Raw genomic sequence first — 56,656 nt, 5'->3', positions numbered from 1 at the left:
AGTTGGAGTCGTCCGGCTCGACGCCAATGATCTTGATCTCCGGGCGCAGGTACTTCACGTAGGCCGCGATACCGGCAATCAGACCGCCACCCCCGACCGGAACAAAGATCGCATCCAGCTGGCCCGGCTGCTGACGAAGGATCTCCATCGCCACGGTGCCTTGCCCGGCGATGGTGTCAGGGTCGTCATATGGATGGATGTAGACGAAGCCTTGTTCGTCGACCAGCTTCAGCGAGTAGGCCAGCGCTTCCGGGAACGAATCGCCGTGCAGCACCACGGTGGCACCCCGCGAGCGCACACCCTCGACCTTGATCTCCGGCGTGGTGCGCGGCATGACGATGGTCGCTTTGATCCCCAACTCACGCGCCGCCAGCGCCAGGCCCTGAGCATGATTGCCCGCCGAGGCCGTCACCACGCCCCGTGCGGTCTGCTCTGCGGGCAATTGCGCGAGCTTGTTGTAAGCGCCACGAATCTTGAACGAGAACACCGGCTGCAGATCTTCGCGCTTGAGCAGCACCTGATTGCCCAGCCGTTCGGACAGCTGGCGAGCGCCTTGCAGCGGCGTTTCGATGGCAACGTCGTAGACGCGCGAGGTGAGGATTTTCTTGACGTACTGTTCAAGCATCGGGGTGGCATCACTGACGAAGCGGGCAAGGTCGGGAAGTCTACTCTGCGCACCGAAAGACGACCATACGAATGACAGGGCTTTGCGGCGCAGTCGCCGCTATAATGCGGGCCTTTTTGCATCCCCCTCTTCTACCTACATCAGGCACCGTGGAGCCCGCATGACCCAGGATCAACTCAAACAGGCAGTCGCTCAGGCAGCTGTCGACTTCATCCTTCCGAAGCTCGATGACAAAAGCATTGTGGGCGTCGGCACCGGCTCCACGGCCAATTGCTTCATCGACGCGCTGGCCAAGCACAAGGCCGCGTTTGACGGCGCTGTTGCCAGCTCGCAAGCCACTGCGGCGCGCCTGAAGGCGCATGGCATTCCGGTCTATGAGCTGAACACGGTCAGCGATCTGGAGTTCTATGTCGACGGAGCCGACGAAAGCGACGAGCACCTGAACCTGATCAAGGGCGGCGGCGCGGCACTGACTCGCGAGAAAATCGTCGCGGCCGTGGCCAAGACCTTCATCTGCATCGCCGACGGCAGCAAGCTGGTACCAGTGCTGGGCGCGTTCCCGCTGCCGGTCGAAGTCATTCCGATGGCCCGCAGCCACGTTGCGCGGCAACTGGTGAAACTGGGCGGCGACCCGGTTTATCGCGAAGGTGTTCTGACCGACAACGGCAACATCATCATTGATGTGCACAACATGAGCATTACCAACCCGGTGGAGCTGGAAGCGCAGATCAACGCCATCGTCGGCGTGGTCACCAACGGCCTGTTCGCCGCCCGTCCGGCCGATCTGTTGCTGCTGGGCACCACCGAAGGCGTGAAAACCCTGACGCGCTGATAAAACCGGTCATGCCCACGCAAGGTGGGCATGACCCTCACAGGCTCAAGGCTTGCGGAACACGTAAAACAGGTTCGGCTCGCTCACCAGATACAACGCCCCTTCAGCATCCATGGCCATCCCTTCAGCCTGCGGCACGTCCTTGCTCAGCCCCATCGCCCCTTTTGCCAGCGAGCCGCTGCCAATCGGATGACCACTGGTGTCGAGTTCGAGAATGCGCTTCGACTCATCGGACAACGCCAGCAAATGGCCGCTGGTCTCATCGAATTGCAGGCTGGAGAGGTCACGAACCGACAGTCGGCCATCGCGCTTGCTGTTGGAGATGACCTGCAGATTGCCGGGAGCCTCGGAGTTGGTCTTGGGAAAGCCGCGCACCTCGATGATCTGCACCGGATCACGCTCCCGGGCGACAAACAGGCGCTTACCCACCGAATCATAGGCCAGCCCTTCATAGCCCTTGTTGCCGCTGGCGGTGATGCCCAGCGTCAATTGTTCTGCCTGGGCGGCGTCCAGACTTTTGGTGTTGTCATCGACGTGAATCTGAATCAGCCGGAGCCGACGCTCATCGCTGATCACGTAAGTGCCCGGGCTGATGTATTCGACGGCCTCTGCATCACCGAAACCCACCAGCGGAATGCGCCGCAGCACACGACCGTCCAGGCTCAGCTCGACCAGTTCGGGGTTCTGATTGGTCACCGTAAACAGGCTCTTGCGGTCCGGGTCGTAGCTCAGGCCCGAGACATCATCCTTCAGCCCGTCGATCACCTGTGCTTCTGTGACGACGCGGTACTGATCCAGACCAATGGACTGAAGCGAGTCGGACTGCCAGAACACCTGCCAGTCGAACAGGGCGCTTTCAACATAGCGGTATCGCTGATTGGCGATCACGAACACGACGATCAGAGGTACAAGGGCCAGAAGCAGAACTAAAGAGCGAGTAGAGCGACGCATGAAGGGTGACTCGGACAGATTGAGCGGACGGGATTGATACCATGCCATCCTGAAAGCAAGCTTAATGGCATGGTGCTATATGTTTGCCGAATGTGTATCGGCGACCTGTGTAGCGGCCGTCCTGGCTCAGTGCTTGTGAAGCGCCCTGTGAAACGAATAGAACAGGTTCGGTTCGCTGACCATGTACAGCGTACCGGCCTCATCGAGGGCCACGCCTTCAGCGCGCGGAATTGTATCCTTCAAACCGTTCATGCCGCCCAACAATGTCATGAAGCTCACCTGCTCGCCTTGCTCGTCGACTTCCAGCAACATGTGCGAATCGGCAGACAGCGCGAGCATGTGGCCCGTGCGCGGGTCGATGCTCAGCGAGGACAGATTGCGCATGTCCAGCGAGCGACTGGGTAGCGGCTGCTTGTCGCCTGTCAGCACGTCACTGCCATCACTTTTCCACGTATACAGCGCGGGAGGTCGCTCCTCGCCCAGTATCAACTGCTGACGCTGTGGGTCCCAGGCGATGCCTTCGAAGCCCTTGTTCTGGTTGGAGGACTTGCCGAGTTCGTACTGGGGAAAATCCGCGATGTTCAGGGTGGTGGTGTCGGCATTCACTTTAACGATGGTCAGCTTGTGCTGGCGCTCGTCAGTGATCGCAATCAGGCCATCGTTCATGACGGCAACGCCTTCCGGATTGCTCCAGCCCACCAACGGGATCTTGCGCAGTACATCGCCCGTGAGCGTCAGCTCCACCAGAAACGCATTTTTGCCCATGACCGCAAACAGCGTTTTAGTCACCGGGTTATAAGACAAGTCCGACGCCTCGTCCTTCTCCATGCCTGGCAGCACCTTGGCGTCGATGTCCACATGGTAGTCCGGCAGCCAGATGCTGGCGTGGCGACCTGCCTTGCTCTCGAACCGCTCCTGAAACCAGAGCAGCGCGCGGTCATCCCAATGCATGATGAACGCCAGCCCATAGCCCAGCAAGGCAACCACTAACAACCACGAATACCAGCGCATGTTGCGCAGGTAAGCGAAGCGTTTTTTAGTACGAGGCGGCTTTGCGGCAGTACTGGCCATTCATGTGTTCCTGAGCAAATGAGACTTCATGACGACGGGGGGCCCTTGCAGGGACGGCCGGATTATCCAGAACAGGTGTGAAAAAAACGCAAAATCGGCTGAACTATCAGTCACTCCACAAACAAAAGCCACCCGGGAGTGATCCCGCGTGGCTTTGGGTGCAGCATTGAAAATGCTGTCGGCTTACCTGACGACGCTCTCGAACGGCGTCTGCCCGACCAGTTCCAGCGCGATCTGGTCGCCGGCTTCAAACGGCCCGACACCGGCAGGCGTGCCGGTCATGATCAGGTCGCCGGCCTGCAGCGAGAAGTTGGCTGCCATGTGCTGGATCATCGGCACGATCGGGTTGAGCATCATGTTGCTGTTGCCGTCCTGAACCACCTTGCCATTGAGGGTCAGGCGGATACCGATGTCCTCCAGATCCGGGAAGGTCTCGGCGGGCACGAACGGCGGGATCACCGCAGCGCCGTCGAAACACTTGGCCAGCTCCCACGGCAGGCCTTTCTCACGCAGACGAGACTGGACGTCACGCAGCGTCAGGTCCAGACCAGGCGCAAAGCCGCTGATCGCGTCGAGTACTTCTTCGCGCGACGGGTTCTTGCTCAGGGGCTTGCCGATCAACACCACGATCTCGGCTTCGTAATGCACCGAACCGCGGTCTGCCGGGATGGTGAAGCCACCCTCCAGCGCAACCACCGCGCTGCCGGGTTTCATGAACAGCAGCGGCTCGGTAGGCACCGCGTTGCCCAGTTCCTTGGCGTGTTCGGCGTAGTTACGCCCGATGCAGACCACTTTACCCAGCGGGAAGTGAATGTTGGTGCCATCGACATATTTGTGCTGGTAGCTCATGACGTCTCCTGAGGCTGTAAGAGGTAGCCTGCTTATTGTTGCGACGGATCAAATGGTTGCGACGGATCAAACGGCGAAGATTTTGCCGGGATTCATGATCCCGTTGGGATCGAACACCGCTTTCAACGCTTTCATGTATTCGATTTCGACCGGCGAGCGACTGTATGTCAAATAGTCACGCTTGGTCATCCCGACGCCGTGCTCGGCCGAAATCGAGCCGTTGTACTTTTCAACGGTCTCGAACACCCACTTGTTGACCCGGGCGCATTTGACGAAGAACTCGTCCTTGTCGAGGCCCTCGGGCTTGAGGATGTTCAGGTGCAGGTTGCCGTCGCCAATGTGGCCGTACCAGAGCACTTCGAAGTCCGGGTAATGCTCGGCAACGATGGCATCGATTTCAGCCAGAAACTCCGGCACTTTCGAGACAGTGACCGAGATATCGTTTTTGTACGGCGTGAAATGCGAGATGGTTTCGGAGATGTACTCGCGCAGCTTCCACAGGTTGCGTAATTGCTGTTCGCTCTGGCTCATCACGCCGTCCAGCACCCAACCCTGCTCGACGCAGTGCTCGAAAGTCGCCAGGGCCTGATCGGCGAGGTCTTCGGTGGTCGCTTCGAATTCCAGCAACACGTAGAACGGGCACGGCGTGTCGAAAGGCGACGGCACATCACCGCGCGCCATTACGCGGGCGAAGGATTTGTCCGAGAAGAATTCGAAGGCGGTCAGGTCGAGCTTGCCGTGAAAGGCATGCAGCACCGGCATGATCGAGTTGAAGTCGGAAGTGCCCAGCACCATCGCGGTGAGGTTCTTCGGCGCACGGTCGAGGCGCATGGTCGCTTCGACGACAAAGCCCAGCGTACCTTCGGCACCGATGAACAACTGGCGCAAATCGTAGCCGGTGGCGTTCTTGATCAGGTCCTTGTTCAGCTCAAGCAGGTCTCCCTTGCCGGTGACCACTTTGAGGCCCGCGACCCAATTGCGCGTCATGCCGTAGCGAATGACCTTGATGCCGCCTGCATTGGTGCCGATATTGCCGCCGATCTGGCTGGAGCCCGAAGAAGCGAAGTCGACCGGGTAATAAAGACCGTTTTCTTCAGCCAGCGCCTGCAATTGCCGGGTGATCACGCCAGGCTGACAGACCGCCGTGCGGTCGGTGAGGTTCAGATCCAGCACCTGGTTCATGTAATCGAACGAGACGACCACTTCACCGTTGGCGGCCACCGCAGCTGCCGAAAGCCCGGTGCGTCCACCCGAGGGCACCAGCGCCACGAGCCGCTCATTGGCCCAGCGTACGATGGCCTGCACCTGTTCGGTGGTCTTGGGGAATACGATGGCCAGTGGCGCAGGGGTGAACTGCTTGGTCCAGTCCTTGCCGTAAGTCTCCAGAGAACCGGCATCAGTGAGTACCTTGCCAGGGTCAACCAAGGTCTGCAGCTCATCAATCAAAACGCGATCGGTCATTGAATCAACTCTCGAACGATTCATGGGCATCCTGAGAACGGTTCACGTTCGGGATGAGGTTTCGCGGGGCTCATATGCTAGCATACGCCCCCCGCGAGTCGTGCCCAGAGCCGATCCGGCCACCCCCTGCCAATTTTCTTCGGGACACAGGTTTACGCAGATGAGCAAGACTTCCCTCGACAAGAGCAAGATCAAGTTCCTTCTTCTCGAAGGCGTCCACCAATCCGCTGTCGACGTCCTCAAGGCAGCCGGTTACACCAGCATCGAGTACCACACCAAGTCTCTGCCGGAAGCCGAACTGAAAGAAAAGATCGCCGACGCCCATTTCATCGGTATCCGCTCCCGTACTCAGCTGACCGAAGAGCTGTTCGATTGCGCCAAGAAACTGGTTGCGGTCGGCTGCTTCTGCATCGGCACCAACCAGGTTGACCTGAACGCGGCGCGCGAGCGCGGTATCGCAGTGTTCAATGCGCCCTACTCCAATACCCGTTCGGTCGCCGAACTGGTGCTGGCCGAAGCCATCCTGCTGCTGCGCGGTATCCCCGAGAAGAACGCTTCCTGCCACCGTGGAGGCTGGATCAAGAGCGCCGCCAACTCCTTCGAGATCCGTGGCAAGAAGCTGGGCATCATCGGTTACGGTTCGATCGGTACGCAGCTGTCGGTGCTGGCTGAAGGTCTGGGCATGCAGGTGTACTTCTACGACACGCTGACCAAACTGCCGCTGGGCAACGCCACTCAGGTGTCGAGCCTGAACGAGCTGCTGGGCATGTCCGATATCGTCACCCTGCACGTTCCGGAAACCTCGGAAACCCAGTGGATGATCGGCGAGAAAGAAATCCGCGCGATGAAAAAGGGCAGCATCCTGATCAACGCCGCGCGTGGCACCGTGGTCGAACTGGACGCACTGGCTGACGCCATCAAGGACAAGCACCTGATCGGCGCCGCCATCGATGTGTTCCCGGTCGAGCCGCGCTCGAACGACGACATCTTCGAAAGCCCGCTGCGCGGTCTGGACAACGTGATCCTGACGCCGCACATCGGTGGCTCGACTGCCGAAGCGCAGGCCAACATCGGTCTGGAAGTGGCGGAAAAACTGGTCAAGTACAGCGACAACGGTACGTCGGTGTCCTCGGTCAACTTCCCGGAAGTGGCGCTGCCTGCGCACCCTGGCAAGCATCGCCTGCTGCACATCCACGAAAACATTCCGGGCGTGCTCAGCGAGATCAACAAGGTCTTCGCCGAGAACGGTATCAACATCTCCGGTCAGTTCCTGCAGACCAACGAGAAAGTCGGCTACGTGGTCATCGACGTCGACGCCGAATACTCCGACCTCGCCCAGGCCAAGCTGCAACAGATCAAAGGCACCATCCGCAGCCGCGTGTTGTTCTGATCCGAGCGCAGCTCATCGTCACACACAAGTCCTGAAGAGCTCGTAAAACGTGGCTCTCAGGCTTTTGTAGGAGCGAACTTGTTCGCGAAGACGGTGCGTCAGACGATGCATCTTCTTCGACTACATGGGCCCCTTCGCGAACAATGCGGATCGCCGCCCCGGTCGCTCCCACGGCCTTCGGCCAGAATCAAAAGCGGACTTGTGTATAACGATGAGCGCTCCAGCGTGGGAATGCCGTTCGTGACGCTCCGCGTCAAACCCCGGCACGTGAAATCAAATACCTACTTCACATTGATGGTGATCTTTTTCGACTCAACCGATGGGTTCAGCGGCATGTGGCCTTTATCGCCCATCAGCAATTGCAGGGTGTGCTGGCCCGGCGGCAGGTTGATTTCGGTTTCGGTCTGGCCCTTGCCGAAGTGACGGATGTTGTCGCTGACAGGCAGTGGTGCATTCATCGACGGCTGGTCCTTCACGTCGATCAGCAGGTGATGGTGACCGGTCTCGGGAACATCGACACCCGCAGGCGCGACGCCCATGCCCTTGAGGCCGAATTGCACCTTGAACGGTGTGGTGACCGTTTCACCGTCCTTGGGCGAGATGATGTACACCTCGGCGCCTTCAGGGGCTGCGGTGCGTGGTATATCGGCGGCGCTGGCCAGCATGGATGCGCTGAGCAACAGGCCGGCGACCATCGTTCCAGAAAATAAGGATTTCATGATTGCTCCGGCTGCAGTTGGCGTAAGTCGACCCTCACACGACGAATCCGTCGGTTCAGGAGTGCTCACGATAGACCGCAGTCCGGCTCAATGGCTCATTACGTTGATGAAACTGTTTTCATGAACGCAGCCTGCAGGTCACTGGAACAGCTCGTTACCCCGGCGTCTGAACCATCCCGTCAGTGACAGGCGATCACGACTGGCGGGCATGACTTCATGGGGAATTTCGCCGGACAGAAAGACCACCAGGCAGCCGCCCGTAGGCTGAACGTCGTAAGCCACCTCGTCCTTGAGGTACATGCGCAACTGACCGCCGTGCTCGGGCAGCCAGGCGTTATTGAGGTAGAGCACCGCCGACACCATGCGCCTGTCGTCATCGCGGAATCGGTCCACATGCCTGAGGTAGCGGGCACCCGGCGGATACAGCGCGAAGTGGCTTTCGTAATCTTCCAGCCCGAGGAAAAGGCCGCGATTGAGCGCCTGACGCAAACTGTCCATCAGCTCGAGATAGCGGTCGCAGCACTGCACCTGCCCCGGCTCAAGCCACTGAATGCGGTCGCCACGAATCCCCTCGCGTATTTCCAGCGCGGTTCCCTTGCCAATCGCGGCCGGCTCGAGCTCGCCTTCGGCCGCACGTTTGCGGCACTCTTGCTCAAGTTCCAGAGTCAGAGCTTCGGGCAGGAAAATATTCTGCTGCGACCAGCCGTTGGCGGCCAGATCGTCGACGATTCGTAACAGCAGTGGGTGGTCAGAGGGTATGCGCATGGCGTGCATAGTATCCATAAGCCCTGAAATCGGACAGAGGCTTATACAGGCGGCATCACACGCATGAGATTTCATTCACCGAAGCCACTCATAACTCGACAAATCCACGCCAACACCGGGAGAATAGCGGCCTGCCGACAGGAGTCCCCAATGCGTCGTTTGTTTGTTTTGCTGTTGATGTTCTGCACCTCACCTGCCTGGGCAGACAGCTACGATCAGTTGTACAAGTCTGCAGGCTGGCCGGAACAGCGCGCGCATTTCAACGATGCCCTCAAGGCTGCCCAACAGCGTTACAGCAACAACCTGCCGCCCGCGGTTTATCAAGCGCTGGTCAACAACAGCAATCAGCGTTTCGCCCCCCAGGCCATGGACCAGCGCGCCTCGAAGCGCCTGCGTGAAAGCCTCAAGGACCCTGCCCCGTCGCTGCAGTTTTTCCAGTCACCGCTGGGCCGCAAGATCGTCAATGCCGAGCTGACCGCCACCCGCGCCGATCAGCTGGCCAAACATGCCCATGGGCTGCCGCATATCGAAGCGGACGCGACGCGTCAGTTGTTGATCGGCCATCTGGCCCAGGCGCTGCCTGCCAGAGAGGCCGGCGCGGAAGTCAGCCTTGCCATCGCAGGCGTTGCCGCAGACAGCCTGAGCCAGATGATTCCCGGCCTGCTCGGTGGAGGCCAGGCGCAGGGCATGCTCGAAGGCCAGCGCGAGCGCCTGATGGCGCAGATGAGTGCTGATCTGAACAACACGCTGCTGTACGTCTATCGCGACCTGTCGGACCCTGAGCTCGAAGAATTCTCGACCTTCGCCGAGTCGCCGGAAGGCAAAGCCTATTACCAGGCCGCTCTGGCCGCGATTCGTGCCGGTCTGGCCGTCGGGCAGAGTGCGTCAAGCCTTAATCCCGGACAGTAAAAACCGTTCAGGCCTTCAAGCGCCTGAGGTCAAAGGAATGGACACCATCGTATGAAAGACTCATTGGCTTTGCTCGCCACCGGTATCGTAATGGCCTTTTTCGCCTGGTTGTTCTGGAGTTCTCTGGGGCAGGATGCCTTTGCCGTGTTTGGGGCACTGATGCTCGTCGTAATGGCCCTTGAAAACTATCGCCTGCGCCGACAGGTCAAGGCGCTGCAGGCCGGCAAGGCTGAAAAAGTCTAACGAAGTCGCCCTTTCAGAAAATCAAAGTACCGAGCCCGCAGCTCTGGCGTTTCGTTGGCCAGATGATGCCGGGCGTGCCCGAGCATCAGAATCTGCGGCTGGCTGAACTTGTCTTTCAGGATCGCCAGATTGTGCGACCAGTCGACCGTCATGTCCGCCTCACCCTGAATGATCAGCGGGCTGCGCAGGCTGCACGGCGCGCTTTCAACACGCACGATCCATTGCGCCAGCGCGCCGACCCAGGCCGTGGGCAGTCGCAGCGGCTGTAACGGATCGGCCATCAGAAAAGGCAGGAACGCGGGTGCATTGGAGTTTTCGGTAAAACGGCGGGCAATGCCGTTCACGAACGGTTTGAGCAGGTGATAACTCAGACGCGACCAGCCCCACGCACGCGGCCGGACCAGCGGCGCCAGCAGGATCACCTCCCCCTGCGCGGGCGAGTCTGCCCCCTGATGAAGCAGGTGATCCGTCACGATGGCACCGCCCATGCTTTGGCCGCACAGGTGCCAGGGATGTGGCAGCCCAAGGCCTTCGGCTTCGAGCAGCAGGCGTTGCAACACCAACTGGTACTCGGCGAAGTCATTGATACAGGCACGACTGCCGCTCGACAGACCATGCCCCGGCAGGTCGCAGGCGATCACGGCAAAGCCCTGCTCCAGAGCCCACTCGATCACATGCCGGTACAACCCCATGTGGTCATAGAAGCCGTGAAACAGAAACAGCGTGGCGACCGGGCTGTCAGGCAGCCAGACCTGCCCGACCACCTCGTAGCCCGCCACATCGAGGCGCCCCAGCCAACTGCGTATGACGTTGTCGCCACACAGCCCTGCAAGACCGTAGAAGCGCTGATAGGCCAGCCCCTCCATGGAAAGCGGATCAATAACGCTCAGCGGCAGCAGGCTGGCACGCAGGTTATCGGGGTCGAACGTGACGGACATGTGGTTTCCAGATTTCAACAAATGGCTCGTAAAGTTGTGTAACGATATTCTTCTGTCTGCCCCGGCATGGCAAGCTAAGCCGCTGTAATCGCAGACATCTGTCATTGAACGTGCACATTACTGTCTGCACACTGGGCGATGCTTGCGAGCTCACCCGCCCGAATTCGCCCTGAAGCCGCTTCAAACGGCTCTTGTGTCGGGTTTCATCGAGTCAACTGCGTCACAACGATAGTCTCCATTCCTGCCTACGCCATTTACAGAGAAACCGGATGAAACGCAGCCTCTTCATTCTAGCCATCATCATCGCCCTGCTTGCAGGTGTCGCGGGCTGGTACGTAAATAGCAAGTTGCCGGTACGCGACGGCGAGATCGCAATGAGCCGTCTTCAGGCCCCCGTCACCCTGAGCTACGACGAGCGTGGCGTGCCGCACATCCGCGCCGAGAACGAAGCCGACCTTTACCGTGCGCTGGGCTATGCCCATGCTCAGGACCGGCTGTTCCAGATGGAAATGCTGCGTCGCCTGGCACGTGGCGAGCTGGCAGAGGTACTGGGGCCGAATCTGGTCGAGACCGACAAACTGTTTCGCACCCTGCGCATTCGTGAACACGCGGACGCGTATGTCGCACGTCAGGACAAGAACACCCCGACCTGGAAAGCGCTGGAAGCCTACATCGACGGCATCAACCAGTATCAGGACACCCATGCAAGGCCGATGGAGTTCGACGCACTGGGCATCCCCAGACGACGCTTCACCACAGAGGACACGGTCAGCATCTCCGGCTATCTGGCTTACAGTTTTGCCGCGGCGTTCAGAACCGAGCCGCTGCTGACCTACGTGCGCGATCAGCTTGGGCCGGAGTACTTGAAAGTCTTCGATCTGGACTGGCACCCGGACGGCATGCTCGACTCGAAACCGGCACTGGCCGACGCCGACTGGAAGGGCCTGAATCAGCTGGCGCAGTTGAGTCACAAGGCGCTTGAAGACGCTGGCCTGCCGCAATTCGAAGGCAGCAACGCCTGGGTGATTTCCGGCAGCCGCACGCAAAGCGGCAAGCCGATCCTGGCGGGTGACCCGCACATTCGCTTCTCGGTGCCTTCGATATGGTACGAAGCGCAGCTGTCGGCGCCGGGCTTTGAGTTGTACGGGCACTTTCCGGCGCTCAACCCGTTCGCGTTGCTGGGCCATAACATGGACTTCGGCTGGAGCCTGACCATGTTCCAGAACGATGACGTGGACCTGATTGCCGAGAAGACCAATCCGCAGAACCCGAATCAGGTTTGGTACCACGGGCAATGGACGGACATGAAACGCTCCGAGCAGCAGATCGCCGTCAAAGGCCAGGCCCCGGTCACACTGACGCTGCTGGAGTCGCCGCACGGCCCTATCGTCAATAACGTGATGGGCAAGAACGCCGGCCAGACACCTATCGCGATGTGGTGGTCGTTTCTGGCGTCTGCCAACCCGGTGCTGGACGGTTTCTACGAGGCCAACCGCGCCGATACACTGGACAAGATGCGTAGCGCAGCCGAGAAGATTCAGTCGCCGGGCCTCAATATCGTCTGGGCCAACGCCAAAGGCGATATCGGCTGGTGGGCGGCGGCGCAACTGCCGATCCGTCCGCAGGGCGTCAACCCCAGTTTCATTCTGGACGGCAGCACGGCACAGGCCGATAAGCTCGGCTTTTACCCGTTCAGCGCCAACCCGCACGAAGAAAACCCGGCGCGTGGCTACATCGTCTCAGCCAACTTCCAGCCGCTGTCGCCGACCGGTATGCAGATTCCTGGTTACTACAACCCGGCCGAACGTGGCCAGGAGCTGAACCGGCAACTGAGTGACGCCAGCGTCAAGTGGGACCTTGCCGCCAGCAAGGCGCTGCAACTGGACACGCAGACCGACTATGCACCGAGCATTCTAAGGCCATTGATTCCGGTACTGCGCAGTGTTGTCAGCGACCCGGACGAACGGGCACTCGTGGAGCGACTGGCCAGCTGGAAAGGTGATTATCCCGTCGATTCGGTGGGTGCCACGCTGTTCAATCAGTTCCTGTTCGACCTGACCGAAGAGACCTTTCACGACGAATTGGGCGACGCGATGTTTGAAACCCTGCTGTCGACCCGCGTGCTGGACGCCGCCCTGCCGCGCCTGGCCGCCGATGCCGATTCGCCGTGGTGGAACAATCGCAATTCACCCCACGAAGAAAGCCGCGCCAACACCGTCAAGGTGGCCTGGCGCGCCAGTGTTTCGCATTTGCGGTCGCTGTACGGCACCAATCCGGACGAATGGGTGTGGGGCAAGGCGCATACCCTGACTCAAGGCCATCCGCTGGGTTCACAAAAGCCGCTGGACATGATTTTCAACGTCGGCCCTTACGCAGCGCCGGGCACGCATGAAGTGCCGAACAACCTGTCATCGAGCATACGCCCCGCCCCGTGGCCAGTCGGCTACGGCCCCTCGACCCGCCGCCTGATCGACTTCGCCGACCCGGCGCACAGCCTGGGGATAAACCCGGTAGGACAAAGCGGCGTGCCCTTCGACAAGCACTACTCCGATCAGGCCAAGGCATTCGTGAACGGCGAATACCTGCCACAGCGCTTCAGCGAGAAGGACATTGCCGAGCATACGGAAGGGGTTTTACGGTTGGCGCCGGGGGCGTAGCGATACTCTCTGCGCCGAGCCCGGAAATGGGGCTTCTGCCCGGAGGGCGTGGGAGCGAGCTTGCTCGCGAACTGTTGGGAACCGACAGTGAAACCGTCACGTGCGGTACATCTGGCACAACCGAGGTCGCTGGTTTGGCTGCCGGTCCCCGGCAGTTCGCGAACAAGTTCGCTCCTACGCCCTGCGGGCAGAATCAAGAGCGGGCTTGTGTATCGCGCATGATCAGGCTGCTTCCAAGGGTTTTACGGCTGGTGCCGGGGGTGTAGCGACACTCTCTGCGCGGGCCCGGAGATGGCGCTTCTGCCCGGAGGGCGTGGGAGCGAACTTGTTCGCGAACTGTCGGGAACCGACAGTGAAACCGTCACGTACGGTACATCAGGCACAACCGAGGTCGCTGGTTTGGCTGCCGGTCCCCGGCAGTTCGCGAGCAAGCTCGCTCCTACGCCCTACGGGCAGGATCAAGAGCGGGCTTGTGTATCGCGCACGATCAGGTCTTCACGCCGCCGGAGCACGCCTCGGATCGGGCTGTTTCCAAGCGTCTGCCGCGCTTTCCTCGATAGCCTGCTGGATCGCACGCTTGCGGTTGTTTTCGGCGCGGCGGGTGAAGAACCAGACCAGGAAGGTAGCCAGTGACACGGCCAGCAGGATCAGGCTCGCCACTGCGTTGATTTCAGGCTTCACACCCAGGCGCACGGCAGAGAACACTTCCATCGGCAAGGTCGTCGAGCCGGGCCCGGAGACGAAGCTGGCGAGTACCAGGTCGTCCAGCGACAGCGCGAAGGACATCATGCCCCCGGCTGCCAGCGATGGCGCGATCATCGGGATGGTGATCAGCAAGAACACCTTCCACGGACGGGCGCCCAGGTCCATTGCGGCTTCTTCGATCGACAGGTCCAGCTCACGCAGGCGCGCCGACACCACCACCGCCACGTAGGCCGCACAGAACGTCGTGTGCGCGATCCAGATGGTCATGATGCCGCGTTCCTGCGGCCAGCCGATCAATTGCGCCATGGCCACGAACAGCAGCAACAGCGACAGACCGGTGATCACTTCCGGCATTACCAAAGGAGCCGTGACCAGCCCGCCAAAGAACGTGCGGCCTTTGAAGCGGCTGATGCGCGTCAGCACAAACGCCGCCATGGTCCCCAGCGCCACCGCAGCAACGGCGGTGTAGCAGGCGATTTCCAGCGAGCGCATCACCGAGCCCATCAGTTGCGAGTTGTCCAGCAGGCCGACGTACCACTTCACCGACCAGCCGCCCCAGACCGTCACCAGTTGCGAAGCGTTGAACGAGTAGATGACCAGAATCACCATCGGCGCATAGATGAACAGCAAACCCAGCACCAGCATCAGGTTCGAGAATCGAAAGCGGTTCATGCCTTGCCCTCCAGTTCTTTGGCCTGACTGCGGTTGAACAGGATAATGGGCACGATCAGCACCAGCAGCATGATGACCGCCAGCGCCGAAGCCACCGGCCAGTCACGGTTGTTGAAGAATTCCTGCCACAGCACGCGACCGATCATCAGGGTTTCCGGACCGCCGAGCAGCTCGGGAATCACGAACTCGCCCACCACCGGAATGAATACCAGCATGCAGCCGGCGATCACGCCGTTCTTGGACAGCGGTACGGTGATTTTCCAGAAGCTGTTAAAGGTGCTTGAACCGAGGTCGGACGCTGCTTCCAAAAGGCTGGTGTCGTGCTTCACAAGGTTGGCGTACAGCGGCAGGATCATGAACGGCAGGTAGGAATAGACCACGCCGATGTACACCGCCAGGTTGGTATTGAGGATCTGCAGCGGCGCGTCGATCAGCCCCAGCCACATCAGGAATGCATTGAGCAACCCGTTGTTGCTGAGGATACCCATCCAGGCGTAGACACGGATCAGAATCGCCGTCCAGGTCGGCATCATGATCAGCAGCAACAGCACGGTTTGCAGGTCCTTGCGCGCGCTGGCGATGGCGTAGGCCATCGGATAGCCGATCAGCAGGCACAGCAAGGTGCTGATGAAGGCCATCTTCAGCGAGCCCAGATAGGCCGAAACGTACAAATCATCGCCGCTGAGCAAAGTGTAGTTGGCGAAGTTGAGGACCATCTGCAGCTTTTCGTCGGCGTAGCTGAAGATTTCGGTGTACGGCGGGATCGCGACGTCGGCCTCGGCGAAGCTGATCTTGAGCACGATCAGAAACGGCAGAGCAAAGAACAGGAACAGCCAGAGGAACGGCACGCCGATGACCATCTGCCGCCCGTTGGGCTTTATGCGCTCGAACGCGCGCTTGATCTTCCGCATTTTCATGAGCGCAGTACCACGCCGCTGTCGTCTTCCCACCAGACGTAGACTTCATCGCCCCAGGTAGGCCGCGCGCCTTGACGCTCGGCATTGGCGACGAACGACTGCACCAGCTTGCCGCCCGGCAGCTCGACGTAGAACACCGAATGACCACCCAGATAGGCGATGTCGTGGACCTTGCCGCGCGACCAGTTGTATTCGAAGCCTGGCTGCTCGGTGGTGATCAGCAGTTTCTCCGGACGCAGTGCATAGGTAATGTGCTTGTCTTCCACCGATGTACTGACGCCGTGGCCGACATAGATATTGTGCTCCAGCTCGGGGCTGCGGATCAGCGCATGGGCTTCCATGTCTTCGATCACGTCACCCTCGAACAGGTTGACGCTGCCGATGAATTCGCAGACCAGACGGCTGGTCGGGGTCTCGTAGATGTCGATCGGGCTGCCGATCTGCGCGATCCAGCCCAGGTGCATGATCGCGATGCGCTCGGCCATGGTCATGGCCTCTTCCTGATCGTGAGTCACCATCACGCAGGTCACGCCAACGCGCTCGATGATCTCCACCAGCTCCAGCTGCATCTGCGAACGCAGTTTCTTGTCCAGCGCGCCCATCGGCTCGTCGAGCAGCAACAGCTTGGGCTTTTTGGCCAGTGACCGGGCCAGAGCAACGCGTTGACGCTGACCGCCGGAGAGCTGATGCGGCTTGCGCTTGGCGTACTGGGTCATCTGTACCAGCTTGAGCATTTCTGCCACACGGGCTTCGATTTCCGGCTTGCCCAGCTTGTCCTGCTTGAGGCCGAAGGCGATGTTGTCCGCCACGGTCATGTGTGGGAACAGCGCATAAGACTGGAACATCATGTTGATCGGGCGTTCGTACGGCGGCATGTCGGTGATGTCGACACCGTCGAGGTAGATGCGCCCCTCGGTCGGCCGTTCGAACCCGGCCAGCATGCGCAGCAGTGTCGATTTGCCGGAGCCAGAGCCGCCAAGCAGGGCGAAGATCTCGCCCTTGTTGATCTGCAGGGACACATCATCCACCGCGATCGTCTCGTCGAACTTTTTCGTGACCCGATCAATCTTGACCAGCACCTCTTTGGGTTGCTGACCGCCTTCGATGGCTTTCTTGTAGGCGCCGGAGGCAACTGCCATGGGTGAAACTCCCAACAGGTAGGCAACCCGGCCCATATGGCCGGGTGCTGGATTTTTATTTGCCCGACTTGACCTTGGTCCAGCTGCGGGTCATCAGACGTTGCACCTTGGGTGGCAACTCGCTGTTCACGAACAGGCGGTCCAGCACTTCCTGAGGCGGATAGACCGCTTCATCGGTACGGATGCTCTGGTCCATGAACTCGCCGGAGGCGGGATTGGGGTTGGCGTAACCGACTTCATCGCTGACCTTGGCGATCACCTTGGGGTCGAGCATGTAGTTGATGAAGGCACTGGCCGCCTTGATGTTCTTCGAGTCCGCCGGAATCGCCAGCATGTCGAACCACAGGTTACCGCCCTCTTTCGGAATGCTGTACGCGAGCTTCACGCCCTTGCCCGCTTCTTCTGCACGGGCCTTGGCCTGGAACACATCGCCCGAGAAACCTGCGGCAACGCAAATGTCGCCATTGGCCAGGTCGGTGATGTATTTGGACGAGTGGAAATAGGTCACGTAAGGACGAATCGCCAGCAGCTTGGCTTCGGCCTTTTTGTAATCGGCTTCCTTGGTGCTGTTGGGGTCCAGCCCCATGTAGTTGAGCACCGCTGGCAACATTTCATCGGCAGAGTCGAGAAACGCTACGCCGCAGCTGGAGAGCTTCTTGATGTTCTCCGGCTCGAACAGCACGGCCCAGGAGTCGATCTTGTCGACGCCCAGTGCCGCCTTGACCTTCTCGACGTTGTAACCGATGCCGTTGGTACCCCACAGGTACGGCACGGCGTACTGGTTACCCGGATCGTTCTTCTCCAGACGCTTGAGCAGCGCCGGGTCGAGATTCTTGTAGTTGGGCAGCAGCGACTTGTCGAGTTTCTGGAACGCACCGGCCTTGATCTGCTTGCCGAGGAAGTGATTGGACGGCACCACCACGTCATAGCCTGTGCGTCCGGCCAGCAGCTTGGCTTCCAGGGTTTCGTTGGAGTCGAACACGTCGTACATCGGCTTGATGCCGGTAGCGGCTTCGAAGTCGGCCAGGGTGGTCTTGCCGATGTAATCGGACCAGTTATAAATATGCACGGTGGACTCAGCCTGGGCACTGATCGACAGTGTCAGCCCGGCAGCCGCCAGCAAGGCTTTGGAAAGAATAGAAATAGACAAAGAATGAGTCCTTTTAACAGAGGGGCCTGAGCGCCGGAGGGCGTCCCGAAAACCAAACCGGCGCGCAACTTACCGTCTATGCGTCCAACCAGCAAAGGTTTAGGCGATATTCCTGTCTACTGGATGTTGCGCGGCCGAGGCTACGCAGCATCCACAGGTTTGATGACAGGCTTATTTACCCGATTTTATCTTGGTCCAGCTGCGGGTCATGATCCGCTGCGTGGCAGCAGGCAGATCAGCGATTGCATACAGTTTGGCCTGGATGTCGGCAGGTGGATAAACGCCAGGGTCACTGGTGATTTCCTTGTCGACCAGCGCCGTAGCCGCGGCGTTACCGTTCGGGAAACGTACAGCGTTGGTGATCTCGGCCATGATTTCCGGCTTCATCAGGAAGGTCATGAACTTGTAGGCACCCTCGACGTTCTCGGCATCCTTGGGAATGGCGACCATGTCGTAGAAGCTGCCGGCGCCTTCTTTCGGAATGTTGTAAGCAACTTTGACCTTGCCACCGGCTTCGGCAGCGCGGGACTTGGCCTGATAGATATCACCCGAGTAGCCGACCGCTACACAGATGTTGCCGTTGGCCAGATCCGAGATGTACTTGGACGAGTGAAAATAGCCAATCGACGGACGAATCTTCAGGAACAACGCTTCAGCTTCGGCGAGCTGCTTCTTGTCCTGAGAATCGGTCGGGTAGCCCAGGTAATGCAGGGCGATCGGCAGCATTTCGGTTGGAGAATCGAGGAAGCTGATGCCGCACGACTTCAGCTTGGCAGCGTTCTCCGGCTTGAACAGCAGGTCCCAGGAATTGACTGGCGCGTCAGCACCCAGAGCGGCCTTGACCTTGTCCGGGTTGATGCCGATACCGATCGAACCCCACATGTACGGGAATGCGTGCTTGTTGTCCGGGTCGCTGACCGACACGGCCTTGAGCAGCGACTCGTTGAGGTTCTTCCAGTTCGGCAGCTTGGACTTGTCCAGCTCCTGGTAAACGCCTGCCTTGATCTGCTTGGCCAGGAAGTTGTTGGACGGCACGACGATGTCATAGCCGGATTTGCCCGCGAGCAATTTGGCTTCGAGCGTCTCGTTGCTGTCGAAAACGTCGTAGACCACCTTGATGCCCGATTCTTTCTCGAATTTGGCAACGGTGTCCGGCGCGATGTAATCGGACCAGTTATAGACGTGCAGCACTTTGTCATCGGCCTGCGCAGCAGTGGCCACAACGCCCATCAGTGACAGCGCGAGAAGGGTCTTGCCAAATTTTTTCATGCGTAGCTCCAATGTATTTTTATCACTGACCGTCAGTTAGCGGCGTGTAGCCATTAGTCTGGCAACTTCCTGGGCAGGCTTTCAAGCCGAAGCCCCTCAAACAATGCACATTGCGCTTGAATCGACGCTTTTTTTGGCATTTTCAGCCCTGCAACACCGCCAGCGTCAGATCCAGGCATTTGCGCGCCTTCTCTACCAGCTCATCAATTTGCGCAAAACTGATCACCAGCGGTGGCGCAATGATCATGGTATCGCCCACAGCCCGCATGATCAGGCCATTGTCGAAGCAGAAGGTTCGACAGATCATTCCCGCGCCCTTGTCGGTATAGCGCTCGCGGGTGGCCTTGTCCTTCACCAGTTCGATGGCCCCGAGCAGCCCGACACCGCGGACTTCGCCCACCAGTGGATGATCGCTCAACTCACGCAAACGCTTTTGCAAATACGGTGCCGTTTCCGACCTGACCCGTTCGACGATCTTCTCTTCGCGCAGGATACGGATGTTCTCCAGCGCGACCGCGGCAGCCACCGGGTGCCCTGAGTAGGTAAAGCCATGATTGAAATCGCCGCCCTCATTGAGCACCGCGACGATTTCATCGCGCACGATCAGGCCGCCCATCGGCACGTAACCGGAGGTCAGTCCTTTGGCGATGGTCATCATGTCCGGCTTGAGGCCATAGAAATCGCTACCGAACCACTCACTGGTACGCCCGAAGCCACAAATCACCTCATCGGCGGCGAACAGGATGTCGTAGCGGGAGAGGATTTCCTTGATCTTCGGCCAGTAGGAATCAGGCGGGACGATCACACCGCCTGCGCCCTGGATCGGCTCGGCAATGAACGCACCGACGTTCTCGACGCCCAGCTCGAGAATTTTCTTTTCCAGTTGCTCGGCAGCCCAGATGCCGAACTCGTCCGGCGTCATATCGCCGCCCTCGTCGAACCAGTAGGGCTGGGGAATGTGCACCACCCCCGGAATCGGCAGATCGCCTTGCTCGTGCATGTACGCCATACCACCCAGACTGGCACCGGCAACGGTGGAGCCGTGGTAGCCATTGACGCGGCTGATGATGGTTTTCTTGTTCGGCTGGCCTTTCAGCGCCCAGTAATGACGAACCATGCGCAGCATCGTGTCATTGCCTTCGGAGCCAGAACCGGTAAAGAACACATGGTTCATGCCCTGCGGTGCAATCTCGGAAATGGCCTTGGCCAACTCCAGCACCGGCGGGTGGGCGGTCTGGAAAAACAGGTTGTAGTAAGGCAGCTCGCGCATCTGTTTGCTGGCTGCGTCGGCCAGTTCTTCGCGGCCATAACCGATGGCCACGCACCACAGCCCGGACATGCCATCGAGGATCTTGTTGCCCTCGCTGTCCCACAGATAAACGCCCTCGGCACGGGTGATGATGCGCGGGCCTTTCTCTTTCAATTGTTTGTAGTCGCTGAACGGTGCCAGGTGATGCTCGCTGCTCAGGGCCTGCCATTCGAGGGTTTGCGGGTTGTTGGCACTCATGCAGCACTTCCTTTGATCAGGTCAGTTGGCAGAGCGCCGCGCATCAACCGCAGCGGCGCTCTGCGTGATCAGACGGCGAAAAGCAGGAATTCCCGCTCCCACGAACTGATCACGCGCTTGAAGTTTTCATGCTCGGCGCGCTTGACCGCGACGTAACCGATGATGAATTTCTTGCCCAGGTATTTTTCGATGGTCTTGCTGTTTTCCATACGCTCCAGCGCGTCTTCGATGGTCAACGGCAGACGCAGATTGCGCCGTTCGTAACCGCGCCCGACCACCGGTGCGCTCGGGTTGATGCCTTCGACCATGCCAATGAACCCGCACAGCAGACTGGCGGCGATGGCCAGATAAGGGTTGGCATCGGCACCCGGCAGACGATTTTCCACGCGACGGTTCTGCGGTACGGCGTCCGGCACACGCAAGCCGACGGTGCGATTTTCTTCGCCCCACTCAACGTTCACTGGCGCCGAGGTGTCAGGCAGAAAGCGCCGGAACGAGTTGACGTTGGGCGCGAACAGCGGCAACAGCTCGGGGATGAACTTCTGCAGACCACCGACGTGGTTCAGGAACAGCTCGCTCATGGTCCCGTCTTCGTTGGAGAAGATATTCTTGCCGGTCTCGATGTCGATGATGCTCTGGTGCAAGTGCATGGCACTGCCCGGCTCGCCGGTCATCGGCTTGGCCATGAAGGTCGCCGCGACATTGTGCTTGAGGGCGGCTTCGCGCATGGTGCGCTTGAACACCAGAATCTGATCGGCCAGCGACAGGGCATCACCGTGCCGGAAGTTGATTTCCATCTGCGCCGTGCCGTCTTCGTGGATCAGCGTGTCCAGGTCCAGGTTCTGCAGTTCGCACCAGTCATAGACGTCTTCGAACAGCGGATCGAACTCGTTGGCCGCTTCGATCGAAAACGACTGACGGCCCGTTTCAGGACGCCCGGAGCGCCCGATCGGAGGCTGTAGCGGATAGTCAGGGTCGTCGCTACGCTTGGTCAGATAAAACTCCATCTCCGGCGCCACGATGGGCTGCCAGCCCTGATCGGCATAGAGCTTGAGAACCTTCTTCAGCACGTTGCGCGGCGACAGCTCGATGGGGTTGCCTTGCTTGTCGTAGGTGTCGTGGATCACCTGTGCAGTGGGCTCGACCGCCCAGGGCACCAGATACACCGCGTTCTGGTCGGGGCGGCAGATCATGTCGATGTCTGCCGGGTCCAGCAGCTCGTAGTAGATATCGTCCTCTACGTAGTCACCGGTCACCGTCTGCAACAGCACGCTTTCAGGCAGACGCATGCCTTTTTCAGCGATGAACTTGTTGGTCGGCGAGATCTTGCCGCGCGTGATCCCGGTGAGGTCGGACATCATGCATTCGACTTCGGTAATCTTGTGTTCTTTCAACCAATCGGTGAGCTGGTCGAGGTTGGTACTCATAAATACCTCAGGGTTTTATTGTCCTGATCGTGATCAGGCGTTCCAGACGCATCGGCGTCATGATGTACAACTCGTTTCGGCAGACGCCGAATAGGGGTAAGGTGACAGCTGCGGGGCCGGATTTCCAGACGGCCGCGGTCACACTGACGATGCCGTTATAGTGGTAATGTCCAGCGTTGAGCGTAGAGCAGACTGGCTTCGATAGCCGTTCAGGGATGTCGCAAAGTGTGGCAGCCCACCACGAGCACCGAGATCACAGGCATGATGGGCGCCGTACGGACTTGATAGTCGCGTGTCGACCAGGGAAAGGTGAAGCATGGGACCCCCGCTAGTGTTGCTCTACTGGGTTGCGATCGAGCTTAGCCTCGTTCATTTTTTTATACAACAAGCCGTTAAGAATAGAAGACAGGCCGCTCTAGCTCGTATTTAGCAACGGTCAAAAACGGAATTAAACGCCCTAAATAGCAGCAAAAAAGGCCATTTGGCGCAGTTTTAGGGCAAAAAAAGGCTCTATTGACTTCATCATGGCTTTCGGATTGACTGAGATCCGCAATCATTGATGATTGATATTTTTAACAACAAAGGTGTTGCATCATGTCGGTACCCCCGCGTGCCGTTCAGCTTAACGAAGCGAACGCGTTCCTTAAGGAACATCCTGAGGTTCTGTACGTTGACCTTCTGATTGCAGATATGAATGGTGTGGTGCGTGGCAAACGCATCGAACGCACCAGCCTCCATAAGGTTTACGAGAAGGGCATCAACCTGCCTGCCTCTTTATTTGCTCTGGATATCAATGGCTCCACGGTGGAAAGCACCGGCCTGGGCCTGGACATCGGTGATGCTGACCGAATCTGTTATCCCATCCCCGACACCCTGTGCAACGAGCCATGGCAAAAGCGCCCTACTGCGCAATTGCTGATGACCATGCACGAACTCGAAGGCGATCCGTTTTTCGCCGACCCGCGTGAAGTATTGCGCCAGGTCGTCGCCAAATTCGACGAAATGGGCCTGACTATCTGCGCAGCGTTCGAGCTGGAGTTCTACCTGATCGATCAGGAGAACGTGAACGGTCGCCCACAACCGCCGCGCTCGCCGATCTCCGGCAAACGCCCGCATTCGACACAGGTCTACCTGATCGACGACCTCGACGAATACGTCGATTGCCTTCAGGACATCCTCGAAGGTGCAAAGGAACAAGGCATTCCTGCCGACGCCATCGTCAAGGAAAGCGCCCCGGCCCAGTTCGAAGTCAACCTGCATCACGTCGCCGACGCGATCAAGGCGTGCGATTACGCCGTATTGCTCAAGCGCCTGATCAAGAACATCGCCTACGATCACGAGATGGACACGACCTTCATGGCCAAGCCCTATCCGGGTCAGGCGGGTAATGGTCTGCACGTTCACATTTCGATTCTGGATCGCGACGGCAAGAACATCTTCACCAGCGAGGATCCCGAGCAGAACGCCGCATTGCGTCACGCAATCGGCGGTGTGCTCGAGACCCTGCCGGCACAAATGGCTTTCTTGTGCCCGAACGTCAACTCGTATCGCCGGTTCGGTGCGCAGTTCTATGTGCCCAACTCGCCGACCTGGGGTCTGGATAACCGCACGGTCGCCGTTCGCGTACCGACCGGCACCGCCGATGCGGTACGTATCGAACACCGCGTCGCCGGTGCCGATGCCAACCCGTACCTGGTGATGGCTTCGGTCCTGGCGGGCGTGCACCACGGCCTGGTCAACAAGGTCGAGCCTGGCGCCCCGGTAGAAGGCAACTCGTACGAACAGCACGAACAAAGCCTGCCGAACAACCTGCGCGATGCATTGCGCGAGCTGGACGACAACCCGGTGATGGCCAAGTATATCGACCCGAAATACATCGACATCTTTGTGGCGTGTAAAGAGAGCGAGCTGGAAGAGTTCGAACACTCCATCTCCGACCTCGAGTACAACTGGTACCTGCATACGGTCTGATTGAGGCCGAGTAGTACAAGACGCCGCGGGCTTTGAGCCTTGCGGCGTTTTTGTTTGGTGCGTATCCCGACGCTTATCGTTCCTCACGCTCCAGCGTGGGAGCGATAAGCGTTTGGCAACGACAGCGATTCATCCCGTTGTAATCCCTTACAATGCCCGCAGCCCAACCAAGAGCCACGCCCATGACCCGCGCCGCCACGCCTCGCAAACCTCAAGCACGCAGCCAGGCCAGAATCGATTCGATTCTCGACGCCGCGCGCACGCTGCTTGCCGAACAAGGCGTGGCCAGTCTGTCGATCTACAGCGTTGCCGAGCGAGCCGGCATTCCGCCCTCGTCGGTGTACCACTTCTTCGCCAGCGTCCCCGCGCTGCTTGAAGCACTGACCGCCGACATCCACGCCGCCTTTCGCGCGTCGCTGCAGGCCCGCATCGATCACGACCAGCTCACCACCTGGCGCGACCTGTCACGCATCGTAGAGCTGCGCATGCTGGCCATCTACAACGCCGACGCCGCCGCTCGCCAATTGATCCTCGCCCAGCACGGCCTAACTGAAATCAACCAGGCCGACCGCCAGCACGACATTGAGCTGGGGCAGCTGATGCTTGAGGTATTTGATCGCCACTTCCAGTTGCCCGCACTGCCGGACGATGTCGACGTGTTTGCGCTGGCCATGGAGCTGGGGGATCGGGTGTATGCGCGGTCGGTGCAGTTGCATGACGAGATTACACCGCGCATGGCTGAGGAAGGGATGCGGGTATTTGATGCTTATTTGGGGTTGTATTTGCCGGTGTTTTTGGTGAAGAGAAAAATATCACCACTGCTGTGACCGAGGCTGTAGAGACTGAGTGCAATACTGTTATTTATGCTGTTTACGTATAGCCTTACGGTGTATCCTATACATATCAGCCGCGTATAATTTAAAATTATTAATATCTCTCTCCCTGATAGCTTTATAAAACTGTGATGGACCAGCCGCTATAGCATTCTCAGTGCTAACAGCCCGTCTGGCATTGTGAAAACAGATGAACTTTTCGACGTCTACCCGTCTTTTATTGTGCAAATCCAAAAGGGTTTGGGCCGTCTTAAAATCCGAGGGTGCCGCCGTGTCAATTGGAGTATGAAACTCCTTAGTCTTTCTCACCCTATACTCCCAACTCATGTCCGGAAAGGCGACCGACAGCTTACCTTTATCAGAAACTTGCAGAGCTGAGGCCATAGATAGCGGAGGAGATGAAGCAGCGCTCGTTGATGCCAGGGGTGATATGGGTAAAGGCTTGCCTTTCCGTGAAGGAGGCGCTTCTGAGCGTTTGCCAAGCACCCACAACAAACGGGTAGATATTCGATCTTTCCGGCTAAGTGATTTCAAGCGTGCGTTTTCTAGTGCCAGTCTAAGTAGCCTGTTATACGGCGCATGCCCTGACGGATCCACAAACCCAATCGGATCACCCCCACAATACCCATACGCATTCAACCCGCCCTCATCAAACGGACTCAAACTGTCGGGACTGTTGAACCTCATCAACACCGGATTATACGCCCGATACCCATTCCCCAGCAGATAATGCCCGGTCACCGGGTCACGCCGCTCGCCATTAAAACCCAGCAGGCTGGTCAACCCGCTTTCAGCCGGGTGATGACCATAGGCGCTGTACGCCACAGGCTCAATTCCAGACTTATCCACAAGCCGCAGGACAGAACGCTGCTGATCGGTCGCAAGCAGTGTCGTGTCCACCACACCATCAACATGCAGCTGCTGAGCCAATAACAGGTCTTCATGCTGAAAGACCGTACGCTGCAGCGCGCCCTGTATCTCGGTCGCCAGGCGGTTCTTTTGATAGAAACGCCGAATATCAGCCAGCCCCACCGGCAAGCTGGAAGCCAGACGGTCCAGCGGGTCGTAGCGATACGTGCATAGCATTATCGGGTCGGGAGAGGCCATGGCAGTTGTTTCACATAGAACCAGCCGTCAGCATCCGGCAAAACCGATACGTCGCCTACCTCGCATAACTGCTAGGTAAACGTTCGACTTCGATTCTGAAAGCATCATGCTTGAGGTCTTTGATCGCCGCCTCAAGCTGCCTGCATTGCAAAATGATGCAGGCGGCGATGGGACCGGGAGGATCGGGTGTATGCGCGGTCGGTTCAGTTACATGACGAGATCACACCACGCATGGCCGAGGAAGGGATGCGGGTGTTTGATGCTTATTTGGGTTGTATTTACCGGCGCTGGGGTGAAGAGAGCCTGAGATAGCGATATTAATTAACCTGGTCCGGATCCCGAATTCTAGAACGCATCCTTTTATTAAATTTATCACGGTATGCCTCAAACTGGGCGACCACTTCAGGACGCTTTTTCATGTAACCCTCTAGCGATTCTTGAGCGGTACGTGCACTGTGCTTAACTTTCTTAGTATTTTTCCTGTAGTGGTCTATCAGATCATCAACGGCGCGTATGCGCCCCTCAAGCCTGTTATACCTTGCCAAGGCGGCTTGATCATTCGAAGGCACGTTAGTCTCACCTACATGACTTACACTTTTTCTTAATTTTTGCAACCTTATATATCCCTCACTAGCCTTACGACCTGAAACAGATTTAGCCGACGAGGTAGACGTAGAGGCGGACGGTAGCCTACTTACATTTTCAGATACCAAGGATTTTACAGACGCAGGTGTATGTTTGCCCCCTAAAACACGCGCAACGGGGCTGACGCCTTGCAGAGCCCTCTTTGCAATAAGAGTAGCTGCTTGCGGACCGAACTTCTCAATCAAGTCTGCCGCCTGTATGAGAATTGAAAATGGCATATGCCCCGACGGATCCACAACTCCCACCGGATCCCCCCCACAATACCCATACGCATTCAACCCGCCCTCATCAAACGGACTCAAACTGTCCGGGCTGTTGAACCGCATCAACACCGGGTTGTAAGCCCGATACCCATTCCCCAGCAGATAATGCCCGGTCACCGGATCACGCCGCTCGCCATTGAATCCCAGCAAACTGGTCAGTCCGCTTTCAGCCGGGTGATGACCATAGACGCTGTACGCCACAGGCTCAATTCCAGACTTATCCACAAGCCGCAGGACAGAGCGCTGCGGATCGGTCGCAAGCAGCGTCGTGTTCACCACACCATCAACATGCCGCTGCTGAGCCAATAACAGGTCTTCATGCTGAAAGACCGTACGCTGCAGCACGCCCTCAATCTCGGTTGCCAGACGGTTTTTTTGATAGAAGCGCTGCACATCCGTCTGCCCCAACGGCGAGCTGGAAGCCAGACGGTCCAGCGGGTCGTAGCGATACGTGCACAGCACTGTCTGGTCGGGGGAGGTCATGGCAGTTTTTTCAAATAGAACCAGCCGTCAGCATCCAGCAAAACCGATACGTCGCCTACCTCGCATAACTGCTAGGTAAAAAGCAAAAAAACCCGGAGGGTCAGGACCGTCCGGGGTGTTTTTTGCCCATCGTTTACAGCTTGGCGATGGAGACTTCAGTGGACTTCACGAAGGCGATGACTTCGCTGCCGACGACCAGCTCCAGCTCCTTGACCGAGCGGGTGGTGATGACCGAGGTCACGACGCCCGATGCGGTCTGTACGTCGATTTCCGACAGTACGTCGCCGTGGACGATTTCCTTGATGGTGCCTTTGAACTGGTTGCGAACGTTAATGGCTTTGATAGTCATGGCATGTCTTCCTTTGGGGATCAGGGTTAATTTGCCCAGCGCAATTGCGTAGGCAGTGGCGAAAACGGTTCCGGGTCAGGTGGCGAACCCGGCAGGGCCAGCACGCGGTTGAGCACTTCGGCCTCCAGCGCTGCGAGGCGATGCGAACCACGAACACGCGGGCGTGGCAGGTCGACCAGCAGATCGAGCCCGATCTGCCCTTCTTCGATCAGGATCACCCGGTCGGCAATGGCCACGGCCTCGCTGACGTCGTGGGTTACCAGCAACACCGTGAAACCATACTGGCCCCACAGTTTTTCGATCAGTTGCTGCATTTCGATCCGGGTCAGGGCATCCAGCGCGCCCAACGGCTCGTCGAGCAACAGCAGGCGCGGCTTGTGAATCAGCGCACGGGCCAGGGCAACGCGTTGCTTCTGGCCACCGGACAATGCGGCAGGCCATTCATTGGCGCGCTCGGCAAGGCCGACGGCCTCAAGCGCTTCAAGAGCCTGCGCCCGCCAGTCGCCGCTCAGGCCAAGGCCGACGTTGTCGATGATCTTTTTCCAGGGCAGCAAGCGCGCTTCCTGAAACATCAATCGCGTGTCTTCGCGGGCATCGTCCAATGGCGCAGAGCCTGCAAGTAGCTGTCCCTGCGTCGGTTTGTCGAGGCCGGCGAGCAGGCGCAACAGGGTGCTTTTGCCGCAACCGCTGCGGCCGACGATGGCGACGAACTGACCCGCAGGGATGTGCAGGTCGATGTCCTTGAGCACTTCGCGGGCGCCGAACGCTTTTTTCAGCTTGCGTACCGCCAGCGGGATGCCACGCAGCAAGTGTGGAGGTTGCTGTTTCAGACTGGTCATGCGGCACCGCCTTTGCTCACTTGATAGGCCGGGTGCCAGCGCAGGCAGACACGTTCCAGGCCCCGCGCCGCCAGATCGGCCAGCTTGCCGAGTACGGCGTACAACACAATGGCCAGCACCACGACGTCGGTTTGCAGAAATTCCCGTGCATTCATCGCCAGGTAGCCGATGCCGGAGCTGGCGGAAATGGTTTCCGCGACGATCAGCGTCAGCCACATGAAGCCCAGCGCAAAGCGCACGCCGACCAGAATCGAAGGCATGGCGCCCGGCAGGATCACATGACGGAACAGGCTGAAACCTGACAGGCCGTAGCTACGGGACATTTCTACCAGCGCCGGATCGATGTTGCGGATGCCGTGGTAGGTATTCAGGTAAATCGGGAACAGAGTGCCCAGTGCGACTAGGAATATCTTGGCGGTCTCGTCGATGCCGAACCACAGGATGACCAGCGGAATCAGCGCCAGGTGCGGCACGTTGCGAATCATCTGCACCGAGCTGTCCAGCAGACGCTCACCCCATTTGCTCAGGCCGGTGATGAAGCCCAGCGCCAGACCGATGCCGCCGCCAATGGCAAACCCGATCCCGGCACGCCAGCCGCTGATCGCAAGATGCGTCCAGATTTCGCCGCTGGCGACCAGGTTTATGCCCGCTTCGATGACCGCGCTGGGTGCGGGCAGAATGCGTGTGGATAACCAGCCGGCGCTGACTGACAGCTGCCAGACTGCCAACAACAGGACTGGAAGTGCCCAGGGCGCCAGTCGGTGAATGATGCGTTGCGAAGCACTGAGGCTCATGGAGTTGTCTCCTCGAAGGGCCTGACGATCACTGTGCTTGAGCAACAGCAGCAGGAGGTGTCCAGACCACATCAGCAATGCTGAGCGGCTTTGGAATCAGCTTGAGCTGGTAGAAGGTGTCAGCGATTTTCTGCTGTGCCGCCACCACCGGCGGGGTAAGGAACTGCGCGCCGTAGCCCTGCCGCTTCACTGAAGTCAGGGTGATATCGGCCGGCAGCCCCAGCAACGGCGCGACCTGTTGGGTCACTTCATCGGGGTTGGCCTTGGACCACTCGCCCACCGCTCGGACCTCTTCGACCAGCGCCTGAATCACCTTGGGTTTTTTCTGCGCGTACGGCTTGGTGGCGAGATAGAACTGATGGTTGTCGACAATGCCGGTGCCGTCTTTCAGGGTTCGCGCCTGCAATTGCTTTTCAGCAGCGGCCTGGTACGGGTCCCAGATGACCCAGGCATCCACGCTGCCGCGCTCGAAAGCGGCACGCGCATCGGCCGGAGGCAGGAAGACGGTCTGGATATCGGTGTATTTCAGACCCGCATCTTCCAGCGCCTTGACCAGCAGGTAATGGACGTTCGAGCCCTTATTGAGGACGACTTTCTTGCCCTTCAGGTCTTTGACCGAAGTAATCGGGGAGTCTTTGGGGACCAGGATGGCTTCACTGGTCGGTGCTGGCGGCTCGTAGGCCACATACAGCAGGTCCGCGCCCGCGGCCTGAGCGAAGACCGGCGGCGTTTCGCCTGTTACGCCGAAGTCGATAGAACCGACGTTCAGGCCTTCAAGCAGCTGCGGGCCGCCAGGGAACTCCGTCCACTGGACTTTCACACCCTGCTCGGCCAGACGCTTTTCCAGCGAGCCCTTGGCCTTGAGCAGCACCAGCGTGCCGTACTTCTGGTAACCGATGCGCAGATCTTCCGCCTGAGCCTGAGTGACCGCACCAAGAGCGACCGCAGCAGCAAACAGCGCGACAAGGCTTCGACGCAAAATGACAGTGCGCATATGCGCTCCTTTACCTATTTGGGGTGGTCCCCTGCTCGACCGCTGAGGAACGAGCAAGGTGGGAATAGGCACGACATTAACAGCCCTTTTTTATATCTATAAATCTTATTTATTCATTTAGTTATTCCATAAATGAATATAAAGAAAATGCCGTTGCCTGCACCCCTTGGACCTGTGACGCAGAGCGTCAGGACATGCACTCCTACGCTGGAGCGTGAGGAACGATAATCTCGACTATCGTGCCCATGCTCCGCGTCCGCGATTGATGAAGCGACGCAGCAGGCGGCTATGAGGAAGGAATAAAAAAGGGCCGATAAATCGGCCCGAATAACCCCACGCTTGGTAGATCGGAAATCAGCGGTTTGGCTGTGGTGTCAGGCGCAGATAAGGCGTGACCGCTTTATAGCCCTTGGGAAAGCGTTGTTTTATCTCGGCTTCATCCTTGATCGACGGCACGATCACTACGTCATCGCCGTCCACCCAGTTGGCGGGCGTGGCGACCTTGTAGTTGTCGGTCAATTGCAGGGAGTCGATGACGCGCAGAATCTCGTGGAAGTTACGCCCGGTGCTGGCCGGATAGGTAATCGTCAGACGCACCTTCTTGTTCGGATCGATCACGAACAGCGAGCGCACAGTCAGCGTGTCGTTGGCATTAGGATGAATCAGGTCGTACAGGTCGGAAACTTTGCGATCAGCGTCGGCAAGAATCGGGAAGTTGACCAGGGTGTTTTGCGTGGTGTCGATGTCGTCGATCCACTTGATGTGCGAATCGACAGGGTCCACCGACAGCGCAATGGCTTTCACGCCGCGCTTGGCGAACTCGTCTTTCAGTTTGGCAGTGAAGCCCAGCTCTGTGGTGCACACCGGCGTGAAGTCAGCCGGATGAGAGAACAGCACACCCCAGCTGTCGCCGAGCCACTCATGAAAACGTATACGCCCCTCACTGGATTCCTGTTCGAAATCAGGGGCGATGTCGCCAAGTCGCAGTGTCATGGTGTTGCTCCTTGTCTGTATCGGGTAGGCCTTGGTATAGCACTACTGTGCGCCCTGTCGAGAGAAGTTAAAAAGAATAAATAATGCGCCCAATAGACCTGTCAGGAATATCAAAAAACAGGCAAAAGAAACCCCGCACGGGGCGGGGTTCCTTTAAGCCTCAATACACTTACATGAAGTTGTAGGTGTAGTTGAAGAGTACGCGAGCCTGATCCGCATTCGAGGAGTTGTTCAGGCCGTCATCGGCACGGTAGGTACCGTAACGAACACTGGTGCCAAACCCTTTCAAAGCACCGCTCTGAATCACGTAGTCAACGCGCATGTCGCGTTCCCACTCGGAGTACTCTTTACCGAACGAGGTAGTCCCACGTGCGCCTTTGATGTCGTCAGCATGCAGATAAGCAATGGCTGTTTTCAGGCCTGGAATACCGACTTTCGCGAAGTCATACGAATACTGACCGAACGTGGTGTTCTCACCGGCACGGTTGAAGCTGTTGATCATCGAGTCAGTGAACAGGTAGAAGCTGGCGCCGCCGTTACCTTCCGGACGGTTGTTACCGTTACGCAGGGAGCCTTGGTTCAGGTTCACGAAACCGCCGTCATCGCCAACTTGCTGGTGACCGACCATGAATGCATGGCCGCCCAGCGAGTAGGTGAACATGGCAGACCAGGTTTGGTTGTCAACTTCACCAGGGGTCTTGGCGTAACCGCTGTTGTTGTTGAAGGCATAACCTGAAGCGCCGCTGCTGTTCTTGCCGTCAGAGCTGCTATTGAAGTAACGCAGGTCAGTCTTGAAAGACTGGTTGGCGTCGATTTGGTAAACGTGCACCAAACCGAGGAAGTGTTGCTTGTAGAAGTCTTCCAGATTCGCGTAGTAGTACTGCAGGGTCAGGTCTTTGGTGACCTTCCAGTCAGCGCCACCAAAACGGAACTGGTCGCTGCCTTCGGTTGCGCCGTTGACGGAGAGATCACCCCAGTCCGAAGATGCACGGCCAATCGACTTGTTCAATTGACCAGCAGTGAAGGTAACGCTGTCCAGTTCTTTCGACGTCACGATACCGCCAGCAAACGCCTGAGGCAGCAAACGACCGTCGTTGCTGACCAGAATCGGCAGGTTCGGAGCCAAAGCGTTACCGAGTTTCAATTCGGTCTTGGAGAAGCGGACCTTCGCGTTGGCACCGATACGGGACCAGTCGCTGACCGAAGAACCATCAGTGTCAGTTGGAACAACGGTGTTGGCTGTGTTGGCATTGTGGTGATCAATGCCGCCACCCAAGTGCACCCCTACCAGAGCTTGCGCATCAAGACCAAAACCGACGGTGCCCTGAGTGAAACCAGAGAGGTAGTCAAATTTCAGACCGGTCGCGGTTTCGCGCTGGTCGGAAGCACGAACGCCTTCACGCAGGTCGTTGTTGAAATACAGAGTACGAGAACTGACGGACGCTTTACTGTCTTCCAGGAAACCAGCTGCGCTGGCCTGCTGAGCCAATACACCAACGGTGACGGCCAAAGCCAGGGTGGACTTCTTCATTACTACGCTCCTCGTGAATCTAATTTTTTATATCCATGGTGCCGGGCTTGGCCCTGACCCACGGATTAGCGATAGGCGACAGTCCCGATCCGAGATCAATGGATTCTGTTCGCCCTGACTTTTGACTAGACCGCTTTTGTCGATGGCAACACGTCGGTGCAATGCTTTTTATGCGCTGAAGAAACCATTGCTGGAATCTTGAGAACATCCAGTCATTTGTCACAACTCGTGTCAGCAAAGACGTCACGGAGTGTATCGACCTGACTACCCATTTCCCAAAACTTATTTTGGTACCGTTCGTCAGATCTATCGTTTTCGTGCCCCGACCGGAAAAATGCACCTTAACCGGCCTCGATCCCCGCCAGCAGAGTGCTGATGCAAAACTGGCGAAAGCCTTGTATTACGGGAACTTCGGGGAGATTAGTCAGTTAATGTGACAGTTGTCATCACTTTGACGGCGCACCGTGTTCAAGCACAAAAATTTTTTTTCACTTTGCTTTTTTGGGCCATTTTCAAGCGATTTTCGGCCTTCAGAGCCGTCCTTCACTGTAGCCCACGTGAACAAAAAGGCAATTCTGGTGTCCGGCGCCGTAACAGCCAGCCGATTGGCCAATGCGCAAACGGCTCATTTGTGCACGTGAGGGGCACCGATCCATCATCGAGTTCGGATGGACGAGTGCATCAGTATGGGTTTCTGCACGCTAGTGGTGCGCAAATTGAGTGCGCTTCTGGAAAACCGGAAGGCTGGAACGTGTACTGCGTTATCAAGGATGAACGACGCGGCACTACGACTCCGCTCTATAGCCAAATCACTTCCGGCACACGAGCAACATGTATAAATATTTATAATTCAAAGAGTTATGAGTTTCAGGAATAAAGCATGGCCTCACGCAGGGAGGATCCGCTTCTCACGCGAACACGTTTTTTCTGAAACGATTTGAAAACTGGCACGCCCCCTGCAACAAGTATTACATCGCCAGTTTTGGGGACCTTGGTACAGGCAGGCCGGGGATTCCCCTCTTTTATTCCTCCCGGAGACTGACCTCCAGTCTCCAGCGCCCGTCCACCTTCTCAGTGCGCCAGTCGCCATGAAGTGGACGGGCTGCCAGGAGCGTCAGCACCAACCCCTTCTCTCCTCGTTCCACCTTCCAGCGCGCAACCCGATTGTCGAACCTCAGTTGGCCCGTCCACGGCTGTCCTGACGCATCGACGTTGACTACCACTGCACCATCGACTGTCGCACCGCGATACTTCGGTTCTTCGTTGAACCAGAGCGCCAGACCGGCAGGCAATTCTTCGATTTGCTCCAGCTCGACCGGGTCAGGCTGCTGCAGGCGGCCGATAATGGTGCCCACGGTAAACCCGACAATCGCCATGGAACCAAGAACACGCGGCCATAGCTTCGGTCTCGGGTCCTCTTCAAGGGTAGAATGCATCCCGTCCTTTCGTTCGGAGCCGTGCATGTTTCACGTCATCCTTTTTCAACCAGAAATTCCGCCGAATACCGGCAATGTCATCAGGCTATGCGCCAACAGTGGCTGCACCCTGCATTTGATCGAACCCTTGGGTTTCGAGCTGGACGACAAGCGCTTGCGCCGTGCCGGGCTCGATTATCACGAGTATGCCACGCTGCAGACACATGCTGACCTGGCAAGCTGTCTGGAGAAGATAGGCAACCCGAGGGTGTTTGCCTTCACCACCAAAGGCTCTCGGCCTTTTCATGATGCGAGCTTTGAGCCAGGCGATGCCTTTCTGTTCGGTCCGGAGAGCCGTGGCCTGCCCGCCGATATTCTCGACTCGCTGAGCAGCGAGCATCGTCTGCGGCTGCCCATGCGTGAAGGCTGCCGCAGCTTGAACCTGTCCAACACGGTGGCCGTGGCTGTCTATGAAGCATGGCGTCAGCACGGGTTTGCCTAGACCGAGCGGCCAAGCACAAAAAAGCGCCCCGAAAGGCGCTTTTTGTTTGCAGCGGTAACGCTTACTGAACAGTCGGCGTTTCGCCAGCTTCCTGCATGCGCTGCAGCTCTTGCGCGTACAGGGCGTCGAAGTTCACCGGAGCCAGCATCAGCGCAGGGAACGAGCCACGTACGACCAGGTTGTCGATGGCTTCACGAGCGTAAGGGAACAGGATGTTCGGGCAGAACGCACCGAGGGTGTGGCTCATTGCGCCGTCGTCCAGGCCCTTGATCAGGAAGATACCGGCCTGTTGCACTTCAACGATGAAGGCAACTTCGTCGCCATTGTTGACGGTCACGGACAGGGTCAGTACGACTTCGTAGAAATCGCCTTCCAGCTGCTTCTGACGGGTGTTGAGGTCCAGGCTAACGGTCGGCGTCCACTCTTGGCGGAAGATCGCCGGGCTTTTTGGCGCTTCGAACGACAGGTCGCGAACGTAGATACGCTGCAGGGAGAATTGTGGGCCGTTTTCTTCGTTGGCAACGGCGTCGTTGTTCGGTTGATCGGTCATCTCGGATCCTTGTCAGATTAGGCTGAAAGATTAAGGGGTATCAGGCCAGCAGCGCATCGAGCTTGCCGGCACGCTCCAGAGCAAACAGGTCATCGCAGCCGCCCACGTGGGTCGAGCCGATCCAGATTTGCGGTACGGAAGTACGACCGGCCTTCTTGGTCATTTCGGCACGCAGCTGCGGCTTGCCGTCGACCCGGATTTCCTCGAAGGCCACGCTTTTGCTCTGCAGAAGCTGTTTGGCACGTATGCAATACGGGCAGTAGTCGCTGGAATAGACGATGACTTGAGCCATGTTCACTTCACCAGAGGAAGGTTATCGCCGCGCCAGCTGGAAATGCCGCCGGACAGCTTGGCCGCCTTGAAGCCGGACTTGAGCAGCTCGCGGGCGGTGGTGCCAGCATGCTGCCCCATTGCATCGACTATGATCAACGTCTTGTCCTTGTATTTCTCCAGTTCAGCGGTACGGGTCAGTACCTTGTCCTGCGGGAAATTCAGAGAGCCGACGATGTGCCCTGCGGTGTAATCCTTTTTCGAGCGCACGTCGATGACCACACCCTGATCGCTGTTGACCAGCGCGGTCAGCTCGCGAGTGCTCAGGCTAGCGCCGCCCTTGCTCATTTCGTAAGCAATCAGCAATCCCAGCAAAATGACGAAGGCACCGGTGATCAAATAGTGGTTAGTGGCGAATTCAAGCAGGTGAGCAACCATCAGTAGGTTCCAGGGCGTTAAAATGTCGGCCAGTATACACAGCAGCCAAGGTCGGCCAAAGTCCGTACGGCGGTGACGCCGTTTGAACTTGTCCTTAAAATGCCGTTCCCTTGTACTTTGTTCATCTCTTTATCCAATCAGCATCGAGTGGGTTCTATGACTGCCACGCCAAAACCTCTGGTTCTTATCATCCTGGATGGCTTCGGACACAGCGAAAGCCACAAGGGCAATGCCATTCTGGCCGCGAAGATGCCGGTCATGGATCGCCTCTACCAAACCATGCCCAATGGCCTGATTTCCGGGTCGGGCATGGATGTCGGTCTGCCGGACGGGCAGATGGGCAACTCCGAGGTCGGGCACATGAACCTGGGTGCCGGCCGCGTGGTGTATCAGGACTTCACTCGGGTGACCAAAGCGATTCGCGATGGCGAGTTCTTCGAGAACCCGACCATCTGCGCCGCTGTGGATAAAGCTGTCAGCGCCGGCAAGGCCGTGCACATCATGGGCCTGCTCTCCGATGGCGGCGTGCACAGCCACCAGGACCATCTGGTGGCGATGGCGGAACTGGCGGTCAAACGCGGTGCAGAAAAAATCTACCTGCACGCCTTCCTTGATGGCCGCGACACGCCACCGCGCAGCGCGAAGAAATCCCTTGAGCTGATGGACGCAACCTTCGCCCGCCTGGGCAAGGGCCGCACCGCCACGATCGTCGGCCGCTACTTCGCCATGGACCGTGACAACCGCTGGGACCGGGTTTCGTCTGCCTATAACCTGATCGTCGACAGCACCGCCGATTTCCACGCAGACAGCGCCGTTGCCGGGCTCGAAGCCGCCTACGCACGCGACGAGAACGACGAGTTCGTCAAAGCCACCCGCATCGGCGAAGCCGCCCGCGTGGAAGATGGCGACGCGGTGGTGTTCATGAACTTCCGCGCCGACCGCGCCCGTGAACTGACCCGTGTGTTCGTCGAAGACGATTTCAAGGACTTCGAGCGCGCCCGTCAGCCGAAGGTCAACTACGTGATGCTGACCCAGTACGCGGCCAGCATCCCTGCGCCGTCCGCTTTTGCTGCGGGCAGCCTGAAAAACGTGCTGGGCGAGTACCTGGCGGACAACGGCAAGACCCAGCTGCGCATCGCCGAAACCGAGAAATACGCCCACGTCACCTTCTTCTTCTCCGGCGGGCGTGAAGAACCGTTCCCGGGTGAAGAGCGCATTCTGATCCCGTCGCCGAAAGTCGCCACCTACGACCTGCAGCCGGAAATGAGCGCACCGGAAGTGACCGACAAGATTGTCGATGCCATCGAACATCAGCGTTATGACGTGATCGTCGTCAACTACGCCAACGGTGACATGGTTGGCCACAGCGGCATCATGGAAGCCGCGATCAAGGCTGTGGAATGCCTGGACGTGTGTGTGGGGCGCATCACCGAGGCGCTGGAGAAAGTTGGTGGTGAGGCGCTGATTACAGCGGATCACGGCAACGTCGAACAGATGACCGACGACGCCACCGGACAGGCGCATACTGCGCACACCTCCGAGCCGGTGCCGTTCGTTTATGTTGGCAAACGTCAGCTGAAAGTTCGCCAAGGCGGCGTTCTGGCCGATGTCGCGCCGACCATGCTGCATCTGCTGGGCATGGAGAAACCGCAGGAAATGACCGGCCACTCGATCCTCGTGACCGAGTAACCCGGTCAAAACCGGCCTTTAGCCATCAGGCAAGGCCGGTTTTTTATGTTTCAGGCCTCAAAGCAGTGGCTGCGAGGCGTTTTTTTTGCAGCGCATGGCGGGCATACTAGGCCTGACATTTTTTCTCACAATTCCTCGGTATCGCCCACCCACATGCTTCGCGCCTTGATTGCCCTTGCTCTGATCTGCCTGCTCAATCCGGCGTTTGCCGAAGACGAGCGTGTGCAAACCCAAAAACAGATAGATGCTGCGCGTCAGGATGTGGCAGAGCTGCAAAAAGTCCTGGGCAAGCTTCAGGAAGAACGTGCAGGCGTCCAGAAGGACCTGCGCACCACTGAAACCGAAATGGGCAAGTTGGAAAAGCAGGTCGAGGTCCTGCAAAAGGAACTAAAAAAGACCGAAACCGAGCTGCAAAAGCTCGACAGTGAAAAAAAGAAACTGAACAGCGCCCGCGTTGAACAGCAACGCCTGATCGCCATCCAGGCCCGCGCCGCTTACCAGAGTGGCCGCCAAGAGTACCTCAAGCTATTGCTCAACCAGCAACACCCCGAGAAGTTCGCCCGAACCCTCACGTATTACGATTACCTGAGCCAGGCGCGCTTGGAGCAGCTACGCAACTTCAATGAAACCCTGCGCCAGCTGGCCAATGTCGAAAAAGACATCGACCTGCAACAGGCCCAACTGCTGGTGCAGAAAAGCAGTCTCGACAGCCAGAGCGAAGAGCTGGCCAAGGTTCGCCAGGAACGTCAGCAGGCGCTGGCCAAGCTGAATCAGGACTACAAGGCCCGCGATCAGAAAATGCAGGCCCGTCAGCAGGATCAGGCCGATCTGGCCAAGGTCCTCAAGACCATCGAAGAAACCCTGGCCCGCCAGGCACGGGAAGCCGAAGAAGCTCGCCAGAAGGCGCTGGTTGCCGCCCGCGAGGCGGAAGAGAAGCGTCAGCGCGAAGCTGAAGCCGTCGCCCGCAATAACAGCAGCAACAGCAGTAGCAAAAGCGATGATGAACCGGCACCGCGTCGCCCGGTCAAAGCCCCCGGCGCAGTCGTTTCCAGTGCCGGAGTTTCCTACGGCGGACCTTTTGCACAGGCCAAGGGAAAACTTCCATGGCCTATCGATGGTCGACTGCTTGCGCGTTTCGGTGAAGCCCGCGGTGATGACGAACGTACCAAATGGGACGGCGTCATGATCAGCGCCGCAGCCGGAAGCCAGGTACGTGCCGTGCATGGCGGACGAGTGGTGTTCGCCGACTGGTTGCGCGGTGCCGGGCTTCTGGTCATTCTCGACCATGGCAACGGTTATCTGACCCTTTACGGGCATAACCAGAGCCTGCTCAAGTCGGCAGGTGACATTGTAAAAGCCGGTGAAGCGATTTCCACGGTCGGCAATAGTGGCGGTCAGGACACGGCAGCGTTGTACTTTGCTATTCGTCAGCAGGGTCGCCCCAGCGATCCGGCCCAATGGTGCCGCACTCAAGGATAAGTCGGCGTCAATATTTGTAGGAGTTCGTTAGACATGCTGCATTTGTCCCGCCTCACCTCGCTGGCCCTGGCAATTGCCATCGTTATCGGCGCGCCTCTGGCGCAAGCTGCCGAAAAGACCGCGCCAGCCACGCCTGCAGCAGTCTCGCCCGCCAAAACCAATGCCACCGCAAAGCCACCGCTGCCGCTCGACGAGTTGCGCACCTTTGCCGAGGTCATGGACCGGGTCAAGGCAGCCTACGTGGAGCCGGTCGACGACAAGACCCTGCTGGAGAACGCCATCAAAGGCATGCTCAGCAACCTTGATCCGCACTCTGCCTACCTCGGCCCGGAAGATTTCCAGGAGCTGCAGGAAAGCACCAGCGGCGAGTTCGGTGGGCTGGGCATCGAAGTCGGCGTCGAGGACGGTTTGGTCAAGGTGGTCTCGCCCATCGACGACACACCGGCGTCCAAGGCTGGCATCGAGGCAGGCGACCTGATCGTAAAGATCAACGGCACGCCGACCCAGGGCCAGAACATGCAGGAAGCGGTCGACAAGATGCGCGGCAAGATCGGCGAAAAGATCACCCTGACGCTGGTTCGCGATGGCGGCACGCCGTTTGACGTGACCCTGGCGCGGGCAACCATTCAGGTCAAGAGCGTCAAGGCGCAGATGCTGGAAAATGGCTACGGCTATATCCGCATCACCCAGTTCCAGGTCAAGACCGGTGACGAAGTCGGCAAGGCGCTGGCCAAATTCCGCAAGGACAACGGCAAGAAGATGAGTGGCCTGATTCTCGACCTGCGCAACAACCCGGGCGGCGTGCTGCAATCGGCGGTGCAGGTGGCGGATCACTTCCTCACCAAGGGTCTGATCGTCTACACCAAAGGCCGCATCGCCAACTCCGAACTGCGTTTCTCGGCAGACCCGGCGGACGCTAGCGAAGGCGTGCCACTGGTAGTGCTGATCAACGGCGGCAGCGCCTCGGCATCGGAAATCGTTGCCGGCGCCCTGCAAGACCAGAAGCGCGGCATCCTGATGGGCACTGACACCTTCGGCAAAGGCTCGGTGCAGACCGTCCTGCCGCTGAACAACGATCGCGCCCTGAAGATCACCACCGCGTTGTATTACACGCCGAACGGCCGCTCGATCCAGGCCCAAGGCATCAACCCGGACATCGTGGTACGCCGGGCCAAGGTCACCAACGAAGCGGACGGCGAGAACTACAAGGAAGCCGACCTGATGGGTCACCTGGGCAATGGCAACGGCGGCGCAGACAAACCGACCGTGAAGAGTGGCGCAGCCGCCAAAGCGCGTCCGCAGGATGATGACTTCCAGCTCAGCCAGGCACTCAGCCTGCTCAAAGGGCTGAGCATCACCCGCGGCAACTGACGGATGCGCTTTCTGGCTCTGCTACTGCTGACCCTCTCGATCACTGGCGTTGCTCATGCAGCGCCAGCCGAGAACAGCGGCAAACCGCCCAAGGCTTACCTGAGCCTGATCATCGACGACCTGGGCCAGAACCAGGATCGCGACAGCCGCACACTGGCGCTTCCCGGCCCGGTCACCCTGGCGATCATGCCCGACACCCCGCATGCCACCGAGTTTGCCCGCCAAGCTCATCGCGCAGGCAAAACGGTCATGCTGCACATGCCCATGGACCCAGCGACCGGTCCTTACGCCTGGCACCCCGAACTGCCACTGCCCGAGCTGGAAAGCCGTCTCAATGCTGCCCTGCTGAAAGTGCCGTATGCAGCCGGTATCAACAACCACATGGGCAGCCGGATGACCGCCGAGCCGGTCGCCATGACCTGGCTGATGGCCGAGCTACAGCGCCGTCACCTGTTTTTCGTCGACAGCCGCACCAGTGCGAAAACCGTGGCAGCCGCCGAGGCGCAGCGTATCGGGCTGGCCAGCGTCTCGCGTGACGTGTTCCTGGACGACGAACGCACTGCAGAAGCCATCACCCGCCAATTGCAGACCGCGATAAAAATCGCCCGCAAATATGGCTCGGCCGTGGTTATCGGCCACCCCTACCCTGTCACGCTGGACGTCCTGGAACGCGAACTGCCCAACCTCAAAGCGCAAGGCGTCGAATGGATCGACCTGCGCAGCATGATCAGCGAACGCGGCAATCAGGCGAGTGCGGCGCATGGCAAGAATGGGGTATATCGCTGATCCGGCGTGTCGCTATCAGCCAGAGCTCAAGGTTGCTCTCTACTCGTACTGCCAGCTCACCTGATTGCAGTTGATTGGGGAAGCATTCCCAAAAAAAGGTCACAAAAAAGCCGCTCTAGGAAGCGGCTTTTTTGATGGAAATGGCTTAGGAACCATTTCCGCAATCCCAAGGGATCATTCGCGTGTGAGGCTGATAGTACACCCTTTGTGCGAATGGCACCACAAATCAGGGCCCATTAAGCCCCTTGGAAAAACCTGTTGAGGGCCTCGAAGATACCGAAACGGAACACGAAAAATCGCCTCATGGAAAATTTTCAGGATCAGGCTATTTTTTTGACAATGGTAAAAAAGCGGATACTAAAAGGCTCTCAAAAGGCTGATAAGATGCGAGCCGGCTCAACAGCCGGTGACGTCTGTTGCAGGACCTTTCGACGCGGGCCTAGGAACCCGTCTCGGCTTTATCGAAAGGCCCTAAGCTGGACCAGCCTCAAGGGATCATTCGCGTGAGACCGACTTGGAAGTTCGGCTGGGAGACGCCAAGAGAGGCAGTCCTTTCACGAGGACAACAGTATGCGACCTATAAAACGCCTGCTGCGCCTAGCGATGAATATTTTCAGTGCCTACAGGACCTGGGAATGGATTTGCGACGCATTCGACGGCCTGTAAAGGCTGAAGGGAGAAAGCCCCGCTTCGGCGGGGCTTTTTTTATCTGCAGGAAACAGCCAGAACCAAGGTATGTCGCGATAAACGTGTATACGGCAGGCGGCTTGATTACTCCATTCCTGACTGACATCAGAACTGATGTGAGTTTAGCCTGACCATCTCACACAGCGACAGATCAACGGCCAGACACAAGGGTTTAGGGCTAATCCCCCCCAAGTCTGTATCAGCACTTTCCATACGCTAAGTCCGACAAATCTACTTTTTGTGTCCACCACCGTTTCTGCCTTGATAGACGTGTCAATTCCAGCTTAAAGGAAGGTGCCCCCAATGACGGGGGCCCAGACACATTTATCAGGGATTGATGATGAAACCGACCATGATGACGGGTGCGTGCTGCATCGCCGCACTGCTGCCTTTTTCCATCCACGCCACACCTGAAGACCTGGGCGAAGGGCTGATGGCTCTCGCACCTTCGACAGCCCTGCTCAACGCTGACGGCTCACGCGACCACTGGAACGGCATCGGCCGTATCGACAGCAGGTCAGGGTCAAACTGTACGGCGACGCTGATCGATAGCCGAAGCGTCGACAGCCCGTCTGACGCGCCCGCCTATGTACTCACCAGCGGCCACTGTATCAATCGTCAGAATGGCGTGATCATCACCGATGGAGAAGTCGAAGGCAGCGTGCAGTTCAATTTCTTTACCGACAGCAAAGCGCGCAGCTATCCATTGAGGCGCGTCAGCTGGAGCAGCATGCAGGGCGTAGACCTGGCGATCGTCGAGCTGCAGCCCACGCTTGAAACGCTCGTCAACGACGGTATTCAGCCGATCAGGCTCGCCAGGGAGATGCCCGAACAGGGTCGCGACATTTTGTGGGTGGGCGCACCGCTCGACAAGGATACCGGGCATCTGCGCATGGCGGCCTGTGTTCACCAGACGTCGGAGGTGATCATGGAGCAGCCTTGGGTCTGGCGTCACACCGTACGCAATCAGTGCCGAGATGTCGGTACGGGCGCGTCCGGCAGTCCGCTGCTGACCCGTGACAACGGCGAGCTCTATGCGGTCATGAACCTCACCAACCAGGCTTCGTCGGATAACCCGACCGAAGACCTCAGTGATGAAATACCCGGCTTTCCGCCCATGGTCGCCGACAGCAACTATGGCAACCCGGTCACGCTGTTGAAGAAGTGTTTTGTCAGCGGCACGCTGAGTACGGACCCGGCAGTCTGCGATCTGTTTCCAGTCTTCTCGGTCGATTTCGAAACGCTGGGCCGGCAGCCCGCACAGCATGCCAGAGTACAACTGGATGCCGAGGGCAGGAATGTCTATCCATCCTGGGACTTGCGCTTCATGGTCGACACGCCCTTGTATCGCTACAAGAAGGTCGATTCGGCCATGCAGTGCGAAGATCCGGTGGGTTACAGCCATACCATCAGCTCGCAGGACGCGGCCATCGATGACCCTGTGGACAAACAGATCGGCGTCAACTGGCTGTGCATGGTCGGTGTGTCTTCGGCCGAACAACGCTCCAGCATCGGTCTGATGCGCAATGCACTGACGCTTGGCATAGAGCTGCAACCGGCAGGCCCCACTCCGGCACCGCAAATGGAGATCGGCAAAAACCGATCTGGCGCGACATCGGTCGTCTGGTCGCACGAGCACCGGCTGATCGACTACTACACGGTCAAAATGGGCAAACCGGACACCACCGACTGCTCCGCACCTGACGGTTTCAAGCCGCAGTTTCGCAATCTGGTATTACGCGCGCAGTCGTTGCCGTTGAAGATCTGCACCTACGCCCACGACATCAACGGCCAGCCATCCGCCTTGCGCGAAGACATCATCCCGTCGCCCACAGCAGGTTGAGCGGCTACTGATAGTGCGCCTTGGCGGCATCGACCCAGCCTTCGGCGCGCATCTGATCGAGGGCTTTTTGCAGGCGTCTGACGATCTCGTCAGGCGTGCTCTTGTTGACTGCCAGGTAAAGTTCGGCGCTGTTGAACCGCAGCGCCGTCTTGAGGCCCGTTACGCCTTCCAGTTTCGCCAGATAGCGGCCCACTGGATCGCCTACTGCCCACAGGTCGATCTGGCCGTTGGCGAGTTTTTTCACGTTATCGCGGTCACGCAACATCAGAATCGGGTTCAAGCCCATGGCTTTCAGACGCTCGCCAATGGCATCGCCCTTGTAGGCGCCGATCCGGTAATCCCTGGCCTGTCCCAGCGACGTCAAGGTGATCGGGCTGTCGCCGCGCGCCAACATGATCCAGTCGTAGGAACCTATCGGGCCGACCCATTTGAAGAGGTTTTCACGTTCGGGCAGGCGGGTCGTGGAAAACACGCCGTAACCGGGCTTTTCCAGGGCCAGTTTGTAGACCCGGTCCCACGGAAAGCGCAGCGTCATGCTGTAGCCGATATTCGCGCGCTTGAACATCTCGCGCACCACCTCGGCGGCGATACCGTCGATGTTGTTTTCCTGGGCGAAATTCTTGCCGTCGACCGCCATGTTGAACGGCGGGAAGTTCTCGGTCAGCAACACCATGGAATAAGGCGTCGCCTCGCTGGCCCGGACACCCTCACTCGACAAGACACCGACCCCGATCAGTGCAAGCAATAGGCGTTTGAACATGTTCCGGCACTCGATCGTGAACGACGCATGCAGAGTGCCGTGAACCCGGCGCACTGTCTAGCACGCTGTCCGGCGATGTCGCTTACAGGCAATAGTCAAATGCCACAGGGCTGAAACAAAGCGAGCGCCGGCTGTTTCAAACCCTTGGCCTGAAACAAGCGGCGCCCGCCTTTATGCGCAGTGACTTAGCGCACGACAATCCCACGGCTGGCCATGTAAGCCTTGGCCTCGGGGACCGTGTATTCGCCAAAGTGGAAAATACTCGCCGCCAGCACAGCGCTGGCGTGGCCCTCGATGACGCCGGCAGCCAGGTGCTCGAGGTTACCGACGCCACCCGAAGCAATCACCGGAATACCCAGCGCATCGCTGATGGCGCGCGTGACGCCCAGGTCGAAGCCGTTCTTCATGCCGTCCTGGTCCATGCTGGTCAGCAGGATCTCGCCAGCGCCCAGGTCTTCCATCTTTTTCGCCCAGACCACCGCGTCCAGCCCGGTGGGTTTACGCCCGCCGTGGGTGAAGATTTCCCAGCGCGGGGTTTCGCCCGGACCGGAGACCTTCTTGGCGTCGATGGCGACCACGATGCACTGCGACCCAAAGCGCGCGGCGGCTTCACCGACGAACTCGGGGTTGAACACCGCGGCCGTGTTGATCGAGACTTTGTCGGCACCGGCATTGAGCAGGTTGCGGATGTCCTGCACGGTACGCACGCCGCCGCCAACGGTCAGCGGGATGAACACCTGACTGGCCATGCGCTCGACGGTATGCAGCGTGGTGTCACGGCCATCGACACTGGCGGTGATGTCGAGGAATGTAATTTCGTCGGCACCCTGCTCATCGTAACGACGAGCGATTTCCACCGGATCGCCTGCGTCGCGGATGTTTTCGAACTTGACGCCCTTTACCACTCGACCGTTGTCGACGTCCAGGCAAGGGATAATGCGTTTGGCTAGGGCCACAGGGTCAATCTCCAGCTATTCAGCGTTGTTCGCGGTCGCAAAGCGCCTGAGCTTCGGCCACATCCAGTGTGCCTTCGTAAATCGCACGGCCGGTGATTGCGCCGATGATGCCCGGAGCCTTCGCATTCAGCAGCGCCTGGATGTCGCCCAGGTTATGGATGCCACCCGAAGCGATCACCGGGATCCGCGCGGCAGCCGCCAATGCCGCGGTGAACGGGATGTTGCAGCCCTGCATCATGCCGTCTTTGGCGATGTCGGTGTAGACAATGGCCGACACGCCATCGGCCTCGAAACGCTTGGCCAGATCAATGACCTGCACCGAGCTGACTTCAGCCCAGCCGTCGGTGGCGACAAAACCGTCCTTGGCATCCAGACCGACAATCACCTTGCCGGGGAACGCACGGCAGGCTTCGGCCACGAACTCGGGCTCCTTGACGGCCTTGGTGCCGATGATGACGTAGCTCACGCCCGCCTTGACGTAATGCTCGATGGTTTCCAGCGAACGGATGCCGCCGCCGATCTGGATCGGCAGGTTCGGGTAGCGTCGGGCGATGGCCGTGACCACATCACCGTTGACCGGCTGACCTTCGAACGCACCGTTCAGATCGACCAGATGCAGACGACGGCAACCACCCTCGACCCACTTGGCGGCCATGGCCACCGGATCATCGGAGAACACCGTGGAATCTTCCATCCGGCCCTGACGCAGACGGACGCAAGCACCGTCCTTGAGATCGATAGCGGGGATAATCAGCATGCTTATTCCTTGGTCTGAAAGAGCGGCAAGCTGCAAGCGGTTAGCTGCAAGTATGCGTACTCACTGATTCTTGCGGCTTGAAGCTCAACGCTTGAAGCTGCTTTATCTAATTCTTTTCGAGTGCCCACAAGTCACTTTCGATGCTCTCGAAGCGCTCCTTGAGCTGCTGCTGAACATCGAAAATGGCGCGATTGTAGTAATGCGGGGCAATCTCGCGCGTGAACAGCTCGAGGACTTCAGCCACTTCGAACGAGCCCAGATCCAGCTCGAAGCGCTCTGCGAACAGGCGCTTGAGCTTGTCGATCGCCTGTTGCTCATGCTCGGGCGAGAGGGTCAGGATCGGCGGCTTGCCCTTGGCTTTGCTCATGTGCTTACCAGCGACCATCCCAGGCGGCGAAGTTCTGCAGCAACTGCAGGCCGTGGGTGTGGCTCTTTTCAGGGTGAAATTGCACGGCAAAACGCGAACCGTCGGCCAGCGCGGCGGCGAAATCGAGGCCGTAATGGCCACGCCCGACCACCTGACGCTGATTGGCAGCATCGATATAGAAACTGTGCACGAAGTAGAAACGCGCCTGGTCCGGAATGTCATGCCACAGCGGGTGATCCACCGCCTGAGCGACCTGGTTCCAGCCCATGTGCGGCACTTTCAGGTGCTCGCCTTCCTCATGCAGGTCCTTGCCGAAGAACTTTACCTGGCCGGGAAACATGCCGATGCAGTCCACGCCGCCGTTCTCTTCGCTGCTGTCGAGCAACGCCTGCATGCCGACGCAGATCCCCAGAAACGGGCGATCCTGGCTCACTTCCCTGACCAGCGAATCAAAGCCCAGACGGCGAATCTCAGCCATGCAGTCGCGAATCGCGCCCACACCCGGAAAAACGATGCGGTCGGCCTCGCGAATCACCTTGGCGTCACTGGTAATCAGCACACGGCCTGCGCCCACATGCTCCAGCGCCTTGGCGACAGAGTGCAGGTTGCCCATGCCGTAATCGATGACCGCAACTGTCTGCATCAGAGCACACCCTTGGTGGATGGCATCTGCCCGGCCATACGCTCATCCAGCTCGACCGCCATGCGCAGCGCACGACCGAAAGCCTTGAAAACGGTCTCGATCTGGTGGTGAGTGTTGGTGCCACGCAGGTTATCGATGTGCAGCGTCACGTTCGCGTGGTTGACGAAGCCCTGGAAGAACTCCTGAAACAGGTCCACATCGAAGCCGCCTACAGTGGCGCGGGTATACGGCACATGCATCTGCAGGCCCGGACGCCCGGAGAAGTCGATGACCACGCGCGACAGCGCTTCGTCGAGCGGCACGTAGGCGTGGCCGTAACGACGAATGCCCTTCTTGTCGCCGATCGCCTGGCTGAACGCCTGGCCCACGGTGATACCGACGTCTTCCACCGTGTGGTGATCGTCGATTGCCAGGTCGCCCTTGCATTCGATGTCCAGATCGATCAGCCCGTGCCGGGTGATCTGGTCGAGCATGTGCTCAAGGAAAGGCACGCCGATATCGAATCGGGCCTTTCCGGTACCATCCAGGTTGATCGAGGCTTTGATCTGGGTTTCCAGAGTATTGCGCTCGACGTACGCCTTACGTTCGGCCATCACCAGCTCCGCAAAATCATTGGGCGAAAAAAAGGCGAGCATTATAGGCCCAGAAGCGCCCGCCATGAAGCAAACAGACGACCAGCAGGGTATTTAACGGGCGAAGAGGCTCGCGATTGCGTCACATACCTTGTCGATATTCCCTTCATTCAAACCTGCCATACACACTCGGCCACTGCGCAGCATGTAAATGCCGTGAACATCTTTCAGTTCGTCGACCTGCTGCGGGGTCAGACCGGTGTAGCTGAACATCCCGTTCTGTCTGAGGATAAAGCTGAAATCGTGGCCGGAGACCTTCTGCGCCAGCACCTCGACCAGCCGCGTGCGCATGTCGATGATACGCAGGCGCATGGCCTCGACTTCACCCAGCCACTGCTCGCGCAAGTGCGGCGTGTTGAGCACTTTCGACACCAGGAAGGCACCATGCGCAGGCGGGCTGGAGTAGTTGCGGCGCACGGTCGCCTTGAGCTGGCCGAACACGTTGGCCGCGGACGCCGCGTCTTCACAGACCACCGACAGCCCGCCTACCCGCTCGCCATACAGCGAGAAGATTTTCGAGAATGAGTTGCTGACCAGCGTTGTGATACCTGCGTTGGCCATCGCCCGGATTGCATAGACGTCTTCGTCGATGCCTTTGCCGAAGCCCTGATAGGCGATATCCAGGAAGGCGATGAGCTGACGATCCTTGATCACGTCGATCAGGCGGTCCCATTGCGCCACCGTCAGATCGGCACCGGTCGGGTTATGGCAGCACGGGTGCAGCAGGAGAATGCTCTGCGCAGGCAGCCCCTGTACCGTGTCGAGCATGGCCTCGAACCTGACGCCGCCGGTCTGGGCATCGAAGTACGGGTACGCGTTGACCTTGAAGCCCGCCCCGCCGAATAGCGCGTTGTGGTTTTCCCAGGTCGGATCACTGACCCAGACCTGTGAGTCCGGAAACGCATACTTGAGGAAATCGGCACCTATCTTCAGCGCGCCCGAGCCACCCACGGTTTGAATGGTGGCGACGCGGCCTGCCTGAACCAGCGGGTGATCGGCACCGAACAACAGGGTTTGCACCGCCTGCCTATACGCTGCCAGGCCTTCCATCGGCAAGTACACAGACGCTGCCTGTTCGCCTTCGGCCAGTTGCTGTTGCGCCGTTGCTACGCATGCCAACTGCGGGATGCGGCCCTGTGCGTCGTAATACAGGCCGATGCTCAGATTGACCTTGTCCGCACGCGAGTCCTTGCCAAAGGTCTCCATCAGCGAAAGGATCGGATCACCGGCGTATGACTCCACGTGGGCTAGCATGCAAACAACTCCTTCGGGCAATAAAATCAGGGCTGACTAATGTAGCAGCGTATGCACCGGAACGGGCAGTGCATCGAATACATAGGGTCAACTGAATATCGCTATCGCGACGAATAAAATCCGGACGCGATGATCAAAGCGCAGCGCACCAAAACCCAGGCAAAAAAAAGCGCCTGCACCGAGGTGCAAGCGCTTTTCTGTTACCGGCAGGCTTTTAGTGGAACAGCACTGCGGTTTTTTGCAGGGTAATCCAGACGCCCCATGCCAGCGGGATGCCTACGGCCAGCCAGGCGGCGATGACCAATGGCTTGCTGCCTGCGGATGCTTTCCACTCCAGCGAAGTCGTGGCGTTGGCACCCTTGTCGTGACCGATGGCTTGTTCAGCCGCCAGTTCGGCGTCGGTCATGAAGTACTTGTCGGCAACCGGACGAATCAGCAGGTTGCAGATAAAGCCCAGCACCAGCAGACCCGACAGGATGTACAGGGTGATGTCGTAGGCGTCGGCACGTGCAACACCGTGTGCGAGTTGGTACTCACGCAGGTAGTTGACCAGTACCGGACCCAACACACCGGCCGCAGCCCAGGCAGTCAGCAGACGACCGTGGATCGCGCCGACCATCTGCGTACCGAACAGGTCAGCCAGATAAGCCGGAACCGTCGCAAAACCGCCACCGTACATCGACAGCACGATACAGAACGCGGCCACGAACAGCGCGATGCTACCCATATGGCTCAGGGTCGGAACCGACGCATAAAGCAGGAAGCCCAGTGCGAAGAATACGAAGTAAGTTGCCTTGCGACCGATGAAGTCCGAGCACGAAGCCCAGAAGAAACGACCGCCGATGTTGAACAGACTCAACAGACCCGTGAAGCCGGCTGCAATCGCAGCAATGGCTTTCAGCTGGTCGGCATTGAGCTGGCTGAAGGTCAGGTCGAGGCCCAGCAGTTTGCCGGCGAAGACTTCCTGCAGCAGCGGCGAAGCCATGCCCAGGATACCGATACCGGCCGATACGTTCAGGCACAGCACCAGCCAGACCAGACGGAACTGCGGTGTTTTCCAGGCCACGCTGACGTGCACGTGACGGTTGGTGATCATCGAGTTCTTGGCCTTGGCAGCCGGAGCGGTCCAGCCTTCAGGTTTCCAGCCGGTTGGCGGAACACGGTAGCCCAGTGCACCGCCGATCATGAAGATGAAGTAGATCACCGCCATCACCACGAAGCTCTGCCATACGCCAACGCTTTCAGCCGAAGCGAAGTGCCCCATCAGAGCCGTAGCCAGCGGTGCACCCACCATCGCGCCGCCGCCAAAGCCCATGATCGCCATGCCGGTCGCCATGCCGCGCTTGTCCGGGAACCACTTGATCAGGGTCGATACCGGAGAGATATAGCCCAACCCCAGACCAATACCGCCGATTACGCCCGAGCCCAGCCACATAAGCCAGATCTGGTGCGTATAAATGCCCAGTGCGGAAATCAGCAAGCCACCACACCAGCAGAGGGCCGAAACCACACCCGCCTTGCGTGGACCTGCGTGCTCCAGCCAGCCACCCCAAATGGCAGCCGAGCAACCCAGGAAGATGAAAAACAGTGTGTAGATCCAGCCCAGCATGGAGATCTGCCAGTCACAGGTCGACGCGAACATCTGCGCGAAAAAACCCATGTCCGGTGTGCAAGCGACAGGTGCCGTAACACCGATAGCCTTCGACAGCGGCAACCAGAATACCGAGAAGCCGTAAGCCATACCGATACAAAGATGGATGGCCAATGCTGCAGGTGGAACAAGCCAACGGTTGAAACCTGGCTTGGCGATAATGCGCTCTTTGGACAAGAACGCAGGCTGAACGGCTTCGCCGCCCAAGGCTGTGCTTGTGCTCATTATAATTACCCCAATGTGTGAAGCTCGCAGATGGTCCGCTGGTCCGCCACAGACTCAGTGCCGAGCGGCCATGTCTGTTTTATCGGCAGGTTATTCAGATACGTGACAAAAAGACGCACCCGACCCAGCAAAAACGGAGACTATCACTCTCTGATGGCAAATAAGCATCTCGTCATATGCTTTTTATTGTCTATTTTCGCAAGTTAATCCACGTGCTCTATCGAGCCATAGATACAACCAATTAAGCACTCACGAAAACCTGTCTTGAGCTTAGTTGGACCGGAACCTGCGTGGTGTTCGGCCGGCTTGCGAAGATTCGGAAGATATATCGCGACAAGACCACTCGCACTTTTCATCGGCTCCCAAACGTAGTGGCGCACGGTGCCAGCGTCTCGAACCGGAGGCTAGACAGCAATAACGGTATCCGCAGCCCGGTCGGCTCGTCAGAGCGGTATACTCGTGGGCTATTTTTGAACATCGACACAAGGACTCGCCCATGAAAGCGTTCGGCAAAATCCTGGGGCTGTTTATTCTCGGGTTGTTGCTGATCATCGTGGCTCTCGGCTTTGCCCTGACCCACCTGTTTGATCCCAACGACTACAAAGACGAGATTCGCCAGCTGGCACGCGACAAGGCCAACGTCGAGCTGACGCTCAACGGCGATATCGGCTGGAGCCTGTTCCCCTGGCTCGGCCTGGAATTGCACGACGCCCATGTCGCCACCCTGACCGCTCCCGATCAGCCGTTCGCCGATGTGCAGATGCTTGGCCTGTCCGTTCGCGTCCTGCCACTGCTTCGTCGCCAGGTACAGATGAGCGACATTCGCGTCGAAGGCCTGAACCTGACCCTGCACCGCGATGAAAACGGTCATGGCAACTGGGAAGACATCGGCAAGCCTGCCGTGGCAAGCACTGAAGCACCTGGCGAGACAACGCCAGCCCCGGCTCCGGACGCGCCCAAAGCGGATCGCCCTTCCCAGCCAATTCGCCTGGATATCGACAGCCTGACCGTCAACAATGCCCGCGTGGATTATAGCGATGCGCGAAAAGGCCGGACCTTCATGGCCGAGAGCATTCAACTGAGTACCGGGCCTATTCGTGAGGCGTCCGATATCCCGATCAAACTGACGGCGTTCCTGAGCACCAACCAGCCCGTCGTGCGCGCCAAGACCGAGCTGGTCGGCGCATTGCGCATGGATCGCGTGCTCAAGCGTTATCAATTCGAAGACATGCGCCTGTCCGGTGAAGTCGCCGGCGAGCCGTTGCAAGGCAAGACCGTGACCTTCTCGGCGCAGGGCCAGTTGCTGGTCGACCTGGCCGCCAACATCGCTGAATGGAACAGCCTCAAAGTCTCGGCCAACCAGTTGCGTGCACTCGGCGAACTGCGTGCCCGCGATCTGGACAAAACGCCACAGATCAGCGGCGGCCTGTCCATTGCCCAGCTTGATCTGCGCGCGTTCTTCGAGAACATCGGCCAGCCGTTGCCGGCCATGTCAGAGGGCGCGCTGAGCAAGGTTGAAATGGTCACGCGTCTGGCAGGCACGCCTACCAGCCTTGCGCTGGAAAACCTCAACCTGAAAGTCGACGACAGCACCTTCACGGGTCGCATCGCGGTGGACGACTTCGCCAAACAGGCGCTGCGTGTCCAGCTCAAGGGCGATACCTTCGACGCCGACCGCTACCGTCCGGCTGAAAGCGAAGAAAGCAAAGGTGCCAAGGCCGCGCGCAAATCCGAGGTGCAGTCCGGTGAGGCCGCCGCTGCTGCAGGCGACTCGCCGCTGCCCGAACAACCCACCAAGGCCGCCTGGAGCACTGCCAGGCTGCTGCCGCTGGAGCGCTTGCGCACGCTGGATGTCGAGGCTGATCTGAGCTTCGGCAAATTGACCCTGAACAAACTGCCTATCGACAACGCAGCGCTCAAGACCCAGGCCAACGGTGGCCTTATCAAGGTCGATACGCTGAGTGGCGATCTGTACAACGGCAACTTCGAGGTCAAGGGCAATCTGGACGCGCGTCCGGACACGCCTGTGGCCACGGTGCAGACGCGCATTGCCAAAGTACCGGTCGAACGCATTCTGGAACGCCAGGGCCAGACACCTCCGGTGCGCGGCCTGCTGAACCTCGACAGCAACCTGACCGGCACAGGCAACAGCGAAAAAGCCCTGATCGACAGCCTGAACGGCACCGCCAGCTTTGCGCTCAATAACGGCGTACTGGTCAATGCCAACCTGGAGCAGCAGCTGTGCAAGGGGATTTCGATCCTCAACCGCAAGACACTCAGCGGCGAACCGCGTGCCAAGGACACTCCTTTCCAGCAGCTCAACGGCAATCTGGTGATACGCAATGGCGTCGCCAGCAACCCGGACCTCAAGGTCCGTACGCCGGGCATGGCCGTCAACGGTAACGGCGATGTCGACCTGCGCGTCCTGGGCATGAACTACCGCGTTGGCATCATCGTCGAAGGCGACAAGAGCGACATGCCCGACCCGGCCTGCGAGATCAACCCGCGCTTTGTCGGCATCGAGTGGCCGGTGCAGTGCCGTGGCCCGCTGGAACTGGGCGCCAAGGCCTGCCGTCTGGACAAGGAAGGCGTCGGCCAGATCGCTGCGAAACTGGCGGGCGACCGGATCAGCGAGAAGCTTGAGGACAAGCTGAACGACAAACTCGGTGACAAGGTCAGCCCCGAGTTCAAGGACGCCCTCAAGGGACTGTTCAAACGCTAGGGCAACGTGAACTGCTCAGGAGCGCCCTCGCGGCGCTCCACTGACGCAACCTTTCATATCCCGACTCACATCTCGACGAGAGCCCTCCAGGTCATGCAACCCGAACAATTCTCCAGCGCCGTGCTGGACTGGTACGACCGTCATGGCCGACATGACCTGCCCTGGCAACAAGACATCACGCCGTACCGGGTCTGGGTATCGGAAATCATGCTGCAGCAGACCCAGGTCAGCACCGTTCTGAGCTATTTCGACCGCTTCATGGAGGCCCTGCCGAGCGTGCAGGCGCTGGCGGAAGCGCCCGAGGACGAAGTGCTGCACCTATGGACCGGGCTGGGTTACTACACCCGCGCTCGCAACCTGCAGAAGACGGCAAAAATCGTCGTCGCCGATCATGGCGGCGAGTTTCCCCGCGATGTCGAAAAACTCATCCTGCTGCCCGGCATCGGCCTGTCCACCGCAGGCGCGATTGCCAGCCTGAGCATGGGCATTCGCGCGCCGATCCTCGATGGCAACGTCAAACGCGTGCTGGCACGCTTCACCGCGCAAGAGGGCTACCCTGGCGAACCGAAGGTGGCCAAACAGCTGTGGGCCACCGCTGAACGCTTCACGCCGCACAGCCGGGTCAACAACTACACCCAGGCGATGATGGACCTGGGAGCCACACTCTGCACCCGCAGCAAACCCAGCTGCCTGCTCTGCCCGCTGGAGCGCAGTTGTGAGGCGCACATGCTGGGCCTGGAAACGCGCTACCCGATCCCCAAGCCGCGCAAGACCGTGCCGCAGAAACGCACGCTCATGCCGATGCTCGCCAACGAAGACGGCGCGATCCTGCTTTATCGTCGCCCTTCCAGCGGCTTGTGGGGCGGCCTGTGGAGCCTGCCGGAACTGGATGACTTCGATGACCTTCAGCACCTGGCCACGCAACACGCGCTGCAACTGGGCGAGCACCATGAACTGCCGGGACTTATCCACACCTTCAGCCACTTCCAGTTGAGCATCGAACCCTGGCTGGTCAAGGTCCGCGAGTCCGCCGATCACGTGGCCGAGGCCGACTGGCTCTGGTATAACCTCGCCACCCCGCCACGCCTGGGCCTTGCTGCCCCGGTGAAAAAGCTGCTCAAACGCGCAGCCGACGTATTGAACGCAGGAGAGTCGTCATGACCCGCACCGTAATGTGCCGCAAATACAAAGAAGAACTGCCCGGCCTGGAACGCGCCCCGTATCCGGGTGCCAAGGGCGAAGACATCTTCAACCACGTCTCGCAGAAAGCCTGGGCCGACTGGCAGAAACACCAGACCCTGCTGATCAACGAGCGTCGCCTGAACATGATGAACGCCGAAGACCGCAAATTCCTCCAGACCGAGATGGACAAGTTTCTCTCGGGCGAGGAATACGCCCAGGCCGAAGGCTACGTTCCCCCCGAAAAATAAAGCGTTTCACGCAGTGAAGGTCGTAAGCGTCGGTAATAATTCAAATTTTTTAAAAAACACGCTTGACGACCTCCTGAAAAACACGTCTAATGCGCCCCGTTGCCCAGATAGCTCAGTCGGTAGAGCAGGGGATTGAAAATCCCCGTGTCGGCGGTTCGATTCCGTCTCTGGGCACCACCTTCCGTTTTCAGGTGATGCCAAGCACACCTGAAAGCACACAAAAAGCCCGCCTCGTGCGGGCTTTTTGCTGTCTTGGCTTAACCCTCATCGTATCCCCAAAGTTCGGCACACAACCCGTCCAGTGACAAGCTCGACCAACGACGGATGCCAATCATTCAGCACGTAGCTAAATTGCTTAGCACCGGCTGATACCTATGGTCGTTGGGGGCTATGCTCGCTGAAGCAGGTATCTTCTATCCAGCCCTGAAAGTCTGCTGACTCGCGATCGCTCGAAACTTTGCGTACAACGTTTTCGCTTGCTCGCATTTTGCACTGCATGACAGAGTGCCCACATGCACTCCCGAAGGGGACGCCAAGTCATCTAGCGCGCTGAGGGTATCGGCAAACCAACGAAACGGCGGGGGTGAACTGCAATAGACAACGCAGCTGGCTTGCTCGGCTGGACCATGGCACACGGAGGTGAAGTTGATACCACTATGGGATCATCAGGGGGTAATTCCGCCGATCAACGAGCGGAATCCAACATCTTTTGAGCGAGCGCCCTATCCGACAGACGTAAAGCGGTTGATTGATCGCTTCTCGACTACCTTAGAAAGATGCGAGGTGCTTGAGGGCTTCCTGTCTCATCGATCTGAAATCCATCGCATGGGTATCGTTTCGGGCATTCAGTGGCTTAACGGCAGCTTCATGGAGAACGTGGAGATGCTGGAGGGCCGTCCGCCCAATGATATGGATGTTGTAACATTCGCCGATGTGTCAGCCGCCATTCAGCAATCATTGACCGCTGATGATGTTCAAAAGCTGACAGACACAGAATGGATCAAGACATCGTATAGAGTCGATTTTTATATAAATCTGCTCTCTGACCCACCCGAAACACTCATTGAGCTTGCGGCGTACTGGTACAGTATGTGGTCGCACAGAAGATCTCAGCAATGGAAAGGATTTCTGAGCGTGAAACTCGATCCATTGCATGACCAAGCTGCGGCCGACCTTTTGGGGATTCGAAAGCGGGAGCTCCAGAATGAATAGAACTGAATTCACTCACGCA

The 56,656-nt window shown here is 58.6% G+C and carries 53 protein-coding genes, 1 tRNA gene and 1 pseudogene (2 of these 55 only partly in view); 20 read left to right on the top strand and 35 right to left on the bottom strand.

Going from position 1 to position 56,656, the window contains the following annotated elements:
• A protein-coding gene (ilvA, locus tag V476_RS12915; RefSeq protein ID WP_004415491.1) for a threonine ammonia-lyase, biosynthetic crosses the window boundary here: on the bottom strand, positions 1–625 show its start. It extends 890 nt beyond the left edge of the window; only the first 625 of its 1,515 coding nucleotides appear in the window; the start codon lies at positions 623–625; its stop codon lies beyond the left edge, outside the window.
• A 160-nt stretch (positions 626–785) separates the two neighbouring features.
• On the opposite strand from ilvA, the gene rpiA reads away from it, so the two are divergent.
• On the top strand, positions 786–1,457 hold the full coding sequence (gene rpiA / locus V476_RS12910) for a ribose-5-phosphate isomerase RpiA (RefSeq protein WP_003343875.1): 672 nt from the start codon (positions 786–788) through the stop codon (positions 1,455–1,457).
• Positions 1,458–1,502: 45 nt separating this feature from the next.
• Here rpiA and V476_RS12905 read toward each other — a convergent pair whose 3' ends face one another.
• The 4 genes from V476_RS12905 to V476_RS12890 form a co-directional block, all read right to left on the bottom strand.
• Entirely contained in the window at positions 1,503–2,408 is a 906-nt protein-coding gene (locus V476_RS12905) for an SdiA-regulated domain-containing protein (RefSeq protein WP_024959064.1), read from the bottom strand.
• 126 nt (positions 2,409–2,534) lie between these two features.
• Complete coding sequence (locus V476_RS12900; protein ID WP_024959065.1) at positions 2,535–3,479, bottom strand: SdiA-regulated domain-containing protein; 945 nt, start codon at positions 3,477–3,479, stop codon at positions 2,535–2,537.
• Positions 3,480–3,662: 183 nt separating this feature from the next.
• Entirely contained in the window at positions 3,663–4,328 is a 666-nt protein-coding gene (locus V476_RS12895; protein WP_002555752.1) for a fumarylacetoacetate hydrolase family protein, read from the bottom strand.
• 66 nt (positions 4,329–4,394) lie between these two features.
• Positions 4,395–5,789: an FAD-binding oxidoreductase gene (locus V476_RS12890; protein WP_003427342.1), complete on the bottom strand. Its 1,395-nt coding sequence runs from the start codon at positions 5,787–5,789 to the stop codon at positions 4,395–4,397.
• Between the two features lie 160 nt (positions 5,790–5,949).
• On the opposite strand from V476_RS12890, the gene serA reads away from it, so the two are divergent.
• Positions 5,950–7,179 (top strand): phosphoglycerate dehydrogenase, encoded by a 1,230-nt coding sequence (gene serA, locus V476_RS12885; RefSeq protein ID WP_002555754.1) that lies wholly within the window; start codon positions 5,950–5,952, stop codon positions 7,177–7,179.
• A gap of 281 nt (positions 7,180–7,460) precedes the next feature.
• On the opposite strand, the gene V476_RS12880 is transcribed toward serA, so the two are convergent.
• Together V476_RS12880 and V476_RS12875 are read right to left on the bottom strand one after the other, a co-directional pair.
• A complete protein-coding gene (locus tag V476_RS12880) occupies positions 7,461–7,898 on the bottom strand; it encodes a DUF4399 domain-containing protein (protein WP_024959066.1) in 438 nt (145 codons plus the stop codon).
• Between the two features lie 138 nt (positions 7,899–8,036).
• Complete coding sequence (locus V476_RS12875; protein WP_003316482.1) at positions 8,037–8,672, bottom strand: 2OG-Fe(II) oxygenase; 636 nt, start codon at positions 8,670–8,672, stop codon at positions 8,037–8,039.
• Positions 8,673–8,813: 141 nt separating this feature from the next.
• On the opposite strand from V476_RS12875, the gene V476_RS12870 reads away from it, so the two are divergent.
• Both V476_RS12870 and V476_RS12865 read left to right on the top strand, forming a co-directional pair.
• A complete protein-coding gene (locus V476_RS12870; protein WP_016569251.1) occupies positions 8,814–9,572 on the top strand; it encodes a DUF2059 domain-containing protein in 759 nt (252 codons plus the stop codon).
• Positions 9,573–9,623: 51 nt separating this feature from the next.
• Positions 9,624–9,815 carry a hypothetical protein gene (locus V476_RS12865; protein WP_016569252.1) on the top strand — a complete coding sequence of 64 codons (192 nt, stop codon included), beginning with the start codon at positions 9,624–9,626 and terminating at the stop codon, positions 9,813–9,815.
• Here the strand turns inward: V476_RS12865 and bipL are convergent.
• A complete protein-coding gene (gene bipL, locus V476_RS12860; protein ID WP_024959067.1) occupies positions 9,812–10,753 on the bottom strand; it encodes a phospholipase BipL in 942 nt (313 codons plus the stop codon). The genes V476_RS12865 and bipL overlap by 4 nt on opposite strands.
• 269 nt (positions 10,754–11,022) lie before the next feature.
• Here bipL and V476_RS12855 point away from each other — a divergent pair, with 269 nt between their 5' ends.
• Positions 11,023–13,410 carry a penicillin acylase family protein gene (locus V476_RS12855; RefSeq protein ID WP_024959068.1) on the top strand — a complete coding sequence of 796 codons (2,388 nt, stop codon included), beginning with the start codon at positions 11,023–11,025 and terminating at the stop codon, positions 13,408–13,410.
• 495 nt (positions 13,411–13,905) lie between these two features.
• Here V476_RS12855 and V476_RS12850 read toward each other — a convergent pair whose 3' ends face one another.
• The 7 genes from V476_RS12850 to V476_RS12820 all read right to left on the bottom strand — a co-directional run bounded on the left by V476_RS12850 (position 13,906) and on the right by V476_RS12820 (position 22,196).
• Entirely contained in the window at positions 13,906–14,787 is an 882-nt protein-coding gene (locus V476_RS12850) for an ABC transporter permease subunit (RefSeq protein ID WP_003318275.1), read from the bottom strand.
• Positions 14,784–15,704 carry an ABC transporter permease subunit gene (locus V476_RS12845; protein ID WP_024650325.1) on the bottom strand — a complete coding sequence of 307 codons (921 nt, stop codon included), beginning with the start codon at positions 15,702–15,704 and terminating at the stop codon, positions 14,784–14,786. The genes V476_RS12850 and V476_RS12845 overlap by 4 nt, the downstream gene beginning before the upstream one ends.
• Positions 15,701–16,843, bottom strand: coding sequence for a polyamine ABC transporter ATP-binding protein (gene potA, locus V476_RS12840; protein WP_024959117.1), 1,143 nt, complete (start codon positions 16,841–16,843; stop codon positions 15,701–15,703). The genes V476_RS12845 and potA overlap by 4 nt, the downstream gene beginning before the upstream one ends.
• Before the next feature lie 55 nt (positions 16,844–16,898).
• The gene (locus V476_RS12835; protein WP_003349091.1) at positions 16,899–17,993 is read right to left on the bottom strand and encodes a polyamine ABC transporter substrate-binding protein; all 1,095 of its coding nucleotides are present in this window, start codon (positions 17,991–17,993) and stop codon (positions 16,899–16,901) included.
• A 171-nt stretch (positions 17,994–18,164) separates the two neighbouring features.
• A complete protein-coding gene (locus tag V476_RS12830; protein WP_003427338.1) occupies positions 18,165–19,262 on the bottom strand; it encodes a polyamine ABC transporter substrate-binding protein in 1,098 nt (365 codons plus the stop codon).
• Between the two features lie 142 nt (positions 19,263–19,404).
• Entirely contained in the window at positions 19,405–20,769 is a 1,365-nt protein-coding gene (locus tag V476_RS12825) for an aspartate aminotransferase family protein (protein WP_024959116.1), read from the bottom strand.
• A gap of 68 nt (positions 20,770–20,837) precedes the next feature.
• The gene (locus V476_RS12820; protein WP_004415470.1) at positions 20,838–22,196 is read right to left on the bottom strand and encodes a glutamine synthetase family protein; all 1,359 of its coding nucleotides are present in this window, start codon (positions 22,194–22,196) and stop codon (positions 20,838–20,840) included.
• A gap of 594 nt (positions 22,197–22,790) precedes the next feature.
• On the opposite strand from V476_RS12820, the gene V476_RS12815 reads away from it, so the two are divergent.
• Complete coding sequence (locus V476_RS12815; protein ID WP_003413528.1) at positions 22,791–24,167, top strand: glutamine synthetase family protein; 1,377 nt, start codon at positions 22,791–22,793, stop codon at positions 24,165–24,167.
• A 182-nt stretch (positions 24,168–24,349) separates the two neighbouring features.
• Positions 24,350–24,994, top strand: coding sequence for a TetR/AcrR family transcriptional regulator (locus V476_RS12810; protein WP_024959115.1), 645 nt, complete (start codon positions 24,350–24,352; stop codon positions 24,992–24,994).
• Positions 24,995–25,024: 30 nt separating this feature from the next.
• Here V476_RS12810 and V476_RS27150 read toward each other — a convergent pair whose 3' ends face one another.
• Positions 25,025–26,107: an RHS repeat-associated core domain-containing protein gene (locus V476_RS27150; protein ID WP_024959114.1), complete on the bottom strand. Its 1,083-nt coding sequence runs from the start codon at positions 26,105–26,107 to the stop codon at positions 25,025–25,027.
• Between the two features lie 180 nt (positions 26,108–26,287).
• Between V476_RS27150 and V476_RS29345 the strand changes: the two are divergent.
• A pseudogene (locus tag V476_RS29345) lies at positions 26,288–26,419 on the top strand (hypothetical protein); the annotation flags it as partial.
• Between the two features lie 5 nt (positions 26,420–26,424).
• Here V476_RS29345 and V476_RS12800 read toward each other — a convergent pair.
• The 8 genes from V476_RS12800 to V476_RS12765 all read right to left on the bottom strand — a co-directional run bounded on the left by V476_RS12800 (position 26,425) and on the right by V476_RS12765 (position 34,461).
• The gene (locus V476_RS12800; RefSeq protein WP_024959113.1) at positions 26,425–27,498 is read right to left on the bottom strand and encodes an RHS repeat-associated core domain-containing protein; all 1,074 of its coding nucleotides are present in this window, start codon (positions 27,496–27,498) and stop codon (positions 26,425–26,427) included.
• Between the two features lie 133 nt (positions 27,499–27,631).
• Entirely contained in the window at positions 27,632–27,847 is a 216-nt protein-coding gene (locus V476_RS12795; protein ID WP_002555770.1) for a TOBE domain-containing protein, read from the bottom strand.
• A 26-nt stretch (positions 27,848–27,873) separates the two neighbouring features.
• Positions 27,874–28,686, bottom strand: coding sequence for an aliphatic sulfonates ABC transporter ATP-binding protein (gene ssuB, locus V476_RS12790; RefSeq protein WP_003427335.1), 813 nt, complete (start codon positions 28,684–28,686; stop codon positions 27,874–27,876).
• Positions 28,683–29,480, bottom strand: coding sequence for an aliphatic sulfonate ABC transporter permease SsuC (gene ssuC, locus V476_RS12785; RefSeq protein ID WP_003394402.1), 798 nt, complete (start codon positions 29,478–29,480; stop codon positions 28,683–28,685). The genes ssuB and ssuC overlap by 4 nt, the downstream gene beginning before the upstream one ends.
• 28 nt (positions 29,481–29,508) lie before the next feature.
• On the bottom strand, positions 29,509–30,474 hold the full coding sequence (locus tag V476_RS12780) for a sulfonate ABC transporter substrate-binding protein (protein WP_024959112.1): 966 nt from the start codon (positions 30,472–30,474) through the stop codon (positions 29,509–29,511).
• 354 nt (positions 30,475–30,828) lie between these two features.
• Positions 30,829–31,467: a peroxiredoxin gene (locus V476_RS12775; RefSeq protein WP_024959111.1), complete on the bottom strand. Its 639-nt coding sequence runs from the start codon at positions 31,465–31,467 to the stop codon at positions 30,829–30,831.
• A 169-nt stretch (positions 31,468–31,636) separates the two neighbouring features.
• Positions 31,637–32,998: an OprD family outer membrane porin gene (locus tag V476_RS12770; RefSeq protein WP_024959110.1), complete on the bottom strand. Its 1,362-nt coding sequence runs from the start codon at positions 32,996–32,998 to the stop codon at positions 31,637–31,639.
• 1,022 nt (positions 32,999–34,020) lie between these two features.
• The gene (locus tag V476_RS12765; protein ID WP_003427333.1) at positions 34,021–34,461 is read right to left on the bottom strand and encodes a hypothetical protein; all 441 of its coding nucleotides are present in this window, start codon (positions 34,459–34,461) and stop codon (positions 34,021–34,023) included.
• Here V476_RS12765 and V476_RS12760 point away from each other — a divergent pair.
• The gene (locus V476_RS12760; protein WP_004407330.1) at positions 34,460–34,915 is read left to right on the top strand and encodes a tRNA (cytidine(34)-2'-O)-methyltransferase; all 456 of its coding nucleotides are present in this window, start codon (positions 34,460–34,462) and stop codon (positions 34,913–34,915) included. The two genes, V476_RS12765 and V476_RS12760, sit on opposite strands and share 2 nt — an antisense overlap.
• A 61-nt stretch (positions 34,916–34,976) precedes the next feature.
• On the opposite strand, the gene secB is transcribed toward V476_RS12760, so the two are convergent.
• From secB to V476_RS12745, 3 genes are read right to left on the bottom strand one after another with little or no spacing between them, the layout of a single operon-like run.
• Entirely contained in the window at positions 34,977–35,465 is a 489-nt protein-coding gene (secB, locus tag V476_RS12755) for a protein-export chaperone SecB (protein ID WP_003372189.1), read from the bottom strand.
• A 40-nt stretch (positions 35,466–35,505) separates the two neighbouring features.
• The gene (grxC, locus tag V476_RS12750; RefSeq protein ID WP_002551467.1) at positions 35,506–35,757 is read right to left on the bottom strand and encodes a glutaredoxin 3; all 252 of its coding nucleotides are present in this window, start codon (positions 35,755–35,757) and stop codon (positions 35,506–35,508) included.
• A 2-nt stretch (positions 35,758–35,759) separates the two neighbouring features.
• Positions 35,760–36,173 (bottom strand): rhodanese-like domain-containing protein, encoded by a 414-nt coding sequence (locus tag V476_RS12745; RefSeq protein ID WP_003318290.1) that lies wholly within the window; start codon positions 36,171–36,173, stop codon positions 35,760–35,762.
• 156 nt (positions 36,174–36,329) lie between these two features.
• Here V476_RS12745 and gpmI point away from each other — a divergent pair, with 156 nt between their 5' ends.
• The 5 genes from gpmI to V476_RS12720 all read left to right on the top strand — a co-directional run bounded on the left by gpmI (position 36,330) and on the right by V476_RS12720 (position 44,028).
• On the top strand, positions 36,330–37,862 hold the full coding sequence (gene gpmI / locus V476_RS12740) for a 2,3-bisphosphoglycerate-independent phosphoglycerate mutase (protein ID WP_003427331.1): 1,533 nt from the start codon (positions 36,330–36,332) through the stop codon (positions 37,860–37,862).
• A gap of 153 nt (positions 37,863–38,015) precedes the next feature.
• A complete protein-coding gene (locus tag V476_RS12735; RefSeq protein ID WP_003427330.1) occupies positions 38,016–39,341 on the top strand; it encodes a murein hydrolase activator EnvC family protein in 1,326 nt (441 codons plus the stop codon).
• A gap of 33 nt (positions 39,342–39,374) precedes the next feature.
• Positions 39,375–40,712 (top strand): S41 family peptidase, encoded by a 1,338-nt coding sequence (locus V476_RS12730; protein ID WP_003427326.1) that lies wholly within the window; start codon positions 39,375–39,377, stop codon positions 40,710–40,712.
• Positions 40,713–40,715: 3 nt separating this feature from the next.
• Positions 40,716–41,498, top strand: a complete 783-nt coding sequence (locus tag V476_RS12725; RefSeq protein ID WP_024683576.1) for a divergent polysaccharide deacetylase family protein — start codon at positions 40,716–40,718, stop codon at positions 41,496–41,498.
• 1,027 nt (positions 41,499–42,525) lie between these two features.
• Positions 42,526–44,028 carry a trypsin-like serine peptidase gene (locus V476_RS12720; protein ID WP_024959109.1) on the top strand — a complete coding sequence of 501 codons (1,503 nt, stop codon included), beginning with the start codon at positions 42,526–42,528 and terminating at the stop codon, positions 44,026–44,028.
• Positions 44,029–44,032: 4 nt separating this feature from the next.
• On the opposite strand, the gene V476_RS12715 is transcribed toward V476_RS12720, so the two are convergent.
• The 8 genes from V476_RS12715 to V476_RS12680 all read right to left on the bottom strand — a co-directional run bounded on the left by V476_RS12715 (position 44,033) and on the right by V476_RS12680 (position 51,273).
• Positions 44,033–44,788 (bottom strand): substrate-binding periplasmic protein, encoded by a 756-nt coding sequence (locus tag V476_RS12715; protein WP_024959108.1) that lies wholly within the window; start codon positions 44,786–44,788, stop codon positions 44,033–44,035.
• Positions 44,789–44,973: 185 nt separating this feature from the next.
• On the bottom strand, positions 44,974–45,744 hold the full coding sequence (gene hisF, locus V476_RS12710; protein ID WP_010406513.1) for an imidazole glycerol phosphate synthase subunit HisF: 771 nt from the start codon (positions 45,742–45,744) through the stop codon (positions 44,974–44,976).
• 19 nt (positions 45,745–45,763) lie between these two features.
• Positions 45,764–46,501: a 1-(5-phosphoribosyl)-5-[(5-phosphoribosylamino)methylideneamino]imidazole-4-carboxamide isomerase gene (hisA, locus tag V476_RS12705; RefSeq protein ID WP_024959107.1), complete on the bottom strand. Its 738-nt coding sequence runs from the start codon at positions 46,499–46,501 to the stop codon at positions 45,764–45,766.
• 106 nt (positions 46,502–46,607) lie between these two features.
• A complete protein-coding gene (locus V476_RS12700; protein WP_003342219.1) occupies positions 46,608–46,868 on the bottom strand; it encodes a DUF2164 domain-containing protein in 261 nt (86 codons plus the stop codon).
• Positions 46,869–46,872: 4 nt separating this feature from the next.
• Complete coding sequence (gene hisH / locus V476_RS12695; protein ID WP_003434704.1) at positions 46,873–47,511, bottom strand: imidazole glycerol phosphate synthase subunit HisH; 639 nt, start codon at positions 47,509–47,511, stop codon at positions 46,873–46,875.
• Positions 47,511–48,104, bottom strand: a complete 594-nt coding sequence (gene hisB / locus V476_RS12690; RefSeq protein WP_024959106.1) for an imidazoleglycerol-phosphate dehydratase HisB — start codon at positions 48,102–48,104, stop codon at positions 47,511–47,513. Before hisB ends, hisH begins: the two co-directional genes overlap by 1 nt.
• 93 nt (positions 48,105–48,197) lie before the next feature.
• Positions 48,198–49,397, bottom strand: coding sequence for an amino acid aminotransferase (locus V476_RS12685; protein ID WP_004415446.1), 1,200 nt, complete (start codon positions 49,395–49,397; stop codon positions 48,198–48,200).
• Between the two features lie 214 nt (positions 49,398–49,611).
• On the bottom strand, positions 49,612–51,273 hold the full coding sequence (locus V476_RS12680) for an OFA family MFS transporter (RefSeq protein WP_003427314.1): 1,662 nt from the start codon (positions 51,271–51,273) through the stop codon (positions 49,612–49,614).
• A 496-nt stretch (positions 51,274–51,769) separates the two neighbouring features.
• Between V476_RS12680 and V476_RS12675 the strand changes: the two genes are divergently transcribed.
• The 6 genes from V476_RS12675 to V476_RS12650 all read left to right on the top strand — a co-directional run.
• Positions 51,770–53,995: an AsmA family protein gene (locus tag V476_RS12675; protein WP_024959105.1), complete on the top strand. Its 2,226-nt coding sequence runs from the start codon at positions 51,770–51,772 to the stop codon at positions 53,993–53,995.
• Between the two features lie 93 nt (positions 53,996–54,088).
• Positions 54,089–55,156 (top strand): A/G-specific adenine glycosylase, encoded by a 1,068-nt coding sequence (gene mutY / locus V476_RS12670; RefSeq protein WP_004415441.1) that lies wholly within the window; start codon positions 54,089–54,091, stop codon positions 55,154–55,156.
• Positions 55,153–55,425 carry an oxidative damage protection protein gene (locus V476_RS12665; protein ID WP_002555777.1) on the top strand — a complete coding sequence of 91 codons (273 nt, stop codon included), beginning with the start codon at positions 55,153–55,155 and terminating at the stop codon, positions 55,423–55,425. The genes mutY and V476_RS12665 overlap by 4 nt, the downstream gene beginning before the upstream one ends.
• Positions 55,426–55,526: 101 nt before the next feature.
• Positions 55,527–55,602 (top strand) — tRNA-Phe (locus tag V476_RS12660).
• Positions 55,603–56,064: 462 nt separating this feature from the next.
• Complete coding sequence (locus tag V476_RS12655; protein WP_223886377.1) at positions 56,065–56,637, top strand: DUF6932 family protein; 573 nt, start codon at positions 56,065–56,067, stop codon at positions 56,635–56,637.
• Positions 56,630–56,656, top strand: the 5' portion of a protein-coding gene (locus V476_RS12650; RefSeq protein WP_024959104.1) for a hypothetical protein. The gene runs 876 nt beyond the window's last position; 27 of the gene's 903 nt are visible here — the first part of the coding sequence; its start codon is at positions 56,630–56,632; its stop codon lies off the right edge, out of view. Before V476_RS12655 ends, V476_RS12650 begins: the two co-directional genes overlap by 8 nt.

This window comes from Pseudomonas syringae KCTC 12500, from assembly GCF_000507185.2.
Classification (GTDB): domain Bacteria; phylum Pseudomonadota; class Gammaproteobacteria; order Pseudomonadales; family Pseudomonadaceae; genus Aquipseudomonas; species Aquipseudomonas syringae.
The sequence above is the reverse complement of the archived record's forward strand: the minus strand, read 5'-3'. Positions and strand labels throughout refer to the sequence as shown.

What these genes read in the sequence shown, in the direction of transcription:
- rpiA (WP_003343875.1), top strand. Translation starts at nt 786, where the DNA reads ATGACCCAGGATCAACTCAAACAGGCAGTCGCTCAGGCAGCTGTCGAC.
- V476_RS12905 (WP_024959064.1), bottom strand. Translation starts at nt 2,408, where the DNA reads ATGCGTCGCTCTACTCGCTCTTTAGTTCTGCTTCTGGCCCTTGTACCT.
- V476_RS12900 (WP_024959065.1), bottom strand. Translation starts at nt 3,479, where the DNA reads ATGGCCAGTACTGCCGCAAAGCCGCCTCGTACTAAAAAACGCTTCGCT.
- V476_RS12895 (WP_002555752.1), bottom strand. Translation starts at nt 4,328, where the DNA reads ATGAGCTACCAGCACAAATATGTCGATGGCACCAACATTCACTTCCCG.
- V476_RS12890 (WP_003427342.1), bottom strand. Translation starts at nt 5,789, where the DNA reads ATGACCGATCGCGTTTTGATTGATGAGCTGCAGACCTTGGTTGACCCT.
- serA (WP_002555754.1), top strand. Translation starts at nt 5,950, where the DNA reads ATGAGCAAGACTTCCCTCGACAAGAGCAAGATCAAGTTCCTTCTTCTC.
- V476_RS12880 (WP_024959066.1), bottom strand. Translation starts at nt 7,898, where the DNA reads ATGAAATCCTTATTTTCTGGAACGATGGTCGCCGGCCTGTTGCTCAGC.
- V476_RS12875 (WP_003316482.1), bottom strand. Translation starts at nt 8,672, where the DNA reads ATGCACGCCATGCGCATACCCTCTGACCACCCACTGCTGTTACGAATC.
- V476_RS12870 (WP_016569251.1), top strand. Translation starts at nt 8,814, where the DNA reads ATGCGTCGTTTGTTTGTTTTGCTGTTGATGTTCTGCACCTCACCTGCC.
- V476_RS12865 (WP_016569252.1), top strand. Translation starts at nt 9,624, where the DNA reads ATGAAAGACTCATTGGCTTTGCTCGCCACCGGTATCGTAATGGCCTTT.
- bipL (WP_024959067.1), bottom strand. Translation starts at nt 10,753, where the DNA reads ATGTCCGTCACGTTCGACCCCGATAACCTGCGTGCCAGCCTGCTGCCG.
- V476_RS12855 (WP_024959068.1), top strand. Translation starts at nt 11,023, where the DNA reads ATGAAACGCAGCCTCTTCATTCTAGCCATCATCATCGCCCTGCTTGCA.
- V476_RS12850 (WP_003318275.1), bottom strand. Translation starts at nt 14,787, where the DNA reads ATGAACCGCTTTCGATTCTCGAACCTGATGCTGGTGCTGGGTTTGCTG.
- V476_RS12845 (WP_024650325.1), bottom strand. Translation starts at nt 15,704, where the DNA reads ATGAAAATGCGGAAGATCAAGCGCGCGTTCGAGCGCATAAAGCCCAAC.
- potA (WP_024959117.1), bottom strand. Translation starts at nt 16,843, where the DNA reads ATGGCAGTTGCCTCCGGCGCCTACAAGAAAGCCATCGAAGGCGGTCAG.
- V476_RS12830 (WP_003427338.1), bottom strand. Translation starts at nt 19,262, where the DNA reads ATGAAAAAATTTGGCAAGACCCTTCTCGCGCTGTCACTGATGGGCGTT.
- V476_RS12825 (WP_024959116.1), bottom strand. Translation starts at nt 20,769, where the DNA reads ATGAGTGCCAACAACCCGCAAACCCTCGAATGGCAGGCCCTGAGCAGC.
- V476_RS12820 (WP_004415470.1), bottom strand. Translation starts at nt 22,196, where the DNA reads ATGAGTACCAACCTCGACCAGCTCACCGATTGGTTGAAAGAACACAAG.
- V476_RS12815 (WP_003413528.1), top strand. Translation starts at nt 22,791, where the DNA reads ATGTCGGTACCCCCGCGTGCCGTTCAGCTTAACGAAGCGAACGCGTTC.
- V476_RS12810 (WP_024959115.1), top strand. Translation starts at nt 24,350, where the DNA reads ATGACCCGCGCCGCCACGCCTCGCAAACCTCAAGCACGCAGCCAGGCC.
- V476_RS27150 (WP_024959114.1), bottom strand. Translation starts at nt 26,107, where the DNA reads ATGGCCTCTCCCGACCCGATAATGCTATGCACGTATCGCTACGACCCG.
- V476_RS12800 (WP_024959113.1), bottom strand. Translation starts at nt 27,498, where the DNA reads ATGACCTCCCCCGACCAGACAGTGCTGTGCACGTATCGCTACGACCCG.
- V476_RS12795 (WP_002555770.1), bottom strand. Translation starts at nt 27,847, where the DNA reads ATGACTATCAAAGCCATTAACGTTCGCAACCAGTTCAAAGGCACCATC.
- ssuB (WP_003427335.1), bottom strand. Translation starts at nt 28,686, where the DNA reads ATGACCAGTCTGAAACAGCAACCTCCACACTTGCTGCGTGGCATCCCG.
- ssuC (WP_003394402.1), bottom strand. Translation starts at nt 29,480, where the DNA reads ATGAGCCTCAGTGCTTCGCAACGCATCATTCACCGACTGGCGCCCTGG.
- V476_RS12780 (WP_024959112.1), bottom strand. Translation starts at nt 30,474, where the DNA reads ATGCGCACTGTCATTTTGCGTCGAAGCCTTGTCGCGCTGTTTGCTGCT.
- V476_RS12775 (WP_024959111.1), bottom strand. Translation starts at nt 31,467, where the DNA reads ATGACACTGCGACTTGGCGACATCGCCCCTGATTTCGAACAGGAATCC.
- V476_RS12770 (WP_024959110.1), bottom strand. Translation starts at nt 32,998, where the DNA reads ATGAAGAAGTCCACCCTGGCTTTGGCCGTCACCGTTGGTGTATTGGCT.
- V476_RS12760 (WP_004407330.1), top strand. Translation starts at nt 34,460, where the DNA reads ATGTTTCACGTCATCCTTTTTCAACCAGAAATTCCGCCGAATACCGGC.
- V476_RS12765 (WP_003427333.1), bottom strand. Translation starts at nt 34,461, where the DNA reads ATGCACGGCTCCGAACGAAAGGACGGGATGCATTCTACCCTTGAAGAG.
- secB (WP_003372189.1), bottom strand. Translation starts at nt 35,465, where the DNA reads ATGACCGATCAACCGAACAACGACGCCGTTGCCAACGAAGAAAACGGC.
- grxC (WP_002551467.1), bottom strand. Translation starts at nt 35,757, where the DNA reads ATGGCTCAAGTCATCGTCTATTCCAGCGACTACTGCCCGTATTGCATA.
- V476_RS12745 (WP_003318290.1), bottom strand. Translation starts at nt 36,173, where the DNA reads ATGGTTGCTCACCTGCTTGAATTCGCCACTAACCACTATTTGATCACC.
- gpmI (WP_003427331.1), top strand. Translation starts at nt 36,330, where the DNA reads ATGACTGCCACGCCAAAACCTCTGGTTCTTATCATCCTGGATGGCTTC.
- V476_RS12735 (WP_003427330.1), top strand. Translation starts at nt 38,016, where the DNA reads ATGCTTCGCGCCTTGATTGCCCTTGCTCTGATCTGCCTGCTCAATCCG.
- V476_RS12730 (WP_003427326.1), top strand. Translation starts at nt 39,375, where the DNA reads ATGCTGCATTTGTCCCGCCTCACCTCGCTGGCCCTGGCAATTGCCATC.
- V476_RS12725 (WP_024683576.1), top strand. Translation starts at nt 40,716, where the DNA reads ATGCGCTTTCTGGCTCTGCTACTGCTGACCCTCTCGATCACTGGCGTT.
- V476_RS12720 (WP_024959109.1), top strand. Translation starts at nt 42,526, where the DNA reads ATGAAACCGACCATGATGACGGGTGCGTGCTGCATCGCCGCACTGCTG.
- V476_RS12715 (WP_024959108.1), bottom strand. Translation starts at nt 44,788, where the DNA reads ATGTTCAAACGCCTATTGCTTGCACTGATCGGGGTCGGTGTCTTGTCG.
- hisA (WP_024959107.1), bottom strand. Translation starts at nt 46,501, where the DNA reads ATGCTGATTATCCCCGCTATCGATCTCAAGGACGGTGCTTGCGTCCGT.
- V476_RS12700 (WP_003342219.1), bottom strand. Translation starts at nt 46,868, where the DNA reads ATGAGCAAAGCCAAGGGCAAGCCGCCGATCCTGACCCTCTCGCCCGAG.
- hisH (WP_003434704.1), bottom strand. Translation starts at nt 47,511, where the DNA reads ATGCAGACAGTTGCGGTCATCGATTACGGCATGGGCAACCTGCACTCT.
- hisB (WP_024959106.1), bottom strand. Translation starts at nt 48,104, where the DNA reads ATGGCCGAACGTAAGGCGTACGTCGAGCGCAATACTCTGGAAACCCAG.
- V476_RS12685 (WP_004415446.1), bottom strand. Translation starts at nt 49,397, where the DNA reads ATGCTAGCCCACGTGGAGTCATACGCCGGTGATCCGATCCTTTCGCTG.
- V476_RS12680 (WP_003427314.1), bottom strand. Translation starts at nt 51,273, where the DNA reads ATGAGCACAAGCACAGCCTTGGGCGGCGAAGCCGTTCAGCCTGCGTTC.
- V476_RS12675 (WP_024959105.1), top strand. Translation starts at nt 51,770, where the DNA reads ATGAAAGCGTTCGGCAAAATCCTGGGGCTGTTTATTCTCGGGTTGTTG.
- mutY (WP_004415441.1), top strand. Translation starts at nt 54,089, where the DNA reads ATGCAACCCGAACAATTCTCCAGCGCCGTGCTGGACTGGTACGACCGT.
- V476_RS12665 (WP_002555777.1), top strand. Translation starts at nt 55,153, where the DNA reads ATGACCCGCACCGTAATGTGCCGCAAATACAAAGAAGAACTGCCCGGC.